The 41,158-nt window shown below is 63.3% G+C and carries 31 protein-coding genes and 2 tRNA genes (1 of these 33 running past the window's edge); 17 read left to right on the plus strand and 16 right to left on the minus strand.

Going from position 1 to position 41,158, the window contains the following annotated elements; translation table 11 throughout:
- On the minus strand, window positions 1-64 hold the 5' end (the start) of the coding sequence (locus GPL20_RS02525; protein WP_157327335.1) for an efflux RND transporter periplasmic adaptor subunit. 1,028 nt of this gene lie to the left of the window's left edge; 64 of the gene's 1,092 nt are visible here — the first part of the coding sequence; it begins with the start codon at window positions 62-64; its stop codon lies off the left edge, out of view.
- A gap of 256 nt (window positions 65-320) precedes the next feature.
- On the opposite strand from GPL20_RS02525, the gene GPL20_RS02530 reads away from it, so the two are divergent.
- Both GPL20_RS02530 and GPL20_RS02535 read left to right on the plus strand, forming a co-directional pair.
- Window positions 321-1,049, plus strand: a complete 729-nt coding sequence (locus tag GPL20_RS02530; RefSeq protein WP_157327337.1) for a response regulator — start codon at window positions 321-323, stop codon at window positions 1,047-1,049.
- The gene (locus tag GPL20_RS02535; RefSeq protein ID WP_254125361.1) at window positions 1,046-2,278 is read left to right on the plus strand and encodes a sensor histidine kinase; all 1,233 of its coding nucleotides are present in this window, start codon (window positions 1,046-1,048) and stop codon (window positions 2,276-2,278) included. The genes GPL20_RS02530 and GPL20_RS02535 overlap by 4 nt, the downstream gene beginning before the upstream one ends.
- Before the next feature lie 177 nt (window positions 2,279-2,455).
- Here the strand turns inward: GPL20_RS02535 and GPL20_RS02540 are convergent, their stop codons facing one another.
- Together GPL20_RS02540 and GPL20_RS02545 are read right to left on the minus strand one after the other, a co-directional pair.
- Entirely contained in the window at window positions 2,456-3,691 is a 1,236-nt protein-coding gene (locus GPL20_RS02540; protein WP_157327339.1) for a patatin-like phospholipase family protein, read from the minus strand.
- Window positions 3,692-3,872: 181 nt separating this feature from the next.
- The gene (locus tag GPL20_RS02545; RefSeq protein WP_157327341.1) at window positions 3,873-4,850 is read right to left on the minus strand and encodes a DUF3313 domain-containing protein; all 978 of its coding nucleotides are present in this window, start codon (window positions 4,848-4,850) and stop codon (window positions 3,873-3,875) included.
- Window positions 4,851-5,038: 188 nt separating this feature from the next.
- On the opposite strand from GPL20_RS02545, the gene GPL20_RS02550 reads away from it, so the two are divergent.
- Window positions 5,039-5,761 (plus strand): response regulator transcription factor, encoded by a 723-nt coding sequence (locus GPL20_RS02550; protein ID WP_157327480.1) that lies wholly within the window; start codon window positions 5,039-5,041, stop codon window positions 5,759-5,761.
- A gap of 52 nt (window positions 5,762-5,813) precedes the next feature.
- Here the strand turns inward: GPL20_RS02550 and GPL20_RS02555 are convergent, their stop codons facing one another.
- Window positions 5,814-6,257: a hypothetical protein gene (locus GPL20_RS02555; RefSeq protein WP_246250026.1), complete on the minus strand. Its 444-nt coding sequence runs from the start codon at window positions 6,255-6,257 to the stop codon at window positions 5,814-5,816.
- Between the two features lie 46 nt (window positions 6,258-6,303).
- On the opposite strand from GPL20_RS02555, the gene GPL20_RS38645 reads away from it, so the two are divergent.
- On the plus strand, window positions 6,304-6,444 hold the full coding sequence (locus tag GPL20_RS38645; RefSeq protein WP_167532824.1) for a hypothetical protein: 141 nt from the start codon (window positions 6,304-6,306) through the stop codon (window positions 6,442-6,444).
- Between the two features lie 248 nt (window positions 6,445-6,692).
- Here GPL20_RS38645 and GPL20_RS02560 read toward each other — a convergent pair whose 3' ends face one another.
- Together GPL20_RS02560 and GPL20_RS02565 are read right to left on the minus strand one after the other, a co-directional pair.
- Window positions 6,693-9,842, minus strand: a complete 3,150-nt coding sequence (locus GPL20_RS02560) for an efflux RND transporter permease subunit (RefSeq protein ID WP_157327343.1) — start codon at window positions 9,840-9,842, stop codon at window positions 6,693-6,695.
- Between the two features lie 4 nt (window positions 9,843-9,846).
- On the minus strand, window positions 9,847-11,043 hold the full coding sequence (locus GPL20_RS02565) for an efflux RND transporter periplasmic adaptor subunit (RefSeq protein WP_157327345.1): 1,197 nt from the start codon (window positions 11,041-11,043) through the stop codon (window positions 9,847-9,849).
- Between the two features lie 534 nt (window positions 11,044-11,577).
- On the opposite strand from GPL20_RS02565, the gene GPL20_RS02570 reads away from it, so the two are divergent.
- From GPL20_RS02570 to GPL20_RS02580, 3 genes are all read left to right on the plus strand, one after another.
- Entirely contained in the window at window positions 11,578-12,252 is a 675-nt protein-coding gene (locus GPL20_RS02570; RefSeq protein ID WP_157327483.1) for a response regulator transcription factor, read from the plus strand.
- Window positions 12,249-13,661: a sensor histidine kinase gene (locus GPL20_RS02575; RefSeq protein WP_157327347.1), complete on the plus strand. Its 1,413-nt coding sequence runs from the start codon at window positions 12,249-12,251 to the stop codon at window positions 13,659-13,661. Before GPL20_RS02570 ends, GPL20_RS02575 begins: the two co-directional genes overlap by 4 nt.
- 172 nt (window positions 13,662-13,833) lie before the next feature.
- Window positions 13,834-14,154, plus strand: a complete 321-nt coding sequence (locus tag GPL20_RS02580) for a hypothetical protein (protein WP_157327349.1) — start codon at window positions 13,834-13,836, stop codon at window positions 14,152-14,154.
- Window positions 14,155-14,919: 765 nt separating this feature from the next.
- On the opposite strand, the gene tenA is transcribed toward GPL20_RS02580, so the two are convergent.
- The 4 genes from tenA to GPL20_RS02600 all read right to left on the minus strand — a co-directional run bounded on the left by tenA (window position 14,920) and on the right by GPL20_RS02600 (window position 20,467).
- A complete protein-coding gene (gene tenA, locus GPL20_RS02585; RefSeq protein ID WP_254125363.1) occupies window positions 14,920-15,594 on the minus strand; it encodes a thiaminase II in 675 nt (224 codons plus the stop codon).
- Window positions 15,595-16,085: 491 nt separating this feature from the next.
- Window positions 16,086-16,187 (minus strand) — tRNA-Ser (locus GPL20_RS02590).
- Between the two features lie 69 nt (window positions 16,188-16,256).
- Window positions 16,257-19,367 carry an efflux RND transporter permease subunit gene (locus GPL20_RS02595; RefSeq protein ID WP_157327351.1) on the minus strand — a complete coding sequence of 1,037 codons (3,111 nt, stop codon included), beginning with the start codon at window positions 19,365-19,367 and terminating at the stop codon, window positions 16,257-16,259.
- Window positions 19,367-20,467 (minus strand): efflux RND transporter periplasmic adaptor subunit, encoded by a 1,101-nt coding sequence (locus tag GPL20_RS02600; RefSeq protein WP_157327353.1) that lies wholly within the window; start codon window positions 20,465-20,467, stop codon window positions 19,367-19,369. Before GPL20_RS02600 ends, GPL20_RS02595 begins: the two co-directional genes overlap by 1 nt.
- Before the next feature lie 205 nt (window positions 20,468-20,672).
- Here GPL20_RS02600 and GPL20_RS02605 point away from each other — a divergent pair, with 205 nt between their 5' ends.
- Window positions 20,673-21,251 (plus strand): TetR/AcrR family transcriptional regulator, encoded by a 579-nt coding sequence (locus GPL20_RS02605; protein WP_157327355.1) that lies wholly within the window; start codon window positions 20,673-20,675, stop codon window positions 21,249-21,251.
- A gap of 32 nt (window positions 21,252-21,283) precedes the next feature.
- Complete coding sequence (locus tag GPL20_RS02610) at window positions 21,284-22,135, plus strand: alpha/beta fold hydrolase (protein ID WP_157327357.1); 852 nt, start codon at window positions 21,284-21,286, stop codon at window positions 22,133-22,135.
- 253 nt (window positions 22,136-22,388) lie between these two features.
- Here GPL20_RS02610 and GPL20_RS02615 read toward each other — a convergent pair.
- From GPL20_RS02615 to GPL20_RS02640, 6 genes are all read right to left on the minus strand, one after another.
- Window positions 22,389-22,464 (minus strand) — tRNA-Lys (locus GPL20_RS02615).
- Between the two features lie 169 nt (window positions 22,465-22,633).
- Complete coding sequence (locus GPL20_RS02620; protein ID WP_157327359.1) at window positions 22,634-23,233, minus strand: Spy/CpxP family protein refolding chaperone; 600 nt, start codon at window positions 23,231-23,233, stop codon at window positions 22,634-22,636.
- A 208-nt stretch (window positions 23,234-23,441) separates the two neighbouring features.
- The gene (locus GPL20_RS02625) at window positions 23,442-24,455 is read right to left on the minus strand and encodes a TRAP transporter substrate-binding protein (protein WP_157327361.1); all 1,014 of its coding nucleotides are present in this window, start codon (window positions 24,453-24,455) and stop codon (window positions 23,442-23,444) included.
- A gap of 214 nt (window positions 24,456-24,669) precedes the next feature.
- Complete coding sequence (locus GPL20_RS02630; RefSeq protein WP_157327363.1) at window positions 24,670-28,269, minus strand: beta strand repeat-containing protein; 3,600 nt, start codon at window positions 28,267-28,269, stop codon at window positions 24,670-24,672.
- 175 nt (window positions 28,270-28,444) lie between these two features.
- Window positions 28,445-30,007, minus strand: coding sequence for a 2-isopropylmalate synthase (locus GPL20_RS02635; protein WP_157327365.1), 1,563 nt, complete (start codon window positions 30,005-30,007; stop codon window positions 28,445-28,447).
- Between the two features lie 367 nt (window positions 30,008-30,374).
- Entirely contained in the window at window positions 30,375-30,638 is a 264-nt protein-coding gene (locus GPL20_RS02640) for a hypothetical protein (protein ID WP_254125368.1), read from the minus strand.
- 277 nt (window positions 30,639-30,915) lie between these two features.
- Here GPL20_RS02640 and GPL20_RS02645 point away from each other — a divergent pair, with 277 nt between their 5' ends.
- The 8 genes from GPL20_RS02645 to GPL20_RS02680 all read left to right on the plus strand — a co-directional run bounded on the left by GPL20_RS02645 (window position 30,916) and on the right by GPL20_RS02680 (window position 41,089).
- A complete protein-coding gene (locus GPL20_RS02645) occupies window positions 30,916-32,154 on the plus strand; it encodes an SMP-30/gluconolactonase/LRE family protein (protein ID WP_157327367.1) in 1,239 nt (412 codons plus the stop codon).
- A 123-nt stretch (window positions 32,155-32,277) separates the two neighbouring features.
- Entirely contained in the window at window positions 32,278-33,399 is a 1,122-nt protein-coding gene (locus tag GPL20_RS02650; RefSeq protein ID WP_157327369.1) for a D-alanine--D-alanine ligase family protein, read from the plus strand.
- A 59-nt stretch (window positions 33,400-33,458) separates the two neighbouring features.
- Window positions 33,459-34,559, plus strand: coding sequence for an NAD(P)/FAD-dependent oxidoreductase (locus GPL20_RS02655; protein WP_157327371.1), 1,101 nt, complete (start codon window positions 33,459-33,461; stop codon window positions 34,557-34,559).
- A 467-nt stretch (window positions 34,560-35,026) separates the two neighbouring features.
- On the plus strand, window positions 35,027-35,902 hold the full coding sequence (locus GPL20_RS02660; protein ID WP_157327373.1) for a branched-chain amino acid ABC transporter permease: 876 nt from the start codon (window positions 35,027-35,029) through the stop codon (window positions 35,900-35,902).
- A gap of 1 nt (window position 35,903) precedes the next feature.
- Entirely contained in the window at window positions 35,904-36,830 is a 927-nt protein-coding gene (locus tag GPL20_RS02665; RefSeq protein WP_157327375.1) for a branched-chain amino acid ABC transporter permease, read from the plus strand.
- The gene (locus GPL20_RS02670) at window positions 36,830-38,311 is read left to right on the plus strand and encodes an ATP-binding cassette domain-containing protein (RefSeq protein WP_157327377.1); all 1,482 of its coding nucleotides are present in this window, start codon (window positions 36,830-36,832) and stop codon (window positions 38,309-38,311) included. Before GPL20_RS02665 ends, GPL20_RS02670 begins: the two co-directional genes overlap by 1 nt.
- 40 nt (window positions 38,312-38,351) lie before the next feature.
- On the plus strand, window positions 38,352-39,590 hold the full coding sequence (locus GPL20_RS02675; protein WP_157327380.1) for an ABC transporter substrate-binding protein: 1,239 nt from the start codon (window positions 38,352-38,354) through the stop codon (window positions 39,588-39,590).
- A gap of 188 nt (window positions 39,591-39,778) precedes the next feature.
- Complete coding sequence (locus tag GPL20_RS02680) at window positions 39,779-41,089, plus strand: ABC transporter substrate-binding protein (protein WP_157327382.1); 1,311 nt, start codon at window positions 39,779-39,781, stop codon at window positions 41,087-41,089.
- The last annotated feature ends 69 nt before the right edge of the window (window positions 41,090-41,158 follow it).

Consider the following 41,158-nt stretch of genomic DNA (forward strand, 5'->3'; position numbering starts at 1 on the left):
GCGCAAGCAGAAGCACCGCCATCGCAGCGATCCACCCGCACCCGCGTTCGGCAACGCCAATCATCCTGCACCTTCCTCTGCGCTCTGTTCACGGCCGGCCGCGCGGTTATCCGGGGCGCGCTCAACGGCTGATGGACATCGGGATAGAGCGGGAGGATTGCTCGCGTAGAACAATTCGTGTCGGATTGTCTCAGTGGACGCCCATTTATGTCGAAATGTTGCTGGATCGGCCCAAAGCGGCATTTCGTTACGAATCCAGGCTGCTTTCGGTCCCGCTTCGCGATAGAAGGCTGTTCCCGAGCCATTGCCAACAACGGCCCATGAGTGAACAAGCGCCACAGATTCTTGTGGTCGACGACGATCCTGAGATCCGAAAGCTTCTCGCCCGCTATGTCGAAGGACAGTCTTTCCGCGTCCTGCTGGCGTCGAGCTGCAGCGAACTCAAAGAGCGTCTTGCAACCGATCGGATCGACCTCGTCGTCCTGGACGTGATGCTGCCCGACGGGTCCGGTCTGGACGCTTGCCGGGATCTGCGTGCGAGAAGGAACACGACACCGATCATTCTTCTGACCGCGCTCAAGGAGGACGTCGATCGGATCGTAGGCCTGGAGATGGGAGCCGACGACTATCTCGGCAAGCCATTCAATCCGCGAGAACTGGTCGCGCGGATCCGGGCCGTGCTGCGTCGCCGTTCGGAGAACGCCTTTCGCACCCGGGAAGCAAACAAGTATCGGTTCGAAGGACTGCTGGCAGATCCACAACTGCGCAGCGTCATCGACGCGAAAGGCAGCCCGATCGAATTGACCGGCGCAGAGTTCGACCTGCTGCAGGTATTCCTGGATCGGCCGGGACGCGTGCTATCGCGCGACCAGCTTCTCGACCTCACGCGGGGGCGCGAAGGAGACGTGTTCGATCGATCGATCGACGTCCTCGTCAGCCGCTTGAGGCGCAAGCTGGAAAGTTCCGGAACTCCGCGCCTGTTCAAGACGGTTCGCAACGGCGGATATCAGCTCGTGGCAAGGGTCGGGCTCCAGGATGTTCCGTCGTGAACACATTGCGAGCCAAACTCGCCGTGCTCCTCACCGTGGTGATCATTTCCGTGGTCAGCGTGTTGACCGGTGTTCTTGTCTACCTGTTCGATCCCCCGGACGAGCGGCAAGCGATCGCACCTTTGGCGGAGCAGATCGAGTTGCTCGAGAAGGTGATGCGGGTTGCTCCGACCTTGGTCGACATCCAGCAGAAGCCCGCCGGCGGCGAAATCGAGCCCAGGCTCACCGGGTGGCTTCGCGACACGCTGAAAAGTCGGGGCATGCCCCGCGACGTCGTGGTGTCTCGAAAGGATGACAAGCCTGTTCTCTCCATTCCCGTGGATCGCGGCTGGATCATCACCCCAATTCCCGACCTGCCTCCGCAAGGTGGCGTCTTCAACCTGCTTCTGATCTGGCTCGCTGTGATCGCTCTCGGGGCGCTAGCGGTCGCTCTTCTCTTCGCCAACCGCATGGTCAAGCCCCTCGTTCTGCTGGAAAAGGCGATCGAATCCGTGGGGCCGGACGCTCTGCTGCCCGAGCTTGTCATCACTGGGCCCGCCGAGGTGCGCGTCGCCGCGAAGGCACTGAACTCCCTGTCCCGGCGCCTCAAGGTGGCGATGGAAGGTCGGATGCGGCTCGTTGCTGCGGCGGGACACGACCTGCGAACTCCGATCACGCGCATGCGCCTTCGGGCAGAGTTCGTCGAGGACGACGAGGATCGTGCCATGTGGCTGAAGGACATCGACGAGCTCGACCGAATTGCGGATAGCGCAATCCTGCTCGTGAGGGAAGAATCCGGGAAATCCTCTCCCGAATCTCTCAGGCTCGACAATCTGATTTCGGAACTCGTGGATGAATTGCGGACGCTGTCGTACGACGTCACGCTCGTGCGATCCGACGAGGCAGTCGTGCGTGCGAACCGAACCGGTCTCAGTCGCGCCTTCAGGAATCTGCTCATCAACGCTGCCACGCACGGAAATCGGGCCCGGGTCAGCGTCCGGAGCGAGCTATCGGAAGCCGTCGTCGTCATCGAGGATGACGGCCCAGGAATTCCTCCGGACATGATCGGACAGGTCTTCGAGCCCTTCTTCCGCGCCGATCGCGCGCGCACCAAGCATTTCGAAGGCGCTGGACTGGGACTGACGATCGCGAACGAAATTGTGCAACGGGCCCAGGGCACCATCAAGATAGAAAATGGTCCCTGGCGGGGATTGGTTCAGACGGTGAAACTGCCGGCAGAGCCGAGATAGCCGTTCCGAAGCGTGTTGTTGTCGGGTCCGAGGCAGTTCCTAAAGCGCGATGAGATGAGGATGAATCATCATCGCGCTTTAGGTTGTTGTTTGAGCATGATCTTTTCGGAAAACCGCTTCGCACTTTTCCGGATCATGCTCTGGAACGGACGCTGCGCGAGTGCCATTGCCTTCATTTCAGTTCGGCAAAGACAGCGCTTGGGTCGTCCGCCGGAATGCGGGCGGGTTCGTCTTGTTCGCTATTCCCGGCGGCGCTTTCATCCAAGGGTAGCCCTGAAAGCCCGAACGATAGCCTTCGTCGTAGAGAGCCTGCATATACCCTTGTTCGAACGATTTCTCGCGTGTTGCGGCAAAGCCTGACGGAATCGCAGCGAGGTTGAAGTCGGTACCGTCGATCTGCGCCTTCGCATAGATGCGGTAGAGATCGCCGATGCCCTGGTTCTTGATGAGAGTGGAGATCGAGCGCAGCGAGATCGAAAAGATCCCGGCGTCGACAGCTTCCCATTCCGGACTGATCTTTCCGTTTCGTATGACGTACAGGTGCGTGACAGCCCGCCTCCTCGCGAGATCGCCGTCGCGAACGACGAGCGAGGGCCGCGACACGAATACCTGCTGAGTTACCCCGCCATCGACATGCAGTTCCTCATAGGTGCGATCTCCTGCTCGAACCGAGATGCGTACCGGAGGAAAAGCACCTGGAATGGACGCGGAAGCCAGAAGTATCTTGCGAAAGAGCTTGAGGGCTTGCGGATGCCCGCTCATTGCAATCCGTCCCATGTCCCAAAGGACCGGCCGCTGCGCGTCCAGGTTGGTCGTTCCAATGAGCAGCACCCGCCCCCTTCTTCGTTCGTCGGCAATGTCTCGCAGGAAGCGATCGTCGACATATCTGGCGATTAGCTTTTCGAGCGGAGAACTGTCGACCAAGCCGGACCCCAAGAGCGGCGTGACGAGACCGGGATCGTAGATGTCGCTGCGCTGGTATCTGGTGAACGCTTCCTTCAGCTCTGGATCCCTGCTTCGTCCCAGGTAGGCGAAAGGCGCGGTCAGCGCGCCTGTGCTGACGCCCGTGACGAGATCGAAAGCAGGTCTGGTCCCGGCCTCGCCCCAACCGACCAGAAGACCAGCCCCGAACGCACCGTTGTCTCCGCCACCGGAGATAGCCAGCATATTGATCTCTCGCGATTGTCGCTCCGAGAGTCCGCGCGCTTCCACGAGGGAGCCGCCTCTGCTGCCTTTCGTCATGGATAGCGCAGCGAACGATTCGGCCGACGCGTCTCCCCACACGCGGATGTTCGGCATCCCGGCAAGCTCGGCCTCGTCCGCGAGCCGCTCGGGGACGACATTACGCGGAACGACGGTGGCGCATCCGGCGACAAAGCCGGTAACCATGAAAAGCGCGGCCAGGCGCATCATCGCTCTAGACGAGTCCACAGCCGCCACGACCTTTGTGGGGTATTCCTACTCATCCGGTCCAGCCGGACCTGAAGAGTGTGAAGCCGATGTAGATCACAACGCCATAAACTGCCGCCAGGACAGCGGTCATGATCGCGATTTTCACGGCGGCCCACATCGGACGCTTCTGCCTCGGACCAAGCTACTGCTTTCGCGTTGCCTTCGGACCGTCATCCGTCCATTCAGGCGGCAGCCCGAGCTTTCCCCCCACCAGGCCGGCGATACCCGGGGCACGGCCATAGGTCTCGCATGCCGCATATTTCGGAGCGAGACCCATATTCGAGCTGACCTTTTGCCAAGTCGGAAGCTCGATATTGAAGCCCTCGAAGGGACTTTCGCCTTTATTCAGCAGCTTTCCGAAGTCGTCCCCAAAGGCACCGGCGAGTTCGTAGGCGTCGCTCGCTTTCGACGCCCTGGGCGTGCTGAAGAACGCGGTCGCTCCTCTAGCCCACACCATGGCCGCCTGCTGCCGCCCCGTGCGGTCGACCGCTTCGGCTTCGATCGACAGATCACCCAAGCCAATCGGAATGCGCGGCACCGGGATCGGAACGCTCGTATCTACGAAGCTTGCGCCTATCGAGGTGGCTGCCGAGACGCCTGCGGCAACTTCGTCAGTCGGCGTTACGCGGGTAACGGCTGCGCGCACGGTCAGATCGGCCGGCGTGTCCGGCGCGACGAGAGTGAAGCGATCGCTGAGGTTGATGCACAGGGCACGGCTGACCGCGTTGGCAACGAGGAGCCGCTGCTCGTCCGTGAGTTCTGGCGCGACGCTGCGAGGAAAGGCCGTCGGGGCAATGTTCACGGTCTTCGCCACCGCCACCTGCTCTTTCTTGACCTGGAGACGGGACTTCGTGAGCTTCCCGTCGGATTGGTTCAGGCCGTCATACGAGGAAAGACCGCTACCTTGGACGAGCGGCGCGGTCGCGCAGCCCGGGAGCAAGGCAAGCGTAGCCAACGTTGCGAGAAGCACCGCGCGATGCTTGCGATGCCTCCGACTTGCCTCGATACCCGCCCATGACCGTTGCCCCGAAAAGTATATCAAGCCGATTTCGCGCCATGGTCGCCGGAAAACAGCTGACTTGGACGGATTGAAGTGATTGAAATCGACCGCGGAGCGCATTCAAACCCCCTGATTGTTGACCCGGCGCCCTTGATAGATGGGTCACATGGCTCGGAATCTGGCGGGGGATGGCCGAATGTTGCTGCCCGGTGGCCATTTATGTCAAAAGATGTCCAGCCGAGCTGGGGGACAGCCTTCGTTACAAATATTTCGCTTCAAACCGTCCGAACGTGACTAAACCGGCTTCCATGCACATACCGCAAATCCTTATCGTCGATGACGATCTCGAAATCCGAAAGCTGCTGGCCCGCTATATCAAGGAGCAGGGATTTCGTGTGCAACTTGCCTCCAGGTGTGCGGAGGTGCGTGAACGGATTGCCACCAATCAGATTGACCTGATCGTGCTCGACGTCATGCTGCCCGATGGATCCGGGCTCGATCTTTGTCGCGATCTGCGGTCCACGCGGTCGAACATCCCGATCATTCTGCTGACTGCCCTGAAGGAAGACGTGGACCGGATCATCGGCCTGGAGATCGGGGCCGACGACTACCTCGGAAAGCCCTTCAATCCTCGCGAGCTCGTTGCCCGCATCCGCGCAGTGCTCCGCCGCGGTGAAGATGACCGTTCCGCACACCGTGGGAAGGGACGCTACCTTTTCGAAGGCTTCATAGCCGATCCCTCTGCGCGCGCGGTGGTCGATCCACAAGGCGGCAATGTCGAACTGACAGGCGCGGAGTTTGACCTGCTGATGACCTTTCTCGATCGTCCGGGACGCGTGCTCTCGCGAGATCAATTGCTTGATCTGACAAAAGGACGGGATGGAGACGTGTTGGACCGCTCGATCGACGTCCTGATCAGCCGGCTGCGGCGCAAACTTTCGGACAGCGGCGCAACTCACATGTTCAAGACGGTTCGCAACGGCGGCTATCAGCTCGCCGCCAAGGTTGTTCACCTGGACGAGCGTGTATGAGCGGTGGCGGGTTTATTCCGGACGCGTCATCATCGGCGAGGTTCGAGCCGACTCATCGGCGATCGCGAAGAAGATCGATCGAAACCTGCGAAACCCAAGCGCCCGGCGACTCCATGCTGAACGATTGCCGGTTTCCTTTTGTGCGAACGGCCAGCAATGCCGTAATCTTGTCGCCCTCGATTCTCGCATCGATGAAGCCGTTGGCGTTTTGGCCCGAAACCTTGCCGCCGATCCGGTACTGGCTTTCGAACCAGTTGCCCGAAAGTTCCGAACCGTTTTGATCGATGTTTGCATTCAGCTCCATCTTGTAGGCATCGCTCGCGCAGCGAACATCCATTTTCACGGACTGCCCTTCGCTCTTGACGACATAATCCACCTTGCATCTGACACGCTCGGGCGGCCCATCCTTTGGCTTCATCGACCCCACACCCGACCATGAACCGGCCAGATTGTCGAAACTCTGCTGCGCGCAAGCTGGTGTGACGACAGCCGTCAACAGCGCCCCTCCTGCAATCAGTGAGATGAGCGTCCGATTCCTAAGCATGATCGCGATCCTGGCCGGTGCGATCTTCACTACGCTCATGTTCAACCCCGACGAGACTTTCCTTGCGGCGGTACATTCAACGGACCTGCTATCGGTCAAGCTCGACAATGGGGGCTGCAAGATTGCCGTCGCCCGGTGACGCGCTCATTTTCCATATACGAGTTAGATGGCCCGGAATCCGGCTGAACATGACCAGACATTGCTGCTCGACCGCCCTTTATGTCGAAAGATGTCCAGGCGAGTTAGGGGAAAGACTTCGATACAAAAAATCCCCTTCTCCACCCGCGGCCCCGCAGTCACGCGCATGATGCCGGATGCAGACTCTGAGCTACTCGGCCTTTTGCGAACCCTGCAATCAGCCCCCGACTTGGTGTGCCGCGTCGAACGCTACGCTTCGGATGGCTTCGCAGCCGGAGCCTCGACTGTCGCGTCATCGTCCGAGGCCGGCCTCCTGGTCCGCAGCACCTGCAGGACGAACACGAAGAAGGCAGGGACGAAGAGGATCGCAAGGACCGTCGCCGAAATCATGCCGCCGAGTACGCCCGTCCCAATGGCATTCTGGCTGGCCGCGCTCGCGCCCGATGCAATGGCGAGCGGAACGACGCCGAGGGTGAAGGCGAGCGACGTCATGATGATCGGCCGGAACCGGATTCGAGCGGCGTCGACCGCGGCGTCCGCCAGCGATCTGCCCTCCGCGTAATAGTCCTTGGCGAATTCCACGATCAGGATGGCATTCTTCGCCGACAGGCCGATGATGGCGATCAGCCCGACCTTGAAGTAGAGGTCGTTCGGCATTCCTCGGAGCATCACGGCCAGGACGCAGCCGATCACGCCGAGCGGCACGACGAGCATGACCGAGAGCGGGATCGACCAGCTTTCGTAGAGGCCTGCGAGCAGCAGGAAGACGAAGAGGATGCTGAGGCCGAACAGAATTGGCGCCTGCGATCCCGATTTGATCTCTTCCAGCGACTGACCGGTCCATTCGAAGCCTATGCCGTTCGGCAGTTCCGATGCGAGGCGCTCCATCTCGGCGATCGCGGCGCCTGAAGAATAACCTCGGGCCGGCTCGCCCGCGATGCGCACCGTCGGATAACCGTTGTATCCGACGATCTGCGGCGGTCCCTTCCGCCACTGGGCCATGGCAAACGAGGACAGAGGCACCATGCCACCACCCGCATTGCGGACGTTGAGCTTCAGGAGATCCTCCACCCGCAGGCGGTCGTGACCCCGAGCTTGGATGATGACCCGCTGCATGCGGCCGGCGTTCGGGAAGTCGTTGATGTAGGACGATCCGAGATTGGCCGAGATGGTGTTGTTGATGTCGGTAAAGGTGACGCCGAACGTGTTGGCTTTCTCGCGATCGATCACGAGCAGGACCTGCGCGGCGTCGGACAAGCCTTCAATGCGAAGGCCCGCGAGCACCGGACTCTTGCCACCTTTCTCCATGAGTTCGGCCGCCGCTTCCGTGAGCGCCGCCTGGCCCAGATCGTTACGATCCTGCAGCCGAAAGGCGAAGCCGCCGGTGTTGCCGAAGCCCTCGATCGGCGGCGGTGAAAGCGCGAAGCTGGTCGCGTCCTTCAGTGCAAACAATTGCCCATTGGCCCGATCGGCAATCTCCTGGGCGGACTGGCCTGCGCCCCGCGTGTTCCAGTCCTTGAGCGTGACGAACATCAAAGCAGCGTTCGTGCCGTTGCCCGAGAAGCTGTAGCCCTGAATGGCCACGATATCGCTGACGGCAGGCTCCGCCTTGAAGATCTCCTCGATCTGCTTGATCGATGCCAGCGTCCGGTTGGCACTGGCTTCGGGCGGACCCTGGATGTCAACGACCAGGTAACCCTGGTCCTCGTTCGGGAGGAAGGCGCTGGGAAGGCTGATGAAGAAGTAACCGAGGCCGACGACCAGAGCGAGATAGATCACCATCATGCGTCCGGCGCGCCGCACGATGCCGCCGGCAGCGCCGGTGTAGCGATCGGTCAATGCTTCGAATCTGCGGTTGAACCAGCCACCTATTCCCTTCTTCTCGTGGTGACCATGCTTGATCGGTTTGAGGAAGGTCGCGCAAAGCGCCGGCGTCAGCGACAGCGCCAGAAATGCCGAGAACAGGATCGAAACGACCATGGTCAGGCTGAACTGGCGATAGATGATGCCCGTCGACCCAGGGAAGAACGCCATCGGGATGAAGACGGAAGAAAGAACGAGCGTGATCCCGAGGATGGCGCCCGTGATCTGGTCCATGGCCTTCCTGGTGGCGTCCTTCGGTGAAAGTCCCTCCCTCGCCATGATGCGCTCGACGTTCTCGACCACGACGATCGCGTCGTCGACGAGGATGCCGATCGCCAGCACCATCGCGAACATGGTCAGGACGTTGATCGAGAAGCCCGCTGCCAGCATGACCGCGCCGGTGCCGAGCAATGCGATCGGCACGACCAGCGTCGGGATCAGCGTGTAACGGAAGTTCTGCAGGAAGACGAACATCACGACGAAGACGAGCGCAACCGCTTCGAGCAGGGTCTCCAGCACCTTCTCGATCGAGGCCGACACGAAGGGACTGGTGTCGTAGGGCACCGAATATTTGACCCCCGGCGGAAAGAATCGCGACAGCTCATTCATCTTCGCCTCGATGGCGCGTGACGTCGCGACCGCGTTGCCGGTCGAGGAAAGCTGGATGCCGACGGCCGCGCTCGGCTGGCCGTTCAGACGGCTGGAAAAGTTGTAGTTCTCCGCGCCCAGTTCCAGGCGGGCGACGTCCTTGAGCCGAACCGTGCTGCCATCCGGGTTTGCCCGCAGCACGATGTTGCCGAATTCCCCGGTGTTGGCGAGTTGTCCCTTGACGAGAACGGTCGCCGTCAGGTCGGTCGTGACAGGATTGGGCGATGCGCCGATCTGCCCGGCAGCGACCTGGGCGTTCTGTGCCAGGATCGCGCTGTTGATATCGGCGGCGGTCAGCCTGAATCCGACCATCTTGTCCGGATCGATCCAGACTCGCATCGCGCGTTGAGCGGCAAACAACTGCGCACGCCCCACCCCGCGAAGACGGCGCAGTTCGCCAAGCACGTTACGACTCAAGTAATCGCCGAGCGCGACTTCATCGAGCCTGCCATCGGTGGACGTGAGCGACACGATCATGAAGAAGCCGGCTGACGCCTCTTCCACCGTCACGCCCTGCGCGGTCACTGCCGCCGGCAGCCGCGGTTGAATTCGCCGCAGCCTGTTCTGGACGTCGACGGACGCCTGCTCAATGCTGGTGCCGGCTTCGAAGGACACGTTGATGCTGATCGAGCCCGTCGTATCCGACGTCGATTCGAAATACATCAGCCTGGCGGCGCCATTCAGTTCCTCCTCGATCAACCGTGTGACGCCCTGATAGATTTCCTGCGGCGAGGCCCCCGGATATGAGGTCGAGATCGTCAGTTGCGGCGGGGCAACCTTGGGATATTGCGTCACCGGCAGTAGCGGAATCGAGATGGCCCCGGCGATGGTGATGAACAGCGCGAAGACCCAGGCAAGGACCGGCCGCCTGATGAAGAACTGAGCCATCGCATTACCTCGCCCGGTTGTTCGGCTGGTCGGGGACGATTCCTGCTTCTCGATCCGCAGGCTTCCACGGCTCCGGGACAACCTCGCCGCCCGGGCGGACCTTCTGCACGCCATCGACGACGAGCCGCTCGCCGACCTTCAGGCCGGACTCGACGACCCATTCCGAGCCGAGTGCCTGCCCGAGTTCGACGTCCCGCGTCTCTGCAATCCCGCTTTCCGACACGAGGTAGACCTGCGCCCTGCCGTCGCGTGCCCGGGTTACGGCGCGCTGAGGTATGGTGATGGCGCCCTCGCGAACGGCCTGCGCAATGCGCACGCGAACATACATGCCAGGTAGCAGGTCGTGCTTCGGGTTCGGGAATACGGCGCGCAGGGTGACCTGCCCGGTGGTGGAATCGACGCTGGCGCTGGCGAACAGCAGCCGTCCTGCTTCCCGATAGAGGCCGCCGTCGTCGAAAACGAGTTCGACCCGGGCCTCTCCCGGCGCCGGGCTGGCGAGCTTGCCGTCCTCGACCGCGCGCCTGAGCGTGAGCAGGTCTTGTGCCGATTGCATGAAGTCGACATAGATGGAATCCACCTGCTGGATCAGCGCCAGATTCTGCGTTCCGTCGGCGGTGACAAGCGCGCCCTCGGTGACGAGGGCGCCGCCGATGAGACCGCTGATTGGCGCGCGGACCTCGGTGTAGTCGAGATTGATCTTCGCCTCGGCGAGCGCGGCTTCGGCCAATGCGACGTCAGCATCGGCCTGCGCGAGGGTCGCGGTCGCAGCATCCAGGTTCACGCCGCTGGTGGCGTCGCGCTCGTGAAGGGTCCTCTGGCGCTCGAACTGCTGTTGCGCATTTTGTCGAACGGCCCTCGCACGCCGCAGCGAGGCTTCGGCGCTCGCCAGGCGCACCTGGAAGAGCTTCGGATCGATGCGATAAAGGACGTCGCCTTCCTTGACCGGAGTGCCCTGCGTGAATACGCGGGCCTGAAGGATTCCGGAAACACGCGCGCGAACCTCGGAGATGCGCGTCGCGGCAACGCGGCCCGGAAGCTCGTTCACGACCGGAACCGGATGTGCCTTGAGTTCGATCACGCCGACTGCAGGCGGAGCCAGTTGTGCGACTTGCTGTGCGGCAACGCCACCGACGGCTAGCGCAAGGAGTACCGCCGCTGCCAGATATGTCGTCGCGCGCGGCAGAGCTCTGCTGCTGTACATTTTTCAATTTCCTTGAGTGTCAGCCAATTGCGGGCGGGGTTAGCTTTGGTCGGGATAGGACGTGCAGATCGTCCTGGTGCCCGCCAGGAATTCGGGTGGCTCGGCTGTGTCCACTGGTGGAAGCCGAAGAGTTCGGTGCAATAACAGCCGCTCAGCGCCAGGATTTGCGCAAAGCATTACCGAAAGATTACGCCGCGTGGCCCGCCCTCGCCGTTATGAGCTCGCGCGATGCGCTACGACGCAAGCAGCCTGCCCCTCCAGACGCGAGGATTGGGTCCAGATCACGTAATACGTCTGCAATCGACATGCGCAGGAGTCGGAGCGCGCTGCAACCCTCAACGGGCCGAGACGACCGATGCACGAGCAATCGCATGAGGTTGGCGGAGACGGGAAATGATCGATTTTCGCGGCTTGTGGCGTGCAGCTCGGGGGCGGCATCGGCATCCTGACCCGGCCCAGCCCCTTGACAGCCGTAATCCTATTGTAATGTTGCAGCCATCTTTCAACGCGGCGAGACCGCCGCAGGAGACCACATTGCGACTGCTTGTCATCGAGGACGATGGACAACTGGGACCTTGGCTGCAGTCGGAGCTGGCCGGCGCCCTCGGTGGCGCCGATCTCGTCACAACGCTCGATGAGGCCTTGGCGGCGATCTCAGTGCGTCAATTTGACTTGATCGTGGTCGACAGGCGCCTGCCCGATGGCGACGGCGTCGAGCTGCTTGCGCGGCTAAAGCAGTTGCAGCCGCGGCCCGGAGTGCTCGTTCTGACTGCGCTTGACGATCCAAACGACATAGCCCGCGCGCTGGACGCCGGGGCTGACGACTACCTGGCCAAGCCCTTCGAGCCGATCGAGCTGATTGCGCGCGCCAAGGCGGTCATCCGTCGGCTGCAACTGGATCAAAGAGGCAGGGTGACGGTTGCCAACCTGATGTTCGATTCAGCGTCGAGGATGGCTTACGTCGACGGTGAGCCGCTCGTCATCCCGCGGCGAGAGCTCGCGTTGCTGGAAGCGCTGGCGCGAAGATCCGGTCAAGTCGTATTGAGGGACACGCTGGAAGCGGCCGCCTACGGTTTTGATGACGAAATCCAGTCGAACGCGATTGATGCGCACATCTCACGATTGCGGAAGCGCTTGCGCGACAATGGCTGTCTGGCGAGCATCAAGCCATTGCGCGGGCTCGGCTACCTCCTGTGTGACACCAGATGAACCGCATCCACGGCTCGATTACGCTGATTGCCGCAGCACTCTTGAGCGCTGTAATCGGAATCATCCTGTTATGTGTGTTGACCCTGCAGTTCAGCTTTATGGGCGACGACGGCACCTTTGCGCGCTACGACGCCGCGGCGGCCATCAAGGCTGCCATTGACCGCAATGAGCGCGGCGAGCTGATCATCAATGAACGGGGGACGAAAGCCGCCAAGGTGACGCCCACGCTTCTGGAATTCAAACGTGATTTTTCCGGCTTTTGGTATGCGGTCTCCGATGGTCGGAGCGTGATCCAGTACGGACCTGTGCCTGTGAGGGTTCTGGCAGGCTTGGCCGACGAGCGAAAAAAGGAGTCGTTCTCCGAATATGCAGCGAGCGACGGATCGATGCGCCTCTCGCGTTCGGCGATCGTTGACCAAACAGATGCCGGCGAGACTCTGATCGAGCTTGGCGGAGCCACCTATTCGCGGTGGCAAATGTTCAAGAGCACGTTCCAGGATATGACGTACGTGACCATTCCCATCATCGTCGTGCTCGTTGGCACAATTCTGGCCGCAATCCTGATTGTACCAACGCTGATCGCGCGGCCCGTGCGCCGCGTTGCCGCCGCGGCCGAACTGGTCGACGGAACGCGCGAGGGCGTCCGTTTGCCCGAGGGGAGCGCGCCGTTGGAGCTGATCCCGATGGTCAGCGCTTTCAATCGGGCGCTGGATCGCATCGACGCGACGACGTCCGCACAACGCCGTTTTCTCTCCAATGCGGCGCACGAGTTACGCACGCCGCTGGCGCGGGTACGGACACGGCTGGAGGGCGTCAGCGACAAAGCATTGAAGACGGCGCTCGTCTCCGACTTGCAGTCTCTGTCTTCGGTCATAACAATGCTGCTGCAGCTCGCGCGCCTCTCCTCGGCGCGTGCCGAGGAAGCGGAAGTTGATCTCGTCGCAACGGCAAAACGGATCGCCGCCGAACATGCGCCTGGTGCGCTGGACTCTGGCGTCGAGATCGAATTCTCGGCACCGGGTGAGCCGGTCAGAACCTATGGGTCTGACCAGGCGATCGGGATCGCGCTCGCCAATATCGTTCGCAATTCGCTGCAGCATTCCCGAGAAGGTCAGCGGGTTTTGGTTGAGGTGGACTCGGCAGCGACAGTGCGCGTCATCGACCACGGTCCGGGAATCGCACCAGAAGACCGATCCGCGGTCCTTCAACCTTTCGTGCGCGCCCGCCAGGACGGTGAAGGCACGGGACTTGGTCTGGCCATTGTCGCGCAGGTGATGGCTTTGCACAAAGGTCTGGTGGCGATCGAAGATACGCCCGGCGGCGGCACCACGATCGTCCTGAGATTTCCACCAACTGAGACGCCGTCAATTCCGGCTCGCGACTGCGGACGCGAAAAGACGGCCGCCTGATCTTACTCACGCTGACTTTGTCGATCGTGATTGCGTTACATTCCTGACGACAGGACAACGCCTCTGTGACTGTTGCAGCGAAAGCGCTCACAGGACCACGTAATGCTATGGCAATGCTCCATGCCTAGCGTTCCCAGCGCGGCTAACGTCGCCTTCAAGAAGAGGAGTTCACATGAAGAAGCCAGTATTGATCGCAGCCGCGGCGGTGATCGTTGTCGCCTCGTTGTCGACATCACGTGCGCAGGCGGGCGATGGCGCAATCGCAGCGGGGATCATTGGCGGCCTCGCAGTCGGCGCGCTCGCCGGGAGCGCCGTCGCGAATTCGCATCGGGCCCCTGTCTATGTCTATGATGACACCCCGGTCTACCGGCCGCGGGTTCGCGTCTACAGGTATTACGAGGCGCCTTATTATTCCGGCTACAGCTATGAGTCCGGCTATGGCTACTCTTCCGGATATCGCGACGGCTACAATGACGCAGCGTCGGACTGGTGACCGCGACGGTGCCGCCGCGAAGGCGGACGGCGCCGTGAGCATCTGTTGCCAGGATCTCGCGATCGGCAAGCCCGTCAGTTCTTTCGAGCCTGACGGGCTTTCGACGTGCAATAGGGGGACGTTCGCTCTACCACAATGGCAGAACCGATCGAAACCACCCGATATCAAGTCGATCGAACTGATTTAGCTGAAAACCGGCTCGATTTCACTTCCCACAGATAGCACTGAGGTTCGCCGCAAGACGGGTTTGCAGATTCGCCCGAATTCGGCTGCTAACCGCGCGTGATGCCGCGGATGTTACCGGCCATGAAGGTGTGGCGGATTGCGAGCGCCTGGACCTGCTCTCACTTGACTGGTGATTGTAGGTCCATCGGAGGGATTGCCATGCGGTCAGGTCTGGTTCTGAGCCTTTTGATTTTTCTGTGTGCACCTGTCAGCGCTGCTATGGCAGCCCAGGTCCATCGGCAGCATGCAGCTGTTCATTCTACCCACCGTTCGACGACAGGGCCCGCTGCGGCTTGGGCCTATTCACCGGCACCGCCGGCCCGCGCTCGGCAGACTCCGCACTACGATGATCAACCAGAACCGGGTCATAATCCGTATGCGGGATGGGGTGGTTAGCACCGGCGTCATTGCCGCTGCACAGCCGCCACCCGCCATATTTCGGATGCTCCTTGCCGATCCGCGCCGACACCGGCCTGCCGCTTTCCGCGCGCCGCTCATAACGGTCTAGTTGCAGGTTCGAGTCCTGATAATTGCCGAGGGCTATTCAACAGGCTGGCCCACGCGCCATCCCATCTCCCAGAAGTCCGCCTCGAGTCGGGTGGCTTCCTTGAAGATCGCAATCAGCTCTGCCTCGCGGGCCGGCGTGGCGTAGAGATTGGCGAGATGCTCCAGGTGCGCCCGTGCTTTCGTCGCGACCTCCTGGTATGGGACACCAGCGTACTCGGCGATCCAAAAGTGATAGGGGTTTTTCGCAGCGTTCGCATCGGGGTGCGAGGCGAGCCGCGTTGCGATCTCCGCGTAGCCGATCACGCAGGGGGCAAGTGCCACCTTGAGTGCCAGCAGATCACCGCGCATTCCCGCGTCGAGCACGTAGCGTGTGTAGGCCAGCATCTCGACGGCGGGAGAGGTTTGCTCAAGGTCGCTCGCGGAAAGACCCCAACCGGCACAGAGCTTCACATGCAGGTTCATCTCTACGTCAAGAATAGCCGAGAGGCCGGCCGCCGCTTCACGCATGTCGGCAAGTTTGGGCGACTTGTAGACCAAGAGCGCGTAAGCGCGAGCAAACTCGACAAGGAATAGATAGTCTTGAGCAAGGTAGTGACGAAACGCCGCTTCGGGAAGCGAGCCGTCCGCCAGCCCGTTCGTGAAGGGATGCTCTGTATAGTCCCGCCACTCGCCGGATGCTTCTATCTTTAGACGCTCGAAGAAACCCACGATTTATTTTTTTCCCGGCTTGCTTTCCCATGAACGTCTTTGGCTCGCTACCGATAACGTAGCGAACCGGGCGGGGGTTGATCACTACACGTCGCCGCGATCAGCCGGCACCGAAATCGCCTACCGTTGCTTGCTCGGATTGTCGACACCGACCCGCGTTCTCTCGTTATCACCAACAGAAAGTACATGCCCTATCCCGATCCCCAGCGTGGAGGCCGCGCCGACAACGGTATGCGTTGTGGGCTTATGGTGCGCCCGGAGGCTTCACCGAGGCGCCGACAGCGATCTGACCGACGCTGAGCTGCGTGCCGCAGGCCGACACTGGTCATCGCGGCAGTTTGCCGACCTATGCAAAGCGTACGCGGAAACAGCTAATTTCGGGCACGAAGAAACGGCAAGAGGAAAGAACAAAGGCAGCCGGTTTGTCGGAATGGCCTTCGGCAGCTTGTCGGAATGACAACCGCGAGAAACCCCTAAGCTATTGAAAAGCTTGGTGGGCGCACCAGGGCTCGAACCTGGGACCCGCTGATTAAGAGTCAGCTACGGGTTGAGAACAATCAATGACTTGCCGGTCGCACCACCGTGCTTATCCCGCCGGAGACGAGCATTCGTCGCACGATCATCGTACGCGCTGGTAGATATTCGCCGGGCTCATGCCAAGTTCATTCGGCAGCCAATGCTGGTCGCAATTCCGGCTTCTCGCGCGAAACCTCGTGCATATCATCTGCGGTCGGCTTGATCCGAAACCACGCGGCATAAAGCGCAGGAAGGAACAGCAGAATGAGGACCGTTCCGACCGCGGTGCCACCGATCAGCGTATAGGCCATCGATCCCCAGAAGACGGAATGCGTGAGGGGAATGAAAGCCAGCACCGCAGCCAATGCGGTGAGGATCACGGGCCTCGTGCGTTGTACGGTGGCCTCGATGACGGCGTGATATTCATCAAGGCCGGCGGCAAGGTTCTCCTTGATCTGGTCGGTCAAGATTAGAGTGTTGCGCATCAGGATGCCCGCCAGTCCTATCAGGCCCAGAATGGCGTTGAATCCGAAGGGCTGGTGGAAGGTCAGCAACGTCGGCACGACGCCGACGAGGCCAAGTGGTCCGGTCAACACGACCATGGCCATCATCGAGAAGGACCGCACCTGGAGCATGATGACGATCAGCATTGCGGCAATCATGACTGGAAAGATCGTCGCCAACGCGTCGTTGGCTTTGGTTGCCTCCTCGATCGATCCGCCCAGCTCGATGCGATAACCGGCCGGAAGAGATGCGATCAGCGGCTGAAGGGCCGTCTTGATGTCCTTGGAGACCTCCGGAGGCTGGGTCGCCTCATTAATGTCCGAGCGAATCGTGACGACCGGAGTGCGATCGCGGCGCTTCATGATCGGCTCTTCAAGCTGGACTTCCGAATGACCGACCTGGTCGAGCGGAATGGCGCGGCCGTCCCGGCTCATCAATGAGAAATCCGCGAGACGCGACGGATCCAGCCGTTCGCCGCCGGCGCTGCGCGCCACGATGGGAACATTGCGGATGTCCTCGCGGACCTGCGTCACGGTGATGCCCGTGAGCAGGAACTGGAGTTGCCGGCCCACCTCCGCCGGCGAAAGGCCGATGAGGTTCAGTCGGTCCTGATCCGGAATGAAGCGGAGCACGGGCGTGCGATTACCCCAATCGCGATTCGCCTGGCGCGCATCGGGAACGCCACGCATGATACCGAGCGCTTTTTCAGAGATGGCGTACAATTCCGCGGGATCAGGACCCATGACCCGAAACTCGACCGGGAATGGCGTGTAGGGTCCGAACACAAGCTGCGTGACGCGCACATTGGCCTCAGGCGCAAGCCCCTGTGATACCGCCTGTCGGAGCCGGTGCTTCAATTCCTCGCGCGCTTCCGCATCCGGCGTCAGCACGACGATCTTGGCGAAGGCCGGGTCAGGCAGTTCCGGCGCCATCGCGAAGAAGAAGCGGGGAGCGCCCTGTCCGACATAGCTCGTGACGATCTTGGCCTCCGACTGACCGTCCAGCCAGCGTTCGAGCTTTGCGACGGTGGCAGTCGTCGTCTCGATGCTGGTGCCTTCCGGCAGACGAACCTCCACCAGCACTTCCGGGCGGTCGGAGGTCGGGAAGAACTGCTGCTTGACGCCACCCATGCCGGCGACGGAAAGCGCGAAAGCGATGGCGACGATGCCGCAGGTCACGAACTTGTGGCGCACGGCGAAGGTAATGAGCGCGCGCAGGCGCCGATAGTTTGGCGTACCGTAAATCGCGTGGTGACCGCCTTCGATCGGCTTGATCGCGGGCAGCATCTTGACGCCGAGATAGGGCGTGAAGACCACCGCGACGATCCAGGAGACGATGAGAGCGAATCCCACGACCCAGAAGATGTTGCCGGCGTATTCGCCGGCGGTCGAGCGCGCGAAGCCCACGGGCAGGAAGCCTGCGATCGTCACGAGTGTTCCCGACAGCATCGGTGCCGCAGTGTGGCTCCACGCATAGGCTGCCGCTGAGATGCGGTCCATGCCCTCTTCCATCTTCACCACCATCACCTCGATCGCGATGATGGCGTCGTCCACGAGAAGGCCAAGCGCCAGGATGAGGGCGCCGAGCGTGATACGGTCGAAGAACCGGCCGGTCTCCAGCATGATCAGGAACACGACAGCGAGCGTCAGAGGGACGGCAGCCGCGACGACGATGCCGACGCGCCAGCCCAGGCTGAGCAGGCTCACCAGCAGCACCACACCGAGCGCCATCGCAAACTTCATCATGAATTCGTCGACCGCCGAGGTGATGTTGACGGCCTGATCGCTGACCTTGGCCAGGGTCATCCCGAGCGGCAGTGTCCGGGAGATCGCTGCGGACCTCTCCTCCAGCGCCTTGCCGAGCGCGAGACCATTCCAGCCCTCCTGCATGACCGCCGCGAGCATGATGGTGGGCTCGCCCTGGTGCCGGATGAGGTAGGTGGGCGGATCCTCGTAACCGCGACGGACTTTGGCGATGTCAGAGAGTTTCAGCGTGCGCCCGGCAGCGACGATCGGTGTGTCGGCGATCGCCTGGACGCTGTCATAGGCCCCCTCGACCCGGATGAAAACCTGCGGCCCCTTGGTGTCGATCGAGCCTGCCGGTGTCATCGTGTTCTGCCGCTGCAAGGCGGCAACGATATCCGTTGCCGACACACCGAGGGTTGCCAGCTTGGGATAGGAAAACTCGACGAAGATCTGCTCGGGACGTTCGCCGAGGATGTTGATCTTCTTGACGCCTGATACGTGCAGGAGGTCCTGACGGATGACCTCGGCTTGCCTGGCGAGCTCCCGCATCGGCATGCCCTTGGCCTTGAGCGCATAGAGGGCGAAGCTCACGTCCGAATATTCGTCATTGACGAAGGGGCCGAGCACACCGGACGGCAGCTTGCGCGCTTCATCCCCGAGCTTCTTGCGGGCCTGGTAGAACTCCTCCTGCACGAGGGATGGTGGTGTGCTGTCCTTCAGCGTAACGGTCATGTAGGCATAACCCGGCCGTGTAGTCGTCTCCACCCGGTCGTACCAGGTCAGCTCCTGAATCCGCTTCTCCAGGGGTTCGGCGACCTGGTCCTGCATCTCGCGTGCCGTCGCACCCGGCCACACGGTCGTGACCGTCAGGGTCTTGATGGTGAAGGAGGGATCCTCGGCCCGTCCGAGCATGAGGAAGGCGTAGGCGCCTGCGGCCGCCAGCAAAAGCAAGAAGAACAGCGTTGCGGCCCGTTCACGGACTGCGATCGCGGAGAGATTGAATCTCATCAGTTGCCCCTGTCTTGAGAGGCTGTTCTGACGTGAGCGCCCTCCTGCAAGAGGTGTGCGCCCAGCGAGACAACCCGATCACCTGAGCTCAGCCCGGAGATAACGGCATTTTCGCTGGTCACACGCACAAGCTTGATGGGCTGAAAGTGTACGGCCGAGGTGCCGCTGTCGAAGACCCACACACCGGTCTTTCTGCCGTCATCGAGCACCGCTCCCAGCGGCACCTGGACTTCCGGCAGAGTCCCCTGGCTCGCAAGCCGAATGGTGACCGTCGCGCCAAGCGGTGCCGCCGCGGCCTCACCGTCGAGCACATAGCGGGCCTCGTAAGTACGGGTCTGGATATCGGCGGAATCCGACAACTGCCGGAGATGCGCAGCAAAGCGCCCATCGCTCCCATACAGGCTCGCCTCAGCGAGCGAACCAATCGTCGGCCGGATTGTTTCGGGAAGCGCCACCACAGCTTCACGAGGACCGGACTGTGCCAGCCGAACGACCGTTTGGCCGGCGGAGACCACTTGTCCCGGCTCGCCAAGTGTTTGGGTGACCGTTCCGTCCGCATCCGCCACCAAGACGGAGTATGTCGCCTGGTTCTCGGCGACCCCGGCTTCGGCTTCGGCCGCGGCGAGCTGCGCTTTGGCGGTGTCCGACGCGGCCTTCGCCTGTTCGTAGCGCTGTTTGGAAGTCCATCCGTCGTTGACCAGGTTGGCGTATCGCCGCTCATCCGCATCCGTCTGAATGACAGTTGCGCGCGCTGCGGCAACGGCGTTGCGCTTCGCCGTGAGCGCAAGGCGGAGATCGGTTTCATCGATCCGCATGAGCGGCTGCCCGGCTTTGACCTGCTCACCGACATTCACGCGCCGTTCGACGATCTTCCCGGCGACGCGAAAGCCGAGATTGCTTTCCACCCTGGCGCCGATGGTCCCGGTGAAACCGCGTTCAGATCCGCCGACTCGCGCGGCCGTCACCAGACGGACCGTCGGGGGCTCCTGCCTCGGGTCGCTGACCGCAGAGGCTTCATGGGCGGGAATCGCAAGAGCAACGAAGGTCGCCACCCCCGCCGGCACCAAAATACCGGCCAGCACCGCAATACCCCTCTTCATGACCCGTCTCCTCTGGACTTTAGATTGCATGTGACTTCTATAATCCATTTAGATGTCGATCGCAATCTATTTTTGGATGCTAACGGGAACGTGATCCCAATGCCATTGCTCCAAACGCTGCAAATCCAGGCCCAAGGGTTGATAGATTGCGTTCGAACTCTATATCGAATATAGAAGTCGAACGAAATCCAAATGGAGATCCACGATGCGAGTGAGTCGCACTCAGGCGGCCGAGAACCGCCAATCCGTGATCAATGTGGCCAGTCGCCTCTTCAGGGAGCGCGGCTTTGACGGCATCGGCCTCAAGGATCTGATGAAGGGCGCCGGGCTAACCCAAGGGGCCTTCTACAAGCAGTTCGCATCAAAAGAGGATCTGGCTGTAGAGGCGTCCAAGCGCGCGTTGGAGAGCGCGTCCGGCCGATGGTCAGACGCGGCCGCGGCACATCCTGACGATCCACTCGGCGCGGTGATCGCGTTTTACCTCAGTGGCGACCATCGCGGAGAAAAGATGGACGGCTGCCCGATCGTGGCACTCGGCGCAGATGCCGCCCGACAGGGCCCTGACGTGAAGGCGGAATTCGAAGCGGGAATCAAAGCGCATCTCGACGTGCTCGGGCGCTTTATCGCCGGCACCGGCGACGAGGCCTCGCGCGGCAAGGCCATGGCCATTCTCGCAACGATGGTCGGCGCGGTGACGCTATCGCGCGTCGTCAACGACCCCGATCTTGCTCAGGCCCTTTTGAATGCCGCGGCCGAACAGGTTCGCGATGTCGCTGCCGCTTGAAAGCGTGCGCCCTCAAAGCACGGAGAGATCGAATGCTCAGCATGACCGAAGCCAAACCAAGTTTGTTGAAGATAGCGGATAAGCTAAGCATCCGTTTTCAAAAGACCGGCAGCGGGCCTCCCCTGCTCCTCTTACATACGATCCGGACGCAGCTCGAGTACTTCCGCAGTCTTGCGCCCCTCCTCGCCAGATCGCACACGGTGTACGCCATTGATCTCCCGGGTCACGGCCACTCACCAATCGATCCGAATGCAAACTTCGACGAACCCTACTTCAGGCGAGCCGTCATTCGCTTCATCGAGGAGCTAGACCTCTCCAACGTGACTCTCGTTGGCGAATCGATCGGCGGGGCATTGGCCCTCACTGTGGCGGCGTCGCTTCCGCAGCGGATGAAGCGGGTCTTTGCGATCAATTCCTACGACTATGAGACCCGCTACGGCGACGGTATTCGACGCGGTAATTGGTTCGCGAACTTCATCATCGGAAGTTTGCAGATCCCGGTGCTCGGCGCGATCAATGCATCGCTCGAAAACAAGATCGTCCTCGGCAAGATCATGGGCGGCGGATATCACGACCCACGCAAGCTGCCGGCCGATTTGCTTGCCGAGTTCGACGAGGTAGCTCACCGCTCGGGATACAAGCGGGTCGCACGCAAGGTGCTGGCAGGTTGGCGCTCCTGGAGCAAGGCCCGCGACTACTATCGGCAGATCTCGGCACCCGTGACGCTCATTTACGGCGACAGCGATTGGTCTCGGCCAGATGAACGCGAACGCACACGGTCGCTGATCCCTGCCGCGCAGATGGTGACGCTCAAGAACACCGGCCACTTCTCGGCTGTCGAGACTCCGTCGGAGCTGGCTCGCGTGATACTGGCGACAGAGTGACGGCAAGGATCAACACAAGGGTGTTCGATCACGTTCGCCGTTTTGCTCGCCCTAGTATCCCTTTCTACGACGGGGGCGTAATCGACCTGTACCATCGCGTCTGCGCGCTCTAGCGAATGGGGTGATACAGAAGCAAAGAAAAAAGTCGCACAGCATTCCGACCGTGCGACGCCGGCCACGAAAAAGCGTCGCACGGGACGCGCTTTGTCTGCCGACTGAAATAGAAAAGCCCTGCATCGGCAGGGCCTTGGGATGGTGGGCGCACCAGGGCTCGAACCTGGGACCCGCTGATTAAGAGTCAGCTGCTCTACCAACTGAGCTATGCGCCCGAAAGGCGGTCAAAGCCTTGCGAGGCCGGTCGTTTAGCAAAGCGATCCCAGGATGGCAAGCGATGCGATGAAGGTTTTCCAAGGGTTCGTCCACAAGGCCCAAAAAGCGAAAAGCCGCCGGATTCCAGCGGCTTCGCCAGGGTCAATCCCGGGAAAATCCGGCCCTTGCTCAGAGCCGGCCCTCGCCGTCCCGGTCCCGGCCGCTATCGCGGTCGAAACGGTCACGGTGGAAGTGCTCCATGCCGCGCTCCATCATGCGGTCCATGCCCCGTTCCATGAAGTGGTGGCGGGGCGGGCCGTCCTCGCCGGCCCCGAACGGGCCACGGTGGCGGGTCAGCACGGCGAGGCGCCGCTTCTGGCCCTCGTCGAGGGTCTTGTAGAGCGGGTCGGCGGCATCGGCGATCTTCTTCAGGGCCGCGGAGGTCGCGCCCATGTCCTCGGCGCGCTGGCGCAGGCGGGCGACCGGATCCTCCGGCTTGTCGGCGTCGCCCGGGCCGGCGCCCATCCGCGCATTAGCGCGGTCGATGCGCAGCTTGGCGAGCTCACGCACGGCGCTCTCGACCGGCGGCCACAGCTTCTCCTGGTCGGCATTCAGCTTCAGCCCGGCATGGACGGCGGCGATCCGCGCGTCGACGAAGGCGGCGCGGTCTTCCGGGTTCATGCGGAAGTGGCGGACGTGCTCCATCCACGGGCGATGAAACTGGGCATAGACCGCGCCCGAGCCGGCGATGCTGAGCACGGCGATGGCAGCGATGGTGAACTTCCTCATACGGACCTCCTCTGGAAGGGTGCACGAGGATGAGCGCGGGACGGCTGACGCGCAACTTACAACTTGGACAGGAAGCACGTCCTCACGACCATGTAACGCCTGATTTTACCTCCAGTCGCAGACTGGAAATCATTCGCAACAAAAAGGCTTCCGTGCGACCCGCACGGAAGCCTTCGGTCATCGTCGGTCTGATCGGTGTCTGTCCGGATCAGTTCGTCGTGCTCTTGGCTTCCTTCTGGAACTCGTCGATCAGCGGCTGGCCGATGCGGCCTGCGGCGTCCTTGTAGACCGGCTCCATCGCCTTGCGCATCGCCTCATCCTGCTCGCCCGTGAGCTTGATGATCTCGCTCTTGCCGCTCTTCTTGATCTCGGCCAGCGCGTCGTCGTTCTCCTTCTGCGACTGCGCGTTGTTGAAGTCGGTCGCTTCCTTCATCGCCTTGGTGAGCTGATCACGGATGTCGGCCGGCAGATCGTCCCAGAACTTCTTGTTCACGATCACGACGTAGCCGATGTAGCCGTGGTTGGTCTCGGTGATGTACTTCTGCACCTCGTGCATCTTCTGGGTATAGATGTTCGACCAGGTGTTCTCCTGGCCGTCGACGACGCCGGTCTGGAGGGCCTGATAGACTTCCGAGAACGCCATCACCTGCGGCAGTGCGCTCAGCGCCTTGAACTGGGCCTGGAGCACGCGCGAGGACTGGATGCGGAACTTGACGCCCTGATAGTCGGCCGGCGTCACCAGCTTTTTGTTGGCGCTCATCTGCTTGAAGCCGTTGTCCCAATAGGCAAGGCCGGTGATGCCCTTGGAGTCCAGCAGCTTGAGCAGCCTGGCTCCGAGCGGGCCTTCCGTCACCTTCCGCAGCGTCTTCAGGTCGGGCAGGATGTAGGGCAGATCGAACACCTCGAACTCGCGGATGCCGAGCGGGCCGAACTTGGAGTTGGACGGCGCCAGCATCTGCACGCTGCCGAGCTGGAGCGCCTCGAGCTCTTCCTTGTCCTTGTAGAGCGTCGAGTTCGGGTAGATCTCGACCTTGACCTTGCCGCCGGTGTACTTCTCGGCGAGCTCCTTGAATTTCTCCGACGCCTTGCCCTTCGGCGTGTCGGTGGCCACCACGTGGCTGAATTTCAGGATGATCGGCGCCTGGGCCGATGCCGGCCCGGTGAGTGCCAACGGCCCGGCCAGAGCCGCAATCGATGCCGCAGCCAGAATGAGTTTCCGCATGCTTCCTCCCGCACGTCCTTGTGGGGCGGGACCGCCCGCCCCCGAGACTTAACAGTCCAGACTTGAGGGCAGCTTTATAGGGAAGCAGGCTGAGGCGCCATTGCCCCTTAGCAGGGGGCGGCTTGCAAAAATGCAGTATCGCGAGGGGCTTGGTTGCGCGGATCCAAGGCCGGGCATGCCCGGCCTTGGCGTTCCGTCGCGGCGAACCTCAGCCTCAGCCGTGCAGCGCCGGCGCGAGCTGCGCCTGCTGCGCCACCGCGGGATCGGTGATGAGGGTGCCGCCATGGCCGTCCGACGAGATCGCGAAGTCGGCCGCGCTGTACTGGCCGAGCAGGCTCAGGGTCGCGGTGTGCGTGCCGTCCGACACGGTCAGGGTGCCGCCGCTGTTGTCGCTGTTCTGCGCATAGGTGAGCGAGGTCACGCCGTCGCTGAACAGGATGTCGCCGAGGTCGATGCTGTCATGGTCCTGCCAGCCGGAGATCGTGCCGGTGAAGCCCGATGACTGGTCGAGCGCCAGGGCGGCGTTGGGACCGGCAAAGATCACGTCGTCGATCGTGCCGCCGGTGTGGACGTAAGCGAGCGCGCCCGCACCGATCGTGGTGGCGTCGGCGCTGCCGCCGGCCTGCACGTGCTGCGTGCCCGAAAGCACCGTCGTGCCGGTCGCCCTGCCGTACACATATTGCGCGCCGCCGTTGACGATCGTCCCGCTGGCAGCGCCCCAATCGAGCTGGTAGCCGCCCGCGTTGATCGTGGTGCCGGTCGCCACGCCGTCAGCGTAGACATTCTGCTGGCTGCCGGCATTGACGGTCGTGACCGAGGCGCTGCCGTGGAGATACTGGACGGCGCCGTTGCCGATCGTGGTCTGGATCACCGTGCCGTAGACCTGCTGGCTGCCGCCATCCATGGTGGTGTTGATCGCGGTGCCGCCCGAATAGACGTCCTGCTCGCCGCCGTGGATCGTCGTGTCGCTGGCGGTGCCGCCGGTTTCGACGGTCTGCACGCCCGAATTGATCGTCGTCAGGCTCGCCGAGCCGAACACGTGCTGATTGCCGCCGCTGATCGTCGTGATGATCGTGAAGCCCCAGTCGATCTGGAGACCGCCGGCGTTGATCGTGGTTCCGGTCGCGCTGCCGTCGATGTAGACATTCTGCTCGCCGCCGGCATTGAGGGTGGTCCAGAAGGCGTTGTTGTGAACGTGCTGGATGCCACCATTCGCGATCGCGGTGTTGATCGCCACGCCGAACACCGCCTGGGTGCCGCCGTCCACGGTGGTGTTGCTCGCGATGCCACCGCCATGGATGTCCTGCTCGCCGCCGGCCTTAATCGTGGTGCCGTCGGCCGAGCCGCCGATCTGGATGTACTGGTTGCCGGAGATCACCGAGTTCGAAGCCAGGCCATACACCGATTGCTGGGCGCCCGCGGCAACCACCATTCCGCTGGCGGAGCCTTCCAGGACGACGCCCGCGCCGCTCTCGACCTTGATCTCGGAATAGCCTGCGGCGTCCTTGATCCTCCAGATCCCGCTCTGGACATCGAGCTTCTCGACATTGATCACGGTGCCGAGCAGCGTACCGGAGCCATTGCCGGACAGTACGAGCGTGTCGACGCCATCGCCGCCATCGATGGTGCCGGTGACGACCGAGCCGATCACGAGACCGATGCTGTCGTCGCCCGCGCCCATCGCGACGTCGCCGGTGATGGTGCCGAGGTTGGTGAGCGTATCGTTGCCGCCGTCGGTGGCGACGCTGCCGAAGATGCTGCCGGTGTTGCTGACGGTGTCCGCGAAGGTGCCGACGATCGAGATCGCCTCGCCGTTGTTGCCGCGGATGGTGCCGTCGTTGATGATGGTCATGGCGGCGAAGGCGCTGCCGTCATTGCTGTCGTCGACCGTGATCGCGCGCTGGTCGCTGACGATCAGACCGCCGGCCTCGTTGTGGAGGAAACCACCGCCGATCGCGAGTGCCTCGTTGAGGCCGTTGGCGGCGCCGGTCAGGCCCACGGCCCTGATCGTGCCGAAATTGTCGATCGAGACCAGGCCGTCGACATCGACGCCGTCGGCATCCGCGCCGTCGATCGCCGTCCCGGTGATGGTGCCGTGGTTGGTCACGACCGTCGTCGTGGTGGCAGCGCTGTCCATGTTGATGCCAGAACCGCTCCTGCCGAGGATCGTGCCGTCGTTGGTGACGGTGATCGGCTGGTCGCCGGTGATGCCGTGGCGCGCGCCGTCGATGACGCCGCCAACGAAATTGTTGACCACGCCGCCGCCATTGACCGACTGGAAGTCGATTGCGTCGTTGCCGTCCGAAGCCGCCGAGCCGTTGTGGCTGACGATCTGGCCGTAATTGTTGATGGTGGCGTTGGCGCCGGGCCGGATCGCGTCGGCATCGGCCGCCGAGATCACGCCGTTGGCCCCATTGTTGATGATGGTGTGCACGCCGCCCGAATTGACGTCGTCGAGATCGAGCGCCTGGCCGGCACTGCTGCCGGTTCCGGTCGAGGAGATCGTGCCCTCGTTGTTGACCGTGAAGGTGCCGCTGGTGCCCGAGACCAGGTTCGAGATCTTCACCGCGTCCTTGGTCGCGGTGATGGTGGCACCGGTCTTGTTGTTGATGGTGAAGCTGCCGCTGGTCGAACCGCTGGTGGCGATGGCGCGGCTGGTGCCGGTGATGGTGCCGGAATTGTCGACCAGCGCGCCGGGCGAGGTGCTGCCGCCGATCCAGGTGACCGGGGTCGAGCCCGACAGCGTCGCGCCGGCGAGCACGGTCAGATGATCGTTGTTGGCGAGCGTGATCGGGTTCGACGAATTGCCGGAGACCAGGGTGCCGTCGTCATTGGCGATAATGCCGGTCGCCGTCGCCGTGCCGATCGTGACGGCGGCGCCGGGATTGCTGGCGCCGGTCAGCGTCAAGGTGAATCTCTCGTCGGGCTCTGCGGTGCTGTCGCCGGAGATCGTGATGGTGACCGTCGCCGAGCTCGCGCCGGCGGCGATCGTGCCGCTGAAGGCCAGGCCCGGCAGCGTGCCGCCGTAATCGGCTGCATCGGTGCCGCCGGCCGCAAAACTCCCGGAGAAGCTGATCGCGCCGGTGGTGCCGCCGGTGCGCAGAACCGTGAAGGTCATGGTCCTGGTGCCGCTGTCACCTTCGGTAACCAGCACGCTCGCCGGCGAGAACGAGATCGTCTGCGTGGCGGGAGCCGCCACGGTGAAGGCGGTGGTCGGGAACGGCGCGTCCGGCGAGGTGCCGTCCGTGCTCTGGTCGCCGCTGCCGTTCTGGGTCTGCCAGTTGGCGGTGTTGCCGATCGCGGCGAGGTAGTCGGCGAAGCTGGCAAAACCCGAACGCGGGCCGTTATAGCCGACGATGTCGAGGCCGCCGGTGAAGCCGACCGCGGTCTGGCCGGCGACGAGGCCGGTGCCGGTCAGCGTGCCGTCGGACGTCCCATAGCCGACATTGGAGATCGCTGCGAGGAAAGTCGGGGCGGACGAGGAGCCGATATAGGCGTAGACGACCTCGCTGTCGTTGGACAGGCCGGTGTTGTTGGCGTTGGTGAAGGTCGCCGAGCCGGCGCTGGTGCCGAACGTGCCCTTGCCGATGTTGTTGATGTCGATGACGGTGCCGGCGGGAATCGCGCTGGTCGCGGTCCAGGCGATCGTGCTCTCGGAGCTGCTGCCGGTGGCGAAGCTCGTTCCGTTCCAGTTGCTGTCGGGGAAATTGATGACGGTGCCCTGCGGAATGTCGGTCAGGGCGACAAAGGACAAATTATCGTTGCCGTCGCCGTTGAATCCGGTGAAGGCGATCGAACCAGCAGAAAGGGGCATTCCAAATTCTCCAGCAGCGGGGCAAGGCGCGCGACGCTGCCGGTTAATGGAATGTTAACATGACATGTTAATAACATATTTGTTGCGATACCCCCGCATGAACGCGATTATGCGTCAAACGAAAAACGCGGCGCCGGGGCGCCGCGTTCTTGCAGACTAGCCTTGAAAGCTGGCGTCAGCTTGCCGCCGCCGTCGTCACCGTATCGCGCTGGCGCTTCATGACGATCTTGTTGAGCGCGCCGAGATAGGCCTTGGCCGAGGCCACCAGCGTGTCCGGATCCGCCGCGCGCGCGGTCATCGAACGGCCATCCTGCGACAGCCGCACCGAGACTTCGGCCTGCGCGTCGGTGCCTTCGGTGACAGCGTGGACCTGGTACAGCTCGAGCTTGGCCTCGTGCGGCACCAGGCGCTTGATGCAGTTGAACACCGCGTCCACCGGACCGTTGCCTTCGGCCTCCTCGATCTTGATCTGGCCGTCGACGTCGAGCTTCATGGTCGCGCGCTGCGGGCCGTGAGTGCCGGCGATCACGGTCAGCGAGGTCAGCTTGATGCGGTCGTGCGAAGCCGCCATCTCCTCGTCGACCAGCGCCTCGATGTCCTCGTCGTAGATGTCCTTCTTGCGGTCGGCGAGCGCCTTCATCCGCGTGAACGCATCTTCCAGCTGGTTGGGGCCGAGCTTGTAGCCCATCTCCTCCAGCTTGTGCACGAAGGCGTGGCGGCCGGAGTGCTTGCCGAGCACCAGCGAGGACTGCTTCAGGCCGACCATCTCGGGCCGCATGATCTCGTAGGTGGAAGCGTCCTTCAGCACGCCGTCCTGGTGGATACCGCTCTCATGCGCAAAGGCGTTCCGGCCGACGATGGCCTTGTTGTACTGCACCGGGAACGAGGTCGCCGCCGACACCACCTTCGAGGCGCGGGTGAGCTGCGTGGTGTCGATCTTGTTCCAGTAGGGGAATTTGTCGTTGCGAACGTTGATCGCCATCACGATCTCTTCGAGCGCGGCGTTGCCGGCACGCTCGCCGATGCCATTGATGGTGCATTCGACCTGGCGGGCGCCGCCGACGATGCCGGCCAGCGAGTTCGCCACCGCCATGCCGAGATCGTTATGGCAGTGCACGGAGAACACGGCCTTGTCCGAATTCGGCACGCGCTCGATCAGCGTCTTCATGAAGTGGGTGTATTCCTCCGGCACCGTATAACCGACGGTGTCGGGGATGTTCACCGTGGTGGCGCCGGCCTTGATCACGGCCTCGACGATACGGCACAGGAAGTCCATCTCGCTGCGGGTGCCGTCCTCGGCCGACCATTCGACGTCGTCGATCTGGTTGCGGGCGCGTGCGACCATGGCGACCGAGGTCTCGATCACCTGCTCCGGGGTCTTGTTCAGCTTCACCCGCATATGCAGCGGCGAGGTCGCGATCACCGTGTGGACACGGCCGCGCTTGGCGAACTTCACGGCTTCGGCGCAGCGGTCGATGTCGGCGGGATGAGCGCGGGACAGGCCGGCGATGACCGCATTCTTGGAGCGGCGGGCGATCTCGCTCACCGCCTGGAAGTCGCCTTCGGAGGTGATCGGGAAGCCGGCTTCGATCACGTCGACGCCCATGTCGTCCAGCAGCTCGGCGACCTCGAGCTTCTCCTCGAAGGTCATGGTGGCGCCGGGGCACTGCTCGCCGTCGCGCAACGTGGTGTCGAAAATGATGACGCGGTCCTTGTCGGACTTGTTCACGGAGGCCATTTCAAATTTCCTTTTGAGCTTTCGCGCCGTTCAGTCTGCTGGGCGCTTGAGGTGTCCGGTGAGCTCGACCAACCCCTGAGCGCCCAGGCGCGTGGCGCCCAGCCGGCCCTCAGGGGCAGCTAAGAAGAAGCCCGCCAAGGAGGGTGGGCAGCAGCGCGGCCGGGATCGTGGCGGCGGCCAGAGCCACCTCCCCCGAAATCCCATCGATTTGGCCGCGAATCAGCATTGCCAGACCCTTTTGAGCTCTCAAATCCTCGGTCAAAACCGTTGACGGTTGGTTGCCGGGAGGCTCGATGCGCCGTTTCTAGACGAGAAACGGCGGCAACTGCAACGCCAAAAGATGGTCAGTATAGGTGACCTTGTTGCGCTAGACCGTGCGGCGGGCGCGGGCCCTGCTTTCCCAGCGATTCAGCATCAGGCCAAGTTCGCCGGTGGCAGGTGGCGCAGGTGCATTGGTGTTCGCAGCTTGGTTGGTGTTGGCAGGCGTAGCGGCGCGGAGCCAACCCGGCTCGGTATATTCGCGCCAGCGGCGAGCCTCCGCCCGACGTTTGCGGGAGACAAGATCGCGGGTGAAATAGCCGGCCGCAAATGCGATTCCGAGCAAAATGACCAATGCGACGACGGCTAGCACAATGAGCTCCGGCTTATGCCCCGACAGACTTCTGCCAGCATCGGGCGCGAGGTCAAGGCTTGACAGGCCCTAAAACCGTTTCCGACCAACCGCGCACTGCGGGACGAATTGTCGCCTCGCATGTCGCATAGCCGTAATGCGGCGATGTTGCGGCCTCATCAAGGCATCGCTCGGAGGATGCGAACCTGCCCCTCGCAACTGCGCGCGGACCGGACTAACCTCCCCGCGCTCGGCCGGATCAACCGGCCAGCCGAACATAACCAACCGGGAGGACGCGATGACACGCCAAGAGGCTCGTGACCACGAGCCGCGTGACCAGGATGCTGCGCTATCACGTCGAACACTTGTGCAGGGGCTTGCGCTCGGCGCCGCGGCCACGATGGCCGGAGCCGGCCCCGCGCTGGCCCAGGCCGGGCCGGCCGCCCCACCGACCACGATCACCACCCCGCCCCGTGACTTCGGCCCTCAGGGCGCACCGACCACCTATTTCTGGGACCCCGACATCATCGCGGTCGATCCGTCGTTCAACGATCTGGCGCAGCCCAACACCGCGATCAAGCGCCTCCATACCGGCCTGCTATGGGCCGAAGGTCCGGCCTGGAGCGCACAGGGCCGCTATCTCCTGTGGAGCGACATTCCCAACAACCGGCAGATGCGCTGGACCGAGGACGACGGCCGCGTCAGCGTGTTCCGCACGCCATCCAACAATTCCAACGGCAACTCGTTCGACTTCCAGGGCCGGCAGCTCTCCTGCGAGCACCTGACGCGGCGGGTGACGCGCTACGAGCATGACGGCACCGCCACCGTGCTCGCCGAGTCCTATCAGGGCAAGCGGCTGAACTCGCCGAACGACGTCGCCGCGCATCCCGACGGCAGCTACTGGTTCACCGATCCGCCCTATGGCGGGCAGCTCTATGAGGGCGAGCCCGACGTCGCGGGCGGTCCGAGCAATGCGGGCGGCAAGCTCAATCCGCGGATCGGACAGCCGGCCGGCTTCGTGCCGGGCAAGCGCGAGCTGCCGACCAATTGCTATCGCATCGACCCGTCGGGCCGCATCGATCTGGTCGTGACCGAGGACCAGGTGCCCGACCCGAACGGCCTCTGCTTCTCGCCCGACTACAAGAAGCTCTACATCGCCTCGACCGGCAAGGGTCCGGGCGACACCGGAGCGGGCGGCAAAGGCGAGATCTTCGTGTTCGACGTCGGCACCGACAACAAGCTGTCGAACCTTAAGCGCTTCTCCGACTGCGTGATCGACGGCGTGAAGTGCGGACCGGATGGCCTGCGCTGCGACGTCAACGGCAACGTCTGGTCCTCCAGCAATGCCGGCCGCGCGGTCGGCTACAGCGGCGTGACGGTGTGGTCGCCGGAGGGCAAGCTGCTCGGCCGCATCCGCCTGCCGGAAGTGTGCGGCAACGTCTGCTTCGGCGGCCCCAAGCGCAACCGCCTGTTCATGGCCGCGAGCCAGTCGCTCTATGCGGTCTACACGGCGACGCAGGGCGCAGGGCCGGGCTGAACGGCACACGCCTTCAATCGCGACACGGCGCCGGCGAGCCTCGCCGGCGCCGAATTGCTTCTGTCGATGCGTCAACCGGAGCAACAGAGGTGACTTCCGGATGAGACGCGTGATAATTCGACCATGGCAGACAAAATTCGCGTCGTTGTTCTCTATGGCGGCAGGTCCGGTGAGCATGAGGTCTCGCTGAAATCGGCGGCCTCCGTGTTCAGGCATCTCGACCGCACCCGCTTCGAGGTGATCCCGGTGTCCATCGACAAGGACGGACGCTGGCAATGGAACGACCTTCGTTTGCTCGATCCGGCGCATGTGGCGGCTCTGCCAATCTTGCGCGACGCACCCGAGATACGGCTGGCCAGAGGCCCCGATGGACGCGGCGCTCTCGTGCCGATTTCCGCGGGGACGATGAACCCGCTTGAGATCGACGTCGTTTTTCCGGTCATCCACGGGCCGCTTTGCGAGGACGGCACCGTGCAGGGATTGCTGGAACTGGCCGACGTCGCCTATGTCGGGTCGGGCGTTCTCGCCTCCGCCGTCAGCATGGACAAGGATGTCGCCAAGCGGCTCGCCGAATTCGCCGGCATTCCGGTCGCGCCCTACCGCGTGCTGACCCGCAAGGCCTTCGTTCAGGACCGGTCCTCGTCGCTTGCGCAGGCGATCGAGGGTCTGAACCTCCCGGTTTTCGTCAAGCCCTGCAACATGGGCTCCAGCGTCGGCATTCACAAGGTCAAGACGTGGGATGCGCTCGGCGCGGCGCTCGACGATGCGTTCCGGTACGACATCAAGGTGCTGGTCGAACAGGGCATCGACGCGCGCGAAATCGAGGTCGCGGTGCTCGAGGGCGAGACGCTGTTCGCGAGCGTCGCCAGCGAGCTGAACCCCAATGCCCATCACGAGTTCTATTCGTACGAGGCAAAATATCTCGATCCCGACGGCGCCCGGGTTGACCTTCCTGCGAGGCTCGACGCGGCGCAGATGGAGCGCGTGCGATCACTCGCCACCCAGGTGTTCGCCGCGTTCGAGTGCAGCGGCTTCGCGCGCGTCGACTTTTTCCTGGATCGGCAGACCGGCCGGTTCTGCTTCAACGAGATCAATACCCTGCCCGGCTTCACCTCGATCAGCATGTATCCGAAGATGATGGAAGCCTCGGGCGTGCCCTATGGAGAGTTGTTGACGCGCCTCGTCGATCTGGCGCTCGACCGGTACCGGCAACGACAATCCCTGGAACGGGGCTACGCAAGCTAGGTTGTTTCCGGTCGGGCGCAAAGCGCCATCGAGAATTGACCGGGGCCAGGAAAAAGACCATGCGCGTTGTGATCTGCGGCGGCGGCGTGATCGGGGCCTGCATCGCGTGGTTCTTCCGCCGCCGGGGCATCGACGTCATCGTCGTCGAACGGACCGAGGTGGCGGCGGCCGCATCGGGCAAGGCCGGCGGCTTCCTCGCGCGCGACTGGTGCGCCGGCACGCCGCTCGATGCGCTGGCGCGGCGCAGCTTTGCGCTTCATGCGCAACTGCCGGGGGAGATCGCCGGCGATTGGGGCTATCGCCCCATGACCGCCTATAGCGGCTTCGTTGCTGGCGATGGCGATGCCCGCCGGGCTCTTCCGTCGGCGCTCGGCTGGCTCGCCAACGGTGTCGTCATCGCGCAGCGCATCGGCACGCGCGAGACGACCGCGATCGTTCATCCCCGCAAGTTCACCTCGTGCGTGATGGACGCCGCGCTCGCCCAAGGCGCGCAGCTTCGCCGCGGCCGCATCACCGGCATCGCCCGCGATGCGGATGGCACGACTGCGAGAGGCGTCGAGGTCGAGGGCGGCGTCATCGAGGCGGACGCCGTCGTCATCGCCATGGGACCATGGTCGCTGCTCGCCGCGCAATGGATGAGCCTGCCCGCGGTCTACGGTCAGCGCAGCCCGAGCATCGTGTACGACACCGGCACCGATGTGCCGGCCGATGCGCTGTTCCTGGAGTGTGAGGACGACGGCAGCGCGATATCGATCGAGGTTTTCCCGCGGGCCGACGGCAGCACGCATATCACGGCGCTTTCCGACATCGCGCCGCTGCCGCTCGATCCCGCGGCCGTGACGCCCGATGATGACGCGATCGCCCGCCTGCGAGCGATGTGCGAGCGGCTGTCGCCGCTGTTCCGGCCCGAGAGGATCATCGCGCAGCAGGCCTGCTTCCGTCCGGTGACGCAGGACGGCTTGCCGCTGATCGGCAAGGTGCCGCGGAGCGAGGGTCTCTACGTTGCGACCGGACACAATGTCTGGGGCATTCTCAATGCGCCCGCGACCGGCGAGGCGCTGGCGCAGTTGATCGCCGAGGGCGAAACACAGATTGACCTTTCGCCGTTCGATCCTGCCCGGCTCGCGCCGCTCGATCCGTCGCTGCTGCACGCGCGCTGAAACGGCCGCACGCGGCATCAGTCGTGACGAAGGCAACGCCGGTCACGCCTACCGCAGCGCATGCATGGGCGCCGACGAAATCTGCATGACTGTGCGGTCGACGCGCCGCGCTGCTCTCTATTTACGCAGCGCTGGATTTTGGTCGGCCTCTCACAATCCTGAACGCGGTTTCACTTGCCGAGAATGTCCTCGCCGGTATAGTCGCGCCCCAATAGCTCACAAGAGGCTTGTTCAAGGGAGAGAACAACATGAAGAAAAGACTCTCTGTTGCGTTGCGAATTCGCTCGACGCCGCCGTGACCGGCGCGCCGGAGGACGTCGTCAGGACTGACGTCAGTCTCCCGAGCTCCATCAAGCCCACCGCGAACTGATCGGAACGGCGCCCGGCCCTTGCCCGGAGCCTTCCGCATGCGGTGCACGCAGCACCTTTTCCTCCAAGCGGCAGCCGTACTGCCCGGCCAATCATCAATGCGAGCATTCCAGATATTGATCGATGGCTTTGCCATCAGCGCGCTCTACGCTCTCGGTGCCACCGGCTTCACGCTGATCTTCGGCGTCTCCGGCGTGCTCAACCTCTCCCACGGTGCCATCATGGTGGCGGCAGCGGTGGCGGCCTGGGCCGCCGCCAGCATCCTCAATGTCGGCACCTATGCCGGCGCGCTGATCGGCGTTGGTGTCGCGCTTCTCACTGCGTTTGCCACCTATTTCGCCGTGGTGAAGCCGATCCAGGACTCCCGGCGCATCCCCAATGAGGAGAAGGAGATCTTCGTCCTCACCGGTACGCTGCTCTGGGGCATCATGATCCAGGAGCTGATCGCCTATTTCTTCACCAACAACGCCAAGACCGTGCTGCCGATCGTCGAGGGCGTGGTCGAGATCCTCGGCGTCCGCACGCCGCGCAACGAGATCTTCACCGCGATCGTGTGCTGCCTCGTCATCGCGCTGCTGTGGCTGCTTGTGAACCGCACCCGCACCGGCAAGGCGGTGCTGGCGGCCTCGATGAATCCGCGCGGCGTGACGCTGCTCGGGCTCGAGCTCACCAACATCTACATCGTGGTGTGGGCGATCTACGGCATCCTCGCCGGCATCGCCGGCGTGCTGCTCGGAATGTTCCTGGGCGTCAGCTCATACAGTGTCGGACCGCTGACGGCGAGTGCGTTCTCGATCGTCGTGCTCGGCGGTCTCGGCAGCGTCTCCGGCTCGCTGATCGCCGCCTTCGTGGTCGGCTATCTCGAGACCCTGACGGCCTATCTGGTCTCGCCGGCCTACCGCACCATCCCGGCGCTGCTGCTCCTCGTCTTCGTGATGTACATCCGGCCCCAGGGCCTTCTGGGGAGGCGTTGAGATGTCCACCTTCTTTACCTCACGCCTGTTCTTCATCTCGCTCGCGCTCGTCGTGATCGCGGCAACCTTGCCGCTCTACGTCTCCGGCTATGTGCTCGGCCTTCTCACCGTCGCGTTCTATTTCGGCGTGTTCGCGATGGCCTGGGACCTGCTGTTCGGTTTTGCCGGCGAGGTCAATTTCGGTCCGACCTTCCTGATCGGCGTCGGCGCCTACACCGCCGGCATCCTGAACGCCCAGTTCGGCTGGTCGGTCTATCCTTGCATCGTGCTCGGGGCGCTCGCCTCCGTCATCGCCGGCCTCGTGCTGGCGCTGCCGGCACTGCGGGTGCGCGGTCCGTATTTCGGTCTGACCACGCTGGTCGCGGTGCTGATGCTGCAGAACTTCATCGTGGTGTTCGCCGACCTCACCGGCGGCGAGATCGGGCTCACCATCCCCGACGTCATCACCATCGATGCCGGCGCCAATTACTGGATCGCGCTCGGCTTCATGACGATCTCGGCGGCGATCCTCTACGGCCTGTCGCAATCGCCGATCGGGCTGGTGCTGCAAGCAAGCGGCCAGGACCCGGTGCAGGCCGGCGCGCTCGGCTTCAACATCGTCAAGCACAAGCTCGCCGCCTTCATCGTCAGCGCGTTCTTCTCTGGTTTGTCGGGCGCACTCTTGGTGTTCTACTTCGGCACTGCCTCGGTCGGCACCGTCGTCGACGTCGCGGTCGGCGTCAACGTCATCGTCTCGGCCGTGCTCGGCGGCCGCCGCACCGTGCTCGGCGCGGCGCTGGGTGCGATCTTCCTGATCGTCGCCGGCGAGTTCCTGCGGCCGACCGGCGAACTCGCGACCTTCATCGTCTCGGCGGTCGCGCTCCTCGTCGTGCTGTTCTTCCCCGGCGGCTTCCTCGGAGCGGCCCTCTCGCGCGAGGCGCGCTCGTGATGGACATGAGGCTTTCCAACCGGGCCGTGCTCGAAGTCCGCGGCCTGACCAAGCGTTTCGGCGGATTGACCGCGGTCAAGAACCTCGGCTTCGACGTCAATGGCGGCGAGATCTTCGGCCTGATCGGGCCGAACGGCTCGGGCAAGTCGACCGCGATGAAGAGCGTGATGGGCATCGAGCGCCCGACGTCCGGCGAGGTGATCTTCGAGGGCGAGAACGTCGCCGGCCTGCCCGCGCACAAGATCGCGCGCAAGGGCTTCGGCATGGTGTTCCAGCACTCGCGGCCGCTGAACCGGCAGACGGTGCTGGAGAACATTCTGGTCGCGCTGCTGCCGGACAGCCTGTTCATGCTGTTCCCGGACAAGGCGCTGGTCGAGCGCGCCAAATGGATCGCCGAGCGCGTCGGGCTCGGCAACGTCATGAACCGCCGCCCGCCGACGCTGCCCTTCGCCGATTTGCGCCGGCTCGAGCTCGCCAAGGCGATCGCGCGTGACCCGAAAGTCGTGCTGGTCGACGAGCCCTTCGCAGGTCTGACGCGGGCCGAGGTCGACATCTTTTCGGACCTGATCCGCAGTTTCCGCGACGAGGGCCGCGCGGTGATGCTGGTCGACCACAACGTCAAGAGCGTGGCGGCCCTCGTCGACCGCGTGCTCGCGATGTATCTCGGCGAGGAGATCGTCACCGGAAGGGCCGACGAGGTCATGAAGAACGAGACCGTGCGCCGGGTCTATCTCGGCGGCGCGATCGAGACCCATGCGCGGCCCGAGACCAGCTTCAAGGACAAGGTGCCGCTGCTCCAGGTCGAGAATGTCAGCGTGTTCTACGGCAAGGCGCAGGCGCTGGAGAACGTCTCGATCCACGTTCACGAGGGCGAGTTCGTCTCCATCGTCGGCCTCAACGGCGCCGGCAAGACCACGCTGTTCAACACCATCTCCGGCTTCCTGCCCTATAGCGGCGAGATCGTGCGCGGCGGCGACAGGCTGCGTGGCACGAGCCCGGCGAAGATCGCCCGCAGCGGCCTCGTGCAGTGCCCGGAATCGCGCGAGCTGTTCGGCGAGATGAGCGTGCGGGAAAATCTCGATCTCGGCGGCCAGCACCTGTCCGACGACAAGCGCGCCGCACAGCTCGCCTGGCTGTTCGAGCTGTTCCCGATCCTGAAGGAGCGCCAGGGCCAGATGGCACAGACGCTGTCCGGCGGCGAGCAGCAGATGCTCGCGATCGGTCGCGCCCTGATGATGCAGCCGCAAATCCTGATCCTGGACGAGCCGACGCTGGGCCTTGCCCCCGTCATCCTCGAGCAACTGTCCAAGGCGCTGACCAAGCTGCGGCAGACCACGTCGATCACGGTGCTGCTCGGCGAGCAGAACGTCACCTTCGCGCTTCCCCATGCCGACCGCGTCTACGTGCTCGAGCATGCGAGGATCGTCTGGGAGGGCGATCCCGGCCGCTTCGCGGCGGAGGCCGGGGCCGATTTTCTCTGAGTTCGTAACCACCAACAAAAACATGGAAAGGGAAACGACCATGCGACCATCGACGATCTTGAGCCGCAGCTTCCTCGCCTCCGCGCTGGCAATGTGCCTCGCTGCGCCCGCCTACGCGCAGTCGAACGATCCGATCAAGATCGGCGTCATCGCCGAGGTGCAGTCGATCGCGGGAGCGGCAACGCCCGGCGGCGCGCAGATCGCCGCCGACGAGATCAACGCGAAGGGCGGCGTCCTCGGCCGCAAGATCGAGATCGTCACCTACGACAACAAGAGCTCGTCCGCGGACTCCGTGCGCGCCTTCCAGCGCGCCGTGAGTGAGGACAAGGTTTCGGCCGTGATCGCAAGCTATATCAGCGAGGTCGTGCTCGCGCTGGAGCCCTGGGCGGCGCGGCTGAAGATGCCGCTGATCACGCCCGGCGCTGCCTCGAACGAGATCACCAAGGCGATCCACAACGACTATGCGAAGAACAAATACACCTTCCACGGCTATCTGACCTCGGCAGCCCAGGCCCAGCTCGTCTGCGACGCCGCCAAGGATCTCCTGGTCGACAAGCTCAAGTTCAAGACCGTCGCGATCATGAGCGAGGATGCGGCCTGGACCAAACCGCTCGACGTCGGCTATGAGGCGTGCCTGCCCAAGGCCGGCCTCAAGGTCGTCGAGCACGTCCGCTTCTCGCCCGACACCACCGACTTCACGCCGATCTTCAACAACATCGAGAGCAAGAAGCCGGACGTGATCGTGACCGGCATCTCGCATGTCGGCGTGCAGCCGACGGTGCAGTGGAAGAACCAGCAGGTGCCGATCCCGATGTTCGGCATCAGTGCGCAGGCGCTGAGCCCGACCTTCTGGAAGGACACCAATGGCGCCGCCGACGGCGTGCCGTCGCTGGCCGTGGCGACGCCCGATGTCGCCGTCACCCCCAAGACGAAACCGTTCGCGGCAGCCTTCAAGGCCAAGTTCGGCAGCCCCCCGGCCTATACCGGCTACACCGCCTATGACGAGGTCTACTTCATCACCGAAGCGATCAAGCGCGCGGGCTCGACCGATCCCGACAAGATGGTCGCCGAACTCGAGAAGACCGACTACGAGGGCACGATCGGCCGCATCCAGTTCTACGGCAAGGACGACGAGTTCACCCACGGCATCAAGTCCGGCCCGGGCGCGGTCACCGGCCTCGTCTTCCAGTGGCAGGACAGCAAGCAGGTCGTGGTCTGGCCCGAGAAGATCGCGGAAGGCAAGATGAAGTTTCCGAACTTCGTGAAGCTGTCGCAGTAATCGGTTCGCGCCGGCGACAAAGTCCATCGCTCCCTGCGGAGCGGTGGGCTTTTTGCTGTCCTTCGCAGTTGCGTTCTATTGCCGCCGCCCGCCCTATCGACCTTGGGCGATGTTGACTTTCCACCTCCCGCTCCCAATACTTCGCAAAAAAATAACAACCAGACATACAGGTTCAGAGGGAGGATAGGATGCCGACTTCACGCAGGACGCTGCTGAAGACCTCGGCGGCTGCCGCCGCCGCACTCAGCCTCGATTGGACACGTGCCAGGGCGCAAGCCGAGAATTTGCGCATCGGCGTGATCTACGATCTGACCGGCCCGTTCGCCGCCGGCGGCTCGGTTGCCTCCTCGATCGGTGCGCAGATTGCGATCGATCTCGTCAACGAGAAAGGCGGGATCGGAGGCAAGACCAAGATCGTACCTATCGCCGCCGACTCCCAGAGCAAGCCGGACGTCGCGATCAACGAGGCCGAACGCCTGATCAGCCAGGAGAAGGTCGATATCCTCAACGGCGTCTATGCGAGCTCGCACGCCGTGCCGCTCGCCGCCAAGGTCGAGCAGCAAAAGAAGATCCTCTGGATCACGACGGCGGTCTCGACCGCCGTGTTCAAGGACAAGAACCTGCAATACGTCTTCCGCGCCCAGATTCATTCCGACCAGTACGGACAAGCCTTTGCGGGGTTCATCAACGAGCATGCGAAAGCCAAGCTCGGCATGGACCCGAAGGAGGTCAAGGTCGCGCTGATCCACGAGGACGGCCCCTATGGCGTCGGCGTTGCCTCCGCCGACGAGGCCTATGCCAAGGCGGCCGGCATCCAGGTCGTGCTGCGCGAGGGCTATTCCGCCTCGGCCCCCGATCTCTCCGTGCTCGTCACCAAGATCAAGCGCGCCAAGGCCGACGTGATCTCGCACGCCGGCTACAACCCCGACATCACGCTGTTCCTGCGCCAGGCGCGCGAGAGCGGCCTGCGCTTCAAGATGCTGTTCGGAGCAGGTGCCGGCTACAGCCAGCTCGACAAGCTGCGCGCGACCTTCGGCCCCGACATCGACAATTTCTGCAACATCGATCCGGTGCCGGCGCAGCTGCTCGATCCATCAAAGCTCGCGCCGGGCATGGGCGATCTGACCAAGACCATGGTCTCGCGCTACCAGGCCAAGACCGGCGCGACCGACGTGCCGCCGCACTGCTCGATGGGCTTCAATCAGACCTGGGTGCTGCTCAACAACGTGCTGCCGGTCGCCAAGGAGAAGTACGGCAGCTTCGAGCCCGAGGCCATTCGGAAAGCAGCGCTCGACGTCGACATTCCCGCCGGCGGCACCATCCAGGGCTACGGCGTGAAATTCTTCCCGCCGGGCACCCCGCTGTCCGGCCAGAACGAACGCTCGACCCCGGTGGTGATGCAGAACGCCGGCGAGCACATCTCGGTGGTATGGCCAACGAACATCCGCACCCAGGACCCGATCTTCCCGCTGCCGAAGGGTTCGACCTACGGGGCGTAGTGAAGTCACCGCGGCGCGGACAGCGCGCTCCCTCGCCCCGCTTGCGGGGAGAGGGTTGGGGTGAGGGGG

The organism is Bradyrhizobium cajani (genome assembly GCF_009759665.1).
GTDB classification, from domain to species: Bacteria; Pseudomonadota; Alphaproteobacteria; order Rhizobiales; family Xanthobacteraceae; genus Bradyrhizobium; species Bradyrhizobium cajani.

What these genes read in the sequence shown, in the direction of transcription:
- GPL20_RS02530 (WP_157327337.1), top strand. Translation starts at nt 321, where the DNA reads ATGAGTGAACAAGCGCCACAGATTCTTGTGGTCGACGACGATCCTGAG.
- GPL20_RS02540 (WP_157327339.1), bottom strand. Translation starts at nt 3,691, where the DNA reads ATGATGCGCCTGGCCGCGCTTTTCATGGTTACCGGCTTTGTCGCCGGA.
- GPL20_RS02545 (WP_157327341.1), bottom strand. Translation starts at nt 4,850, where the DNA reads ATGCGCTCCGCGGTCGATTTCAATCACTTCAATCCGTCCAAGTCAGCT.
- GPL20_RS02550 (WP_157327480.1), top strand. Translation starts at nt 5,039, where the DNA reads ATGCACATACCGCAAATCCTTATCGTCGATGACGATCTCGAAATCCGA.
- GPL20_RS38645 (WP_167532824.1), top strand. Translation starts at nt 6,304, where the DNA reads ATGATCGCGATCCTGGCCGGTGCGATCTTCACTACGCTCATGTTCAAC.
- GPL20_RS02560 (WP_157327343.1), bottom strand. Translation starts at nt 9,842, where the DNA reads ATGGCTCAGTTCTTCATCAGGCGGCCGGTCCTTGCCTGGGTCTTCGCG.
- GPL20_RS02565 (WP_157327345.1), bottom strand. Translation starts at nt 11,043, where the DNA reads ATGTACAGCAGCAGAGCTCTGCCGCGCGCGACGACATATCTGGCAGCG.
- GPL20_RS02575 (WP_157327347.1), top strand. Translation starts at nt 12,249, where the DNA reads ATGAACCGCATCCACGGCTCGATTACGCTGATTGCCGCAGCACTCTTG.
- GPL20_RS02580 (WP_157327349.1), top strand. Translation starts at nt 13,834, where the DNA reads ATGAAGAAGCCAGTATTGATCGCAGCCGCGGCGGTGATCGTTGTCGCC.
- GPL20_RS02595 (WP_157327351.1), bottom strand. Translation starts at nt 19,367, where the DNA reads ATGAGATTCAATCTCTCCGCGATCGCAGTCCGTGAACGGGCCGCAACG.
- GPL20_RS02600 (WP_157327353.1), bottom strand. Translation starts at nt 20,467, where the DNA reads ATGAAGAGGGGTATTGCGGTGCTGGCCGGTATTTTGGTGCCGGCGGGG.
- GPL20_RS02605 (WP_157327355.1), top strand. Translation starts at nt 20,673, where the DNA reads ATGCGAGTGAGTCGCACTCAGGCGGCCGAGAACCGCCAATCCGTGATC.
- GPL20_RS02610 (WP_157327357.1), top strand. Translation starts at nt 21,284, where the DNA reads ATGCTCAGCATGACCGAAGCCAAACCAAGTTTGTTGAAGATAGCGGAT.
- GPL20_RS02620 (WP_157327359.1), bottom strand. Translation starts at nt 23,233, where the DNA reads ATGAGGAAGTTCACCATCGCTGCCATCGCCGTGCTCAGCATCGCCGGC.
- GPL20_RS02625 (WP_157327361.1), bottom strand. Translation starts at nt 24,455, where the DNA reads ATGCGGAAACTCATTCTGGCTGCGGCATCGATTGCGGCTCTGGCCGGG.
- GPL20_RS02630 (WP_157327363.1), bottom strand. Translation starts at nt 28,269, where the DNA reads ATGCCCCTTTCTGCTGGTTCGATCGCCTTCACCGGATTCAACGGCGAC.
- GPL20_RS02635 (WP_157327365.1), bottom strand. Translation starts at nt 30,007, where the DNA reads ATGGCCTCCGTGAACAAGTCCGACAAGGACCGCGTCATCATTTTCGAC.
- GPL20_RS02645 (WP_157327367.1), top strand. Translation starts at nt 30,916, where the DNA reads ATGACACGCCAAGAGGCTCGTGACCACGAGCCGCGTGACCAGGATGCT.
- GPL20_RS02650 (WP_157327369.1), top strand. Translation starts at nt 32,278, where the DNA reads ATGGCAGACAAAATTCGCGTCGTTGTTCTCTATGGCGGCAGGTCCGGT.
- GPL20_RS02655 (WP_157327371.1), top strand. Translation starts at nt 33,459, where the DNA reads ATGCGCGTTGTGATCTGCGGCGGCGGCGTGATCGGGGCCTGCATCGCG.
- GPL20_RS02660 (WP_157327373.1), top strand. Translation starts at nt 35,027, where the DNA reads ATGCGAGCATTCCAGATATTGATCGATGGCTTTGCCATCAGCGCGCTC.
- GPL20_RS02665 (WP_157327375.1), top strand. Translation starts at nt 35,904, where the DNA reads ATGTCCACCTTCTTTACCTCACGCCTGTTCTTCATCTCGCTCGCGCTC.
- GPL20_RS02670 (WP_157327377.1), top strand. Translation starts at nt 36,830, where the DNA reads ATGGACATGAGGCTTTCCAACCGGGCCGTGCTCGAAGTCCGCGGCCTG.
- GPL20_RS02675 (WP_157327380.1), top strand. Translation starts at nt 38,352, where the DNA reads ATGCGACCATCGACGATCTTGAGCCGCAGCTTCCTCGCCTCCGCGCTG.
- GPL20_RS02680 (WP_157327382.1), top strand. Translation starts at nt 39,779, where the DNA reads ATGCCGACTTCACGCAGGACGCTGCTGAAGACCTCGGCGGCTGCCGCC.